Source organism: Pseudoalteromonas sp. SG41-5 (assembly GCF_014164495.1).
GTDB classification, from domain to species: domain Bacteria; phylum Pseudomonadota; class Gammaproteobacteria; order Enterobacterales; family Alteromonadaceae; genus Pseudoalteromonas; species Pseudoalteromonas rhizosphaerae.
This window is the reverse complement of sequence record NZ_JACJFH010000043.1, coordinates 1-40,558: the sequence shown is the minus strand read 5'-3', so window position 1 is coordinate 40,558 and position 40,558 is coordinate 1. Positions and strand designations below refer to the sequence as shown.

At 39.4% G+C, this 40,558-nt stretch carries 31 protein-coding genes, 1 pseudogene and 1 other annotated feature; of the genes and pseudogenes, 19 read left to right on the top strand and 13 right to left on the bottom strand.

All coding sequences use genetic code 11. The annotated features are described in order from the left end of the window. Window positions 1-99 precede the first annotated feature (99 nt). The 3 genes from H5232_RS12765 to H5232_RS12755 are packed head-to-tail and all read right to left on the bottom strand — an operon-like array spanning window position 100 to window position 3,048. Complete coding sequence (locus tag H5232_RS12765; protein ID WP_182830988.1) at window positions 100-693, bottom strand: DUF6602 domain-containing protein; 594 nt, start codon at window positions 691-693, stop codon at window positions 100-102. A 52-nt stretch (window positions 694-745) separates the two neighbouring features. Beyond that, on the bottom strand, window positions 746-1,834 hold the full coding sequence (locus H5232_RS12760) for a ParB family protein (protein WP_182830987.1): 1,089 nt from the start codon (window positions 1,832-1,834) through the stop codon (window positions 746-748). 2 nt (window positions 1,835-1,836) lie between these two features. Further along, a complete protein-coding gene (locus H5232_RS12755) occupies window positions 1,837-3,048 on the bottom strand; it encodes a ParA family protein (RefSeq protein WP_182830986.1) in 1,212 nt (403 codons plus the stop codon). A gap of 222 nt (window positions 3,049-3,270) precedes the next feature. On the opposite strand from H5232_RS12755, the gene H5232_RS12750 reads away from it, so the two are divergent. Then, window positions 3,271-3,729, top strand: a complete 459-nt coding sequence (locus tag H5232_RS12750; RefSeq protein WP_182830985.1) for a hypothetical protein — start codon at window positions 3,271-3,273, stop codon at window positions 3,727-3,729. Window positions 3,730-3,945: 216 nt separating this feature from the next. Here the strand turns inward: H5232_RS12750 and H5232_RS12745 are convergent, their stop codons facing one another. The 3 genes from H5232_RS12745 to H5232_RS12735 all read right to left on the bottom strand — a co-directional run bounded on the left by H5232_RS12745 (window position 3,946) and on the right by H5232_RS12735 (window position 6,853). Beyond that, window positions 3,946-4,932 carry a hypothetical protein gene (locus H5232_RS12745; RefSeq protein ID WP_182830984.1) on the bottom strand — a complete coding sequence of 329 codons (987 nt, stop codon included), beginning with the start codon at window positions 4,930-4,932 and terminating at the stop codon, window positions 3,946-3,948. Between the two features lie 215 nt (window positions 4,933-5,147). Next, the gene (locus H5232_RS12740) at window positions 5,148-6,428 is read right to left on the bottom strand and encodes a Y-family DNA polymerase (protein WP_182830983.1); all 1,281 of its coding nucleotides are present in this window, start codon (window positions 6,426-6,428) and stop codon (window positions 5,148-5,150) included. Between the two features lie 2 nt (window positions 6,429-6,430). Beyond that, a complete protein-coding gene (locus H5232_RS12735) occupies window positions 6,431-6,853 on the bottom strand; it encodes a LexA family transcriptional regulator (RefSeq protein ID WP_182830982.1) in 423 nt (140 codons plus the stop codon). A 193-nt stretch (window positions 6,854-7,046) separates the two neighbouring features. On the opposite strand from H5232_RS12735, the gene H5232_RS12730 reads away from it, so the two are divergent. Continuing rightward, on the top strand, window positions 7,047-7,349 hold the full coding sequence (locus H5232_RS12730; RefSeq protein WP_182830981.1) for a hypothetical protein: 303 nt from the start codon (window positions 7,047-7,049) through the stop codon (window positions 7,347-7,349). 592 nt (window positions 7,350-7,941) lie between these two features. Here H5232_RS12730 and H5232_RS12725 read toward each other — a convergent pair. Together H5232_RS12725 and H5232_RS12720 are read right to left on the bottom strand one after the other, a co-directional pair. Further along, window positions 7,942-9,288 (bottom strand): pentapeptide repeat-containing protein, encoded by a 1,347-nt coding sequence (locus tag H5232_RS12725; protein WP_182830980.1) that lies wholly within the window; start codon window positions 9,286-9,288, stop codon window positions 7,942-7,944. 262 nt (window positions 9,289-9,550) lie between these two features. After that, a complete protein-coding gene (locus H5232_RS12720) occupies window positions 9,551-10,450 on the bottom strand; it encodes an IS982 family transposase (RefSeq protein WP_182830979.1) in 900 nt (299 codons plus the stop codon). Window positions 10,451-10,496: 46 nt separating this feature from the next. Between H5232_RS12720 and H5232_RS12715 the strand changes: the two genes are divergently transcribed. Next, entirely contained in the window at window positions 10,497-12,131 is a 1,635-nt protein-coding gene (locus tag H5232_RS12715) for a DUF4942 domain-containing protein (RefSeq protein WP_182830978.1), read from the top strand. A 440-nt stretch (window positions 12,132-12,571) separates the two neighbouring features. Here the strand turns inward: H5232_RS12715 and H5232_RS12710 are convergent, their stop codons facing one another. Together H5232_RS12710 and H5232_RS12705 are read right to left on the bottom strand one after the other, a co-directional pair. Then, complete coding sequence (locus tag H5232_RS12710; protein ID WP_182758736.1) at window positions 12,572-13,603, bottom strand: nucleotidyl transferase AbiEii/AbiGii toxin family protein; 1,032 nt, start codon at window positions 13,601-13,603, stop codon at window positions 12,572-12,574. 1 nt (window position 13,604) lies between these two features. Next, the gene (locus tag H5232_RS12705; RefSeq protein ID WP_182758737.1) at window positions 13,605-14,228 is read right to left on the bottom strand and encodes a DUF6088 family protein; all 624 of its coding nucleotides are present in this window, start codon (window positions 14,226-14,228) and stop codon (window positions 13,605-13,607) included. A gap of 1,026 nt (window positions 14,229-15,254) precedes the next feature. Here H5232_RS12705 and H5232_RS12700 point away from each other — a divergent pair. The 6 genes and pseudogenes from H5232_RS12700 (at window position 15,255) to H5232_RS12675 (ending at window position 26,064) form a co-directional block, all read left to right on the top strand. After that, a complete protein-coding gene (locus H5232_RS12700; protein WP_182830977.1) occupies window positions 15,255-19,061 on the top strand; it encodes a CHASE domain-containing protein in 3,807 nt (1,268 codons plus the stop codon). Window positions 19,062-19,066: 5 nt separating this feature from the next. Further along, on the top strand, window positions 19,067-19,996 hold the full coding sequence (locus tag H5232_RS12695) for a diguanylate cyclase (protein ID WP_182830976.1): 930 nt from the start codon (window positions 19,067-19,069) through the stop codon (window positions 19,994-19,996). A gap of 361 nt (window positions 19,997-20,357) precedes the next feature. After that, window positions 20,358-20,705 (top strand): annotated as a pseudogene (locus H5232_RS12690) (transposase); the annotation flags it as partial. Window positions 20,706-21,057: 352 nt separating this feature from the next. Further along, a protein-coding gene (locus tag H5232_RS12685; protein WP_404936401.1) for an IS3 family transposase occupies window positions 21,058-22,277 on the top strand; the annotation gives its coding sequence in 2 pieces (ribosomal slippage) (window positions 21,058-21,352 and window positions 21,352-22,277; 1,221 coding nt in all). Next, window positions 21,336-21,452: a sequence feature (AL1L pseudoknot), on the top strand. Its footprint overlaps the gene before it by 117 nt. Window positions 22,278-22,479: 202 nt before the next feature. Beyond that, entirely contained in the window at window positions 22,480-23,592 is a 1,113-nt protein-coding gene (locus tag H5232_RS12680; RefSeq protein WP_182830974.1) for a two-component system response regulator, read from the top strand. A gap of 36 nt (window positions 23,593-23,628) precedes the next feature. Further along, a complete protein-coding gene (locus H5232_RS12675) occupies window positions 23,629-26,064 on the top strand; it encodes an ATP-binding protein (protein ID WP_182830973.1) in 2,436 nt (811 codons plus the stop codon). A 191-nt stretch (window positions 26,065-26,255) separates the two neighbouring features. Here H5232_RS12675 and H5232_RS12670 read toward each other — a convergent pair whose 3' ends face one another. Both H5232_RS12670 and H5232_RS12665 read right to left on the bottom strand, forming a co-directional pair. Further along, window positions 26,256-27,023 carry a DUF1883 domain-containing protein gene (locus tag H5232_RS12670; RefSeq protein WP_182830972.1) on the bottom strand — a complete coding sequence of 256 codons (768 nt, stop codon included), beginning with the start codon at window positions 27,021-27,023 and terminating at the stop codon, window positions 26,256-26,258. Window positions 27,024-27,361: 338 nt separating this feature from the next. Further along, on the bottom strand, window positions 27,362-27,547 hold the full coding sequence (locus tag H5232_RS12665; RefSeq protein WP_182830971.1) for a hypothetical protein: 186 nt from the start codon (window positions 27,545-27,547) through the stop codon (window positions 27,362-27,364). A gap of 625 nt (window positions 27,548-28,172) precedes the next feature. On the opposite strand from H5232_RS12665, the gene lepB reads away from it, so the two are divergent. The 8 genes from lepB to H5232_RS12625 all read left to right on the top strand — a co-directional run bounded on the left by lepB (window position 28,173) and on the right by H5232_RS12625 (window position 36,659). Further along, complete coding sequence (lepB, locus tag H5232_RS12660) at window positions 28,173-28,673, top strand: signal peptidase I (protein ID WP_182830970.1); 501 nt, start codon at window positions 28,173-28,175, stop codon at window positions 28,671-28,673. Next, a complete protein-coding gene (locus H5232_RS12655) occupies window positions 28,660-29,838 on the top strand; it encodes a TrbC family F-type conjugative pilus assembly protein (RefSeq protein ID WP_182830969.1) in 1,179 nt (392 codons plus the stop codon). Before lepB ends, H5232_RS12655 begins: the two co-directional genes overlap by 14 nt. Continuing rightward, entirely contained in the window at window positions 29,835-29,984 is a 150-nt protein-coding gene (locus H5232_RS12650; protein WP_155950869.1) for a hypothetical protein, read from the top strand. The genes H5232_RS12655 and H5232_RS12650 overlap by 4 nt, the downstream gene beginning before the upstream one ends. Continuing rightward, on the top strand, window positions 29,984-31,027 hold the full coding sequence (locus H5232_RS12645) for a TraU family protein (protein WP_182830968.1): 1,044 nt from the start codon (window positions 29,984-29,986) through the stop codon (window positions 31,025-31,027). The genes H5232_RS12650 and H5232_RS12645 overlap by 1 nt, the downstream gene beginning before the upstream one ends. A gap of 11 nt (window positions 31,028-31,038) precedes the next feature. Next, window positions 31,039-31,290: a hypothetical protein gene (locus H5232_RS12640; protein WP_182830967.1), complete on the top strand. Its 252-nt coding sequence runs from the start codon at window positions 31,039-31,041 to the stop codon at window positions 31,288-31,290. A gap of 91 nt (window positions 31,291-31,381) precedes the next feature. Further along, a complete protein-coding gene (gene traN / locus H5232_RS12635) occupies window positions 31,382-34,540 on the top strand; it encodes a conjugal transfer protein TraN (protein WP_182830966.1) in 3,159 nt (1,052 codons plus the stop codon). 70 nt (window positions 34,541-34,610) lie between these two features. Beyond that, window positions 34,611-35,510, top strand: coding sequence for a hypothetical protein (locus H5232_RS12630; RefSeq protein WP_182830965.1), 900 nt, complete (start codon window positions 34,611-34,613; stop codon window positions 35,508-35,510). A 189-nt stretch (window positions 35,511-35,699) separates the two neighbouring features. Next, on the top strand, window positions 35,700-36,659 hold the full coding sequence (locus tag H5232_RS12625; protein WP_182830964.1) for an NYN domain-containing protein: 960 nt from the start codon (window positions 35,700-35,702) through the stop codon (window positions 36,657-36,659). On the opposite strand, the gene H5232_RS12620 is transcribed toward H5232_RS12625, so the two are convergent. Then, entirely contained in the window at window positions 36,645-37,220 is a 576-nt protein-coding gene (locus tag H5232_RS12620; protein WP_182830963.1) for a hypothetical protein, read from the bottom strand. The two genes, H5232_RS12625 and H5232_RS12620, sit on opposite strands and share 15 nt — an antisense overlap. Window positions 37,221-37,403: 183 nt before the next feature. Between H5232_RS12620 and H5232_RS12615 the strand changes: the two genes are divergently transcribed. Further along, window positions 37,404-39,101, top strand: coding sequence for a hypothetical protein (locus H5232_RS12615; protein ID WP_182830962.1), 1,698 nt, complete (start codon window positions 37,404-37,406; stop codon window positions 39,099-39,101). A gap of 91 nt (window positions 39,102-39,192) precedes the next feature. Further along, window positions 39,193-40,558 (top strand): conjugal transfer protein TraG N-terminal domain-containing protein (locus H5232_RS12610; protein ID WP_182830961.1); only part of this gene is annotated, 1,366 nt, incomplete at its 3' end.

Below are 40,558 nucleotides of genomic sequence, written 5' to 3'. Positions count from 1 at the left end.
TGACCTTGTAGTGCATGATTACATCTCAACGTGCTTGCAACACATTGCAGAGCAGCCAAGTAACCTTGAGCCGTTGTTACCTTGGAACATAAAGCAAAGCTAGGTGTCGTTAGCTAGACGCTTACTCTCTTTTTCTGATTTAGCATTAAATGATAATTTCTCGGTTGTAAACTCACTTGTATGAGCAACCACTCCAAAAATGATTTTCCTACACAGTTCATTTCTGATTGAACCCCTACGTTTTGATCTGTTGAGTTTCACACTTGTTTCAAATGTTTTTTTTAAGTGACTAGTTCTTAGTTTTAATTTGACTTCAATGGCAGCAACAATAAAGTGTTCATCTAAATAATTTGATTCACTGATACGAGGCATGCCTTTTGTTATTACAATATCTAACTCTGGTGAGATAGTCCCATCATCAAATCTAATGCACTTTTTTGTGAATACTTTAAAGTATGGCTCTGGGAGAATACCCAATATGAACTTCATCCAGCTTTTTTCTGCCTGATCGCCAGCGATTGATGGATTGTAAGTTGTAACCCCATTTAAGTAATTCACTTCGGAACGAAATGAATATGCAAAACGTGATAGTTCCATATGGATTCGACTTTGTGGTGCTTTATATGAATCAGGCCTGAAGAGTACTTTTTCTAGGTCAGTTTCATCATTGTATGTGTAAATTCTGCTTTTCATTTATGGAATACCAACCGAATAACTAAATATTTTTCTAACATCTATGGAGTTGCTAATTCATATCGTTTAGAACTTCCGCCACCGCTTTGTCTAACTTTTCTTGAATATCCTTTGGAACTCGACCAAATTCATAAGAAAAGTTTCTTCCTTTCACTTTTTTGCGAGCAAACTGATCTTTATTTTCAAATTTGAATAATGTCGTCACAACTGGTTTATCTGTAGTTGGCTTGAAGGACTTAGATTCATCCGCTATTAGTTTGCTGAGTTTGTCTTTAAGGTCTTCTTTGATTAAGCCACCGCTAACTTTTAGCTCATTAACTTTACTTTTTAGCTCTTCAGTGAAATCACTTAGTTGATCACCTAATAAAGCCTGTGTTGCCAATAGCGCTTTATAGTCATTGTGGTTGAGCAATGAAATATCTGGAAAAACAGAAATTAAATCACTATCGATTGTTGCGGCCTGCAGTGCTTTGCTTACCTTTGATTGACTTAAGCCATGACGTTCCGCTAACTCAGCCTGGTTCAACTTTTTGCCATGCTCAACTAAGTACGCCTCTTTGTCTCGCTCTAGGAGTAATCCAATTTCACGTAAGCTATGCTCTTTAACTGACTGTAGTGATGTAGCGAGAGCCTTTGCATCGCTTAGACTGATTTCGTCATCAGTAACTAGCATTGAGAAAGTTTCTATAGCACCGCTTTTCTCAAGTACATAGGCGCGACGGCGTGAACCATCAAGAACGTCAATCTTATTATCAGGTAGACGTCGACCAATTGCTGGGTAGAACTGTTGATTATCTAATGTTGATAAGTCTTGAAGCGACTCTTCTGTTAATAGTGATTGCTCTCGCCCATTAATTTCAAAAGTGACGACTGTATTTGATTTAAGTTGCTCATATGACAACGTAACCGGCGTGAATGTGGCTTCTTGACCTGACTTTAATGTCCATACTTTACTCTGACCTACGCTGACCACTCCCAGGTGCTTAGATAGCACTTCATCAAGTGGTGTTTCACTCTTTTCAGCTTCAATTCTCAAGCGCTTGGCCAAACTCTCAAGTTGGTTCTTATTGCTATCTGCAATAGCTTCTTCTGAGCCTGCTGTGTTGCCGAGTGGAGAGACCGCACCTCTTTTTTTAGCCATTTTTATTGCTCCTTCTCTTGTTCGCGCCACACTTTTTGAATATCACGGTGTAGTTGGCTGGTAACTTCATATCCATTTTGTTGTGCATTCTGGAAAGTCATTTTGGTTTTAGGGTATTCACTTTTAGACATATCAAATACGGTTGATAGTAATGATGAAGCTTGTCTCACAGCTTCACTATTGTTGAACTCTGTTGAGTAAAGGTAAGTTGAAAAACTATCATAGAGGTTGTTCTGTAAATCAGTAGTGGTTGAACTCTCTTTATGATTTGTAAGTAGTATTTTCATAAAGTCATAACCCGGGTGTTTCGCATTTTTTAGCAGCGTCCATACTTGCGGGATATAACTAAAATATGAGCACGTAGCATCAATATCATTTTCAGTAACAGATAATGGGAAAATAACACTCGTACCAGCGTAATACGCGTTGTATGTCGCGTAGCCTAGTGATGGAGGCGTATCTATGATAATGATATCGAATTCATCTTTAACTTGTTCAATGATGTCGTGCAGTATTGAATAAGGTGAACTTAGTTGCTGGTTGAATACTGCTTCATGGAACCAGCCCTCAATTGCTCGGTCTGATTGTGAGGCTGGTAAAATACGCAAGTTAGGAATAGTTGTCGGCAAAAACGCTTCACTGATAGCTGCTTTAAGCGTTTCGTTTTCATCAAGCTCATAGTTGCCCATAATTAAGTCACCAACAGATAAGCAGCCTTCTTGCGCTGACTCAGGAGCGTAATACATTGATAAAGTGCCTTGGCCATCCATATCAATTAAGCCAACACGATAGTTTTGATGAAACTCAGTTGCCAAACCAGATGCAGCTGTCGCTGCAGTAACAGTCTTACCAACACCGCCTTTTTGATTTTGAACAACTATAACTTGTAGGTCTTGGCTTTCGCTGCGAACAAATGGTAATTGTTTTTTAAGTTCTTCAGGAAGTGAATCTCGTACTTTGTAGACTTCTTCGATATCTAATAACCACTGACTCTCTTCATGTCTTCTAGGGTTGATCTTTAGAGCTTTACAGTACTTATCTAACGTTCTTGCATCAATATCTAAATACGCCACTGCTTCAGCTTTAGTAAACACTCTAAGCTCTTTACGGTGGTTATTTAGAAGGCGTCTATTACGGCGTTGAATGTACAGTTCTGAACCTTCTTTTAGCTCGTCAAACGAGATATCGGTAGCATCTACTTTAGAGATAGTCATTGTGAACCTTACTGAATGTGTTTCTTTGTAGTGTATGCTTTAATTTTTAGATGGTAAAGCAAAAATTAAAGTATGAGCTAATTTTTAATGCTTAAAATAATATCTCAAATTCTTCTTAAAAAAGCCTGTTTTTCTTATAAATTTTGATTTTTTCACGCTGTTAAGCGCGATTTACTGGATAGCATAGGATGGTCGTCAGTTATTAATTATCTGGTGTTTCCTATGGATAGTCAGCAATACTCAATGGCCGAGCGATGGCTTAATTTATTTGAGCTGTGTTTGGGTTTGATGTTTTTTAGTGCAGGAGCTTTCTATGCTTATCTGTTTTGTATGACAGGTAAAGCTGATTTCATACTGCTATTTGTGACGTTCATAGGCTTTGTCGCTGGTATAGCCATGATAGGGAGAGCCATCGTTTGTATGTCTGCTTGGCACTCACATCATAATCAAAGGAGTTGTAATCGAATGTTTACTTTAAAACGAATTGGGCATGATGACGTCAAATTAAGTGATGTTAAGACGCTTGAAGATACAGTTAAAAAACTTGTTTCGTCATATGCTTCTATCCGTATTACTAAGAAGAGTGGGTTGTATAATGTTATCTACGTTACCGTTGAAAATGGGGTTGTAAAAGATACATATACGGGAGAATTGATAGACTTTGAAGCATTGAGCAGATAACTCCATGAAAGTGTTTATATACTGGCTAATTCAAAACCCTAACATCTTAGCTATGATTTTATTAGCTTTCCTCTTACTCACCGCGATTATATTCATAATTTTATGCTTTAACTTTAGCCTGGCCTTAGGGCTGCTTTATTTAGTGTGTGAATACGCGGCTATACGCTTCCTACTAATGCCTTTCATTAGTGAAGTGCTGCGCCCATAGCTAGCGCATTAATAGAATAGCTTGGTACGCTCCATGAGCATGCTAACAGCATTAGACTCCCTGTTTTTAACTTTAGGTGATAGTAAATCTTTGAATTGCGCTGTTTCAAATACATGGAGATGGTTATCACCTTGTATTGATTTACAATTAGGGCAAGTGTTTGCCCAGTACTTACCTCCGTATTGCTTGGAAAATCTCAGCTCAATTGTATAAGGGCGTGGAAATGGTGGTTCATCTTCGCAAAATGGCGTCCCTAACCACCAAAATACGGGGATTATTTCTGAACATCTATAGCAAGTTTCAATGTCGGCTATGAACGGCTTAACTGGGGATTTGCGAGTGGTTGTATACAGTTCTCTAGGAATTGAGTACTTATCGGCAACAGCAATTATTTTAGAGCTCTTCTTGCTGGTATTGCTGCATGATTGGCAAAGCCTTGGTGATAACTTTGAATTTAGAGGTCGCCAATTGTATGGATCTTTAATAACGTCAGAGGCTTTTAGTTTGATCCAGCTTCTTAATGCCGAACCATTTGAAATGCTATATGGTCTCCAATCTTGCTCTTGTTCAGATACAATTTCAATGCCCAAATAGATTGACTGTCCTTTATGGCTAAATTGCCCAATCACATCACATACTGAGTCATGGTAGTAATAATCAGTTTGAACCCCTTCAAACGTACAATATTTTATATCTCTTTGTATTTCTTTGAGGCATTGATAGCAATTTTGATGGATCTGTATTGTTGTCTCAGCCTTTTTGTTTTCTAAGATGACACTTTTAATTAGTTCTTTGGCTTTCCTGTAGCTATCACTTAGGCTGATGCAGTTATTAGTTTCTGGGTGGATGAGCATCTTATTTTGCATAGAAGACAAATCACATTTAAGTGCTTCACCACAATATGGACAAGTATAGGTTCCGCCCACTTGAATCGATTGAGCTGCAATTAAATGACCTGAGTTATTGATACCAAATAGGACCGGTATTTCGTGCATGTTTGTACCTTAATTTAAGGAATTATTTAAGATAGTCTGCTATACATGATTTAATAACATTAAAATACACTGTAGGTGCATCATGGAAGTGCCCGATTTATCGCATAATTTTAAGCTATTCATGTTGGCTTTTAACATTACCATTCTTTCAATTGGGTTGGGTTATTTTATTTACTCTGGGGTTTACACCTTGATAGGGTTCTTCTAAATAGCCTTTATGCTTTCGCAATAGGTAAATCTGAAAGTTTTGTTGTATAACTCAAAGGTGCTAAATCATCTTTAGGGCGCCAAGACTGAGAGAACCCTTCACTTGCGAGATTTATTGCACTTCGTCCAAATTTTCTATTTATCTCATCAATGACTAACGTTTTTGAGCTAATATTCAGTGGTAAAGTCTCCGATAATAGCTCAAGTTGTTGCATATCATCGTGTAATGAAAGTTCTTCAAAAATAACGCCTGCTTTTTTATATTTAAACCCCTTTTTAAAAATAGCTTTTAAAGCGAAGCTAGCATAAGACACCAGTGTTGATGTATCCGCGGTGGGGTAGGGTAGTTTTATTGATTGTGACTTATGATACTGCGGCTCTGCCTGTCTAAATGAATCCGTGTGGATGAATATTGTTATTGCTGATGTATAAGATTTAAATCGACGAAGCTTAAACGCTGCCTTTGTTGCATGTGCTGTAACAGCTTCAGAAAGCTCCGTAAGCTCTATCACCGGTTTTCCCATACTCTGAGATACGCAAATTCTATCGCGAGAGTCGTTTATATCTTTCAATTCTACCGCAGGCTTTCCCCGCAACTCTTCCACAGTACGGGCAAGAACAACGGTGAACGTCTTTTTTATCCAACTAATGTCGGCATTTTTAAGGTCATATCCCGTATAGATACCAAATTTATTTAGTTTTTTAGTTGTTCTACTTCCAACCCCCCAAATATCCTCTACAGAAGTATGTTTAAGAGCCCAATCAATTTTGTATTGAGAATCTAATACAACCACGCCTTTAGTGTGTTCTTTCCACTCTTTCTTTTTGGCACAGTGACTTCCAAGCTTGGCTAGTGTCATTGTCTGAGATATACCCAAGCCACAGCCAATACCTAAGTTCCTCTTAAGTGTCCTCTGTATGGTGTGCGCGTACTCTTTTATATCCTTTGTATAGTTTATATCGATGCGCCCAAAGCATTCATCAACAGAGTATCGCATTGTATCGAATAAGAAATGCTCTAACTCTGTATGAAAACGGTTACTCAAATCACCAAACAGCGTGAAATTGCTTCCCCACAAGTGGCCACCATGCGCAGCCACCAGCTGTTTAACTTTAAATGCAGGCTCTCCCATTTTGATACCTAAATCTTTGATAGCTTGATTTCGAGCTACTACGTTACCCTGGTTTGAACTGAGTACTCCAAGAGGGGTTTTATCAAAGTCGTACTGGGGGTTAAAGAGTTGGCAAAACGAAACGTAAGCAGCGTTGATATCACAAAGAACCCACATAGTTAGAATACCTTGATTAAACCAGTGACAACGCCCCAGACTACATGGGTATCCCAGTCATTGTTTTCATCGATATCAATTTCAATTGGCTCGAAGTCGGGGTTTTTACTAATAAAAACGGCTTTTTTGTTTTTTAGTTGTAGTTCTTTCACAACAAATTCGTTGTCTAATGTAGCTAATACGATTCGTCCAGTTTTGATTGTTACTGACCTATCTACAACTATTATCGAGCCGTCAGTAATGTCTGGGGACATGCTGTTGCCTGACACCCTGAATAGGAATGTACTGCTAGGGCGCTTAATTAGGAGCTCATCTAAACTGATTGAGTCGGATAGGTGATCTTCGCATGGATTGGGGAAACCTGCAGCAACTGAAAAGTCTGCAATAGCTAGCTTTGTTGTTGAGGGGGTAAGTTTGCTAAGCATAATTATAAAATACTGTACAAATAAACAGTAATTTTAGATGTGAATCTTCCACATTACAACTAAGAAGTTTCTTTTAGGCTCGCGGTCTATGTGATTTCATCAATTATTAGCTAAATTTAAACCTTTTTCCCAGAATCAGGCGCGATTTAACGCATATGATAGCTTTGGCAAAAATATATGAGCTGGAGTAACTATGGATTTATGTTCAATTTCTTCGGAAGACGGTGATAAAGCTGTTTTCTTCAATGGGGTTTTGATTGCATACTATAATGCAGCAACTGATGAGCCAAACGTGTTGTCTTTTGTTGAAAGTGTTGCTGATAATTTGAGTAGCGCTTCTGGTGCAAATATTAAAAAGGCGAAAATAGACAAAGCTCCTGACTTTGTTCATTGGGAGCAGAGCAAACAAGTAGAGAATATACTTTGGCCTAATAAAACAGCTAAACCTCCTATTTCTGATTTTTTCTCTCCAATCGAGCTATATTCTCAATCATAAACATTCATAACAGTTTATCGCTTGACCGCTAAATTTTGCCTTCGCAGGTGCGGTCAAGCACCCTTTTTATCTAAAGCAGAGGAGTGCTTTATTTCGCGTAAAGCAGGTATGATTTACTTTTGAATAATATATGTTATAATATAACAATAAATAAAATAAAATATGGAGGATATACAAAGTAACTGCTGAACTACAGTGCAATCTAGTTCGTTCTCAACTGCCCACATTAAAAAGCGTCAAAGTTTACATCTAAATACTTTACCTTTAAGCATTTCAAGGGCGTAAATAATAAACCTTCTAGCATTCATTCTTACTAGGTCATCAGGGCTCGGTGGGTTTTTGTGTGTCCAAAAAATAATAAAGAGGTAATCATCAATGTTAAAAGACCAAACAACTCAATTCTGGATCAATCTGTTCGTGGCTATATTCTGGCCCTTATTGACGCCATATTTGCTACCGTATCTATCAAACTTACCTGAAATGCTAGTCGTATTATTGGTGGTTAGTTTTGATTTTTGTATTGAATACTTGGCCTTCTTGATTGAAATGCTAGAAGTTATTCGCCAATTAATCATCTAACACTTTAATCAACTTAAATTCTGAAGCGATTTCTTAAGCCAAGCCCAATTAAGAATATAAAAACAAATGAAGCGCTGGCATGAGCATAGCTCCAGAGGTAATAATTCGTAGGTATATCAGTTTTAAATAACTGTCCCATCCCAAATTGTCTAGCATCTTTGGAAACGGAAATAAAAGGTGTCATTGTGGCTATTGAAGTCGTAGCCGCGGGTGAAAGTGCTTCTCTCATCTCTAGTTCAGATTTACCAACCAGGTATGAACTAAACAGCATGAATGATAAGAACAACCACAGCAAAGGTCGCATAATGCTTTGGCCATAATTACTTGTCGCTGAGTAGAGTAAATCCAATATTGATTGCGCTGTATTTAGCTTTGTCCATCTTTTCGCTCTCATTTCATCAGCGTGGAACATTAAAGCTTTATCGTGGTTCTTGTTTTGCTCAGCAAGCTCTTTAAGTCTGCAGAGCTTTTCAGCGTCAAGTTTATCAACAACTTTAAGAAAAGGGGTGAATGGAATTGCCTTTTCTCTTTTTAGGTTGCACTTTAGATCACTCAGTTCAGTGTGGTGGTTTAGTTTTGTGCCTCTTAAATCAGGTATACAGTTAAAGTTACCATCAATGATAAAGTCTTTGTCGAACGTACTTCCTTTGAACGAAAGCTTTTGTATTTGGTCGGTTATTGCATCATCGAAATTAAAAGTGTCAGTAGACTTAATATCGTTGAAGTTAACCAGTTCGCAGTAGAATCTAGCCCCTTTAAAATGTGTACCTCCATCAAATTCAGCATGAGAAAAGTCTGTAGCTAGATTGAATGTAGCGCAAGGAAAGTAAGCCATACATTCAAATGTGGCTGATGTAAATAGAGTGGTTGAAGCGAAGTGAGTATCATCAAAAACTACAGTGCCTTGAAATTCAACATTAGAAAAATTGGCATTCGAGTTAAAAATAGTATTGCTAAAACCTGCATCACTTCCAAATACAACTCCAGAAAACTCAGTACTACCTTCGAATCTTGCGTCATCAAAGTGGGTCGGTGAGGGGAAGGTTGCTCCAGTGAAATCTGCACCACCATTAAAAATATAGCCTTTAAAAGATATAGTTTTTAAATATCGATGATGTTTACCGTGAATAGCGAGATCTTCATCAGGTGCAACACTCGCCAGAGAGTCAGGGGTGAAATTTACATGATTGAAGTCAACGTAAGTATCTGGGTGGTTCTTCATCCATAAGTTCCACTCATCCTTACCTTTTAACCAGAGCTCTACACTTCTCTCCCGGCTAAGAGTATATTTAGGCTTCGAAAATGATTCTTTTGTTATTGGTTGGTGTAGTCCATCATTTTTAAAGTCATCTGACTTCATTTAAGGCCGTCCTTAGTTCACCTGTATCATTATTTAAATTCATTGTGTAAGCATTACATTAAGCAGTCAAGGTTGTTAAGTTTCTGATTCAAGCACGTTTTTATTTCCCTATTAACCTGTTTAGCAATTCAATTAATAAAGAGGTTTTAAGAATGGGTCATCATACTGGGCAGTTAATTCAAACTATCAAGCAATTCAACCAAGATTTTGAGTGGTACCCAACCACAGATGAGCAGCTGGATTTAATTAACCTGAGATCTGGTTAAGCCAACATTAGATTATTACTCTCTAAAATTTCAAGTTCTTGCGATGTTAAATCTAATGACGGCTTTTCCTCTTTTAGGCAATAGGCAATTAATCCACCAAGTAAATTTAGCATAAAGCCATGCATACTGCGGTGTCTAGAGTGTTTAATGTAAGAAATGTTTTTCAATTGATCATTCACCGTTTCGATTATAAATCGTTTTTTCAATAAAGCCCTGTCCCACAATGAAATAAATTTTTTCTTCATATTCTTTCGAACCGTCGTGATTAACTCGACACCTTTTTCTAGTAACTCACCAGAGAGCGCTTTGCTGATATAACCTTTGTCGCCATAGAGTTTTCCGAAGATAGAGTCCGCCATATCAGAAACGGGCTCTCGATCATCCACATTGCCCGTTGTGAGCTTTAGCGCCACAATCTCACCTAAATGATTAATTATTAAGTGTAGCTTGAATCCATATGACCAACCCATAGTGCCTTTTCCATGATGAGCAACGCCGTCAAACACTTTATTTCTTTTAGCTCTGATGATGTGACACACTTCTATTTTAGTGGAGTCAACAAATTGTATACCTGTGGGCTTGCCAAGTTTTGATGTGAGGTAACTGCACATCGGAACCACCACACTAGGCATAAGCGCGAGAAACCTTGTGTAACTCAGCAACTCTGGAAAATAGGCTTTAAGTTGACGGCAAACATAGTGAAGATAGTAGTTTTTGAAATCTCTGTAATGTGACTGGTGAAAATGGATGATAATAGTCATCACCTCTGATGGAGATAAGCGGCATGCTCTTCGACGTTTAATTTCACCATTTTCGAGCAATATACGCTGCCAGCTTGGGAAAAATAACGTTGAAAAATCATCGACATCACAGTACGTTTCAACTAACTTGTTCATGCTCGTTCCTTTTTGTTCTAATCACTCTTGGTCGAATGATCGGATCATGGAACGAGCATTTAGTTCCTTTAAATTAGTAATTTCTTATCCGGAGCTCAGGTTAATTAAGTCGGACTTTAAAGCAATGAAGGGAATAGGTGAGCGTCCAAGTTTATTAGATGTAGGTGCAGGAAACGGCAAGGCGCTAAAGTTTTTAACGGAAGGCAAACGTTATGCGATTGAAAAGTCTGTCCCGCTATTGAGTTCGCTTGATAAAGATATCTTTGTTGTGGGTACTGATTTTAAAGAACAAACATTAATAGACAAGCGTACTGATATTGTATTTTGTAACCCTCCGTATTCAGAGTTCTCATACTTTGCCCAACGCATTATTGAAGAAGCAAACGCTAAGTATATTTATCTCATTCTCCCTTCTCGATGGGTAAATGATGTTGCAATACAGCAGTGCATTAAAATGCGTGATGCTGAATGCGAAGTGCTAGGCGAATATGACTATCTAAATGCTGAACGTAAAGCACGTGCAGTTGTGAATGTTATACGTATTAGCCTGATTGATAAAAGATATTCTAGCTACGGAAGTAACGCACAAAAAATTGACCCTTTTAGCCTCTGGTTCAAAAAGAATTTTGCCATCTTTGAAGAGAGTGAAAATTCATCTCATACGGATACATTAAAAAATAGGCACAACAAAAACGCTGGTGGTTTTGATAGTCGTATACAAAATGCCATGGTGCCAGGTGTTGATTTGGTCGCTGCATTACAATCGATGTATGACACTGATTTAAGCTCATTGGTGCAAACGTATAAAAAACTAGAAGAAATAGACACGGTTGTTTTAAAGGAGCTCGATGTTAGTTTTGACGGTGTGAAAGAGGCGCTGAAATTAAAAATAGGAGGTTTAAAAGATAAATATTGGCGAGAGCTATTTTCTAATTTTGATAAAATTACAGATAGGCTTACAGCGAGTTCTCGCGAAAAACTGTTGAAGGTTCTGTTTGAACATACTCACGTTGATTTTAATAAATCGAATGCGTATGCGTTAGTGCAGTGGATGTGCAAGAACGCAAACTTGTACTTTGATGATCAGATTGTTGAAACGGTAGAAAAAATGGTGAGTCAATCGAGTATCGTTCTTTATAAATCAAATGAAAAAACGTTTGGTAAAGAGCAGTGGCGTTATGTGTATCGCTCGCCAGAGGGTCTTGATAGGTTTGCTCTAGATTATCGCATAGTTGTAACAAGAGAAGGGGGCCGCACTGATGATTACGGCTCAACAAATGGGCTCTCTCGACGCGCAGAGGTCTTTTTAAATGATTTATGCACCATTGCTGGTAATTTAGGTTTTGACTCAACAGGGTGCGAACGAGCGCGTGATTTTGATTGGAATGACTCTGCTAAAAAGGTTTTCACTTATTATGATCATTCAGCAGAAAAGTACGTGACTCTTTTTGAATGTCGCGCTTATTGCAATGGCAACTTGCATTTAAAGCTCAACCAAGCATTTTTGGCTAAGATGAATGTTCAATTTGGTAAATTAAAAGGCTGGGTGAAGTCACCAAAAGAAGCGGCTGAAGAAATGGGCGTTGATATTGAGATTGCAGAAATGGGCTTTGATGCTAACTTTAAGCTCACTTCTACTGGTGATGTACTGGCGCTCGGTGTTGACTATTCTATAAATTAAGGAAACTAAACCGGAATCATGTAATTGCAATAACACACTCTATAAGTTACTTAATAGAGTGTGTTATTAAAAAGGGTTAATTTGTAGTAGCTCATATCTCATCTTACAGTTTTGTTGATTAGGTTTAGACTTCACCTGACAGGCAGCTAAGAGCGATCAGCGGACGGTCGGGTAAACTCGTTTTTGGACAGAAACGAGTCAGTGACTTTGCTAAATTAGCATTTAACGGATTACCGAGATTTTACAATCCCTCTAATATAGCGACCAAATACATTATGCCATTACAAATTTGACTATAGAGTCTTTAGGGATGGTTTAAGGTTGCTATTCGAAATCACAGATTATCCCGAACATTATCAGAAAATATCTCAGATATAGAATGACTATATTTTAGACAAGAAAAGACTAAAAGTATTGCCGCTTATTGCATATACGGTAAATCAAGCGTAGAAACTACCATTTGCCTTAACTTCAATCGATTTGACGCTATCTATTAAATCATCGAATGAATAGGGAAGTTCAGCTTTAGGAAACATATCTGCCATGCTTTCCCAATCTTTTTTATACTTATCCGTCATATCTGAATTCTGAGGGGTAAGCATTAAAGGTCCCTTCAAGGCTGTTGAGCATGAATCAGCGTGCCATTTGTAGTAGATATTACAAAAATTAACTACAACTTCAAACAAATCTTTATTTGTACACCAGTCTGGGTAATTCGAGTCAATTTCGATAATATCATACAGATGTCGAGCATGTTTATCAGCCAAGGACTCTTTCACATGGTTCGTGTGTATTGCGAACATCTTTTCTAAAATTGTTCTTTCAGGAGACAAGGTTAAAACATCAAAACCATCATCTAAAAGCTCTGGTATAGCCTCGCCCAACATATGGCTTATTTCAACGAACTTGTCAGGATGATTGTCAGAACGGCCACCTGTTTCGAGCAAAACTCTTTGTTGAGCAGCACTTCCATATTCATCTTCGTTTAGAGCTTTAGGGTAGTATATGGCGATGTTAAGTGGTGCATCAGACTCAATCTCAATTTTGACTTCTGGATCCAGTGCTTGTAAATGTTCAGTAAGTTGGTTAATGAGATGTTGTTTTATTAATTCTTCAGCTTTTTTATCGATGACAATAGCTTCAGCTTGTCTGGCTTTCCTACTGGTAAATTTAACTAAATCAATAGGCTGACAACCAAGGAGGTTTAAAGAAAAAGATAGGTCGATATCCTCAGACATTCTATTAATTAGGCTGTAGCCTTTCGAAAGACTCGTTCCACCTTTAAAGAGAAATGGCTTATCACATTTCTCCGAAAACGTAGGAGCAATCTTTGTGTATAGGATGTTTAAAGTCTGTGTAACCCAATAATCCTTTTCTATTATGTATGCTGGAAGTTTACTTTCATGCTGCTCCTCTGCAGCCAATAATGCTTCACGTTTTTCAGAAGCAGATAGTTCTAAATATTTGCTCAATTTAATGTCCTATTTCTTTTTTTGCCCAGTTCATTGATGGCGGAAGAGCCTGCAAAAACTTTTGTTTAACATTACTGCTAAATGTCTTCTCAAAACGTGAAGTGTACGGACTTCTATAATCCGAGAACCTATCCTTGCCTATGTAATGTAGCGCACTCCAAAATATAAAAGCCTGTTTCTTCTGTGCTTTATCGCTGATTTTTAAGTGCTTCGAAAAATGTTCAAGTGCTTTACTATATTCGATTTTTATATTGACGGATTTAAGATCTGCTCTGACACGCTCCGTCATCATATAACTCCTAACCATAGGGAGTTGTGTTGATAAACCTAAAGCGTTGATTGCAGTTGCACCCGATATAACGAATTCAGCATGTTTTTTTCGGCTGAGAGCTTTGATCAATTCTTGTGTATCTACAGGCAGAGTGCCGAAGCGGCTTTTTTGGGGTTTGTAATAGACTCCACGTGATAGACGTTTGACTAACTTCATGTCAACACAGCGGCTGAGTGCAGTGACTGCCGCTCGGTTTGATTCAAGGTTTGAACTTTTCATGAAATCATCAAGCGTAAAGACACGACCATATCGCTGGTGCATTATATAGCTGGTTACTTGCTGTGATACTGACATTAAAACCTCCTCAATTACTTATATTAGTATACTAGCTTTGTGACTTATTGACACCAGTTTAGCACGAAAAATGTAACCTAATGACACTATAAATGCTTAAATCAAGCGAGTTTTTAATAGTCGAACCTTAGTAAGGTGCTGAAAAAATTGATCTTATGAGTCAATAATATTGAGAGTTTTGATTAAAATAGTTCTCTAATCCTCATTACCCATGTAGTCAATTTTCGATTTATTGACATAAACAAAAGCCCATCCTCCATAATGAAAGTTGGATTAGATTTAGTAGGGTAAAAGTACGCCCGTTGAGTTGTGTGAGCATTTGCTCTGAATGATTTCGGGGCAAAGAAGAGTTAGAGCCAAAGGACGGCTTTGTGCCATTTGCAGTCATTCATGATCAACTCGTTTCTGCCCCAAAACGATTTACAAACTGGAATGTTGACGGGCCGCTTCGAGCGAAAAGCAGAAATTTCTCTCCGCATCATAGTACTCATGCGAAAGTATGCTTTGCTTGATAGAGCGGACATTAACGCCTGAAGTTGGACGGACTTTTAACCGCAAAATGGCATGTGTCTCAACCACAGTGTCCAGCATCCATTCGTCGAGTTGATTGTCACTCGGATCGTGCTTCTCAGTAAGGCAAGCTAACTTTTTACTACAACAATCATCTTCAAAGCGATCTGCTTCTATTGATTTCCGTAGATCACGCAATTAAGTTGGATTGACAATGTTAGGGGGCGCTAATTTGTCCTTGCTCTGTAGATTAAATATGACTATTCATATCGACATAAGCTCAATGCAACTTGAAAGTTTTGCTTTTTGAGCTTAGGATGATATTTTTAATAAGTTTATAATTTACTGGTTGGCTCAACTTGTTTTAAAAACACGGCGCGCTGGTGCGACTGTTTCATAATGAGCGAGTCCTACAGGCAAATCAGTTGCTGGATTGTTTCTGAATTTGATTTTGGTTTTCCATCTAAATTATCGGCCCTACCCTTTTTATATCAATCGGAACCTCCTGAGCATTAAATGAAGTCACTTATCTCTGTTCCCAAATTTTCATTACGCAGTTGGTTAATGTCATTATGGCTACCGTTAGGGTTATTAGTTATTGGCTACTTTGTGGCAACATCCATGGTAGATCAGCAACAACAAACCCAAGCAAAGCGAATTAGTGATGCGGTTACTGTCAGGTTAAATCTAATTGCAGAAGGGGTTCAGGAAAAGGTCACGCTGTATCAATATGGTTTGCGCGCCACCCGTGGTGCAGTAATGTCGCTATCCCCTGAGCATTTTGATTACAACGATATGCAGACCTATACGCAAGTGCGAGACTATAAAAGGGAGTTTCCAGGGGCTCGTGGTTTTGGTTTAATCATCAAAGTTGAACTAAACCAAACTGCGGCATTTCTAGACCGGATGGCTGCCGAGCGACCAAGCTACAACTTCCAAATCAGGCAGCTTACGCCACACCAAGATAGCCTTTTTGTGATCACCTATATTGAACCTGAGCAAAACAACCGAGAGGCCGTGGGGCTTGATATTGGTTCCGAAGCAATGCGCCGCAAGGCAGCATTAGATGCGGCGTTCAATAACGATGTGAGGTTAACAGCGCCCATTACCTTAGTACAAGCAAATGAGCGAGCTCAACAGGGTTTTTTAATATTAATGCCGGTATATAAAACAACAACCGTGCCACAAGATAGTCGGCAACGGCTTGAACATTTATTTGGCTGGAGTTACGCCCCAATCCTGATTAACGAAGTCCTTAATTCAGTTGCAGGTCTGGAAAACGATGTCTTTCTGCAAATCAGTGACATTACCGAACAAACGCCAATCGAGTTCTTCAGCCAAGAAGTGAAAGACACTTACGACGCTGCTCTACAACATAAATTAAATCTCTCTGTATTTGGCCGCCAATGGCAGCTGTCGCTTACGCCAACCAATCGCTTTATTAATGCACTGCAACTGCGCTCTGGCACCAGCTTATTTTTTGAAGTAATGGCAGTCAGTACCATCCTGGCCTTTGGCGTGTATCTACTGCAACTTATGTTAATGCGCAGAAGTCAGTTAATCCGTCATAAGCAGGAGCTGGCAAGTATTGCAGAGCAAACTTTACTAAAAGCGAATGCTGAGCTTGAACAGCAGGTCGCACTGCGAACGGCGGAGATTTCACGTGTTAATATCTTGCAGCGCAGTATTCTTAGCAGCGCGGGCTACGCCATTATCGCTACCGATGAAGAAGGCATTATTACGGCCTTTAATCCAGCAGCAGAAAAACTCTTAGGCTATCGCGCAGAGGAGGTCCTTTTCCAACAAACCCCGTCTATTTTTCATCTGCCCGCAGAAGTGGAGCACCATGACGCTAAGCTGACCACTGAGCTCGGTAGCAACATCGCGGTCGGTTTTGAAACCCTTGTAGCGAAAGCGCGTCTGGGGCAAACGGATAATGCGCGCTGGACCTACCTGACAAAAACCGGTGAACAGGTGCAAGTAAAACTAAATGTCAGTGCACTAAAAGATGAGCAAGGTCAGCTAGCAGGCTTTCTTGGTATCGCGTTTGATTTAACTACACAACTTAAATACGAAGCGGAACTGGCACAAGCAAAAGAACAAGCTGAGTCTGCTAATAAAGCAAAATCTGAGTTTTTGGCAAATATGAGCCACGAGATCCGCACGCCGATGAATGGAGTTCTGGGATTATTACAATTGGTAGCCAACAGCACGCTGGATCAACGCCAGGCCGACTATATAGAAAAAGCCTATAGTGCAGCTAAGTCTTTGCTTACCTTGTTAAATGATATTCTGGATTTCTCAAAAATTGAAGCCGGTAAGTTGGAGCTAGACCCGCATCCATTTAGTTTGACGGATTTGCTGCAGGATATCGGCCTTGTTTTTTCATCTAGTGCAGAGCAAAAAGGATTGGAAGTGCTATACGATGTCACAGCGGATGTGCCTGAGCATTTGTTAGGTGATAGTTTCCGTATTAAACAAGTCCTGATGAATCTGGTCGGCAATGCCATAAAATTTACTAATAAGGGTGAAATACTCATCTCAATTAGGTCTCAATCACTGCCAGAGGGCGAGATTAACTTGTCTTTCAGTATTAAAGATACTGGGATCGGTATCACGCTGGAGCAACAGAACGCTCTTTTTTCCGGTTTTCAACAAGCAGATTCTTCAATAAGTCGTCGCTATGGCGGGACAGGTTTAGGTTTAGCCATCAGTAAGCGCTTGGTGAATTTAATGGGTGGTGAAATCGGCGTAGAGAGTGAATTTGGTTGTGGAAGTACCTTTAGCTTTAACGTCGTCGTACGCAATGCGGAGAAGAGGGCGATCCAAAACTCTCAAACGTTTACTCGTAGTAATGAAAAGTTGAGCGTGTTGATTGTCGATGACAACGACAGTGCGCGAATAATTTTACAAGGTATTGCGGTCTCGTTGGGATGGCAGGCAAAGATTGCGTCCGATGCGCAAGAGGCGTCACTATTAGTCAAGCAAGCCCACCGCGATAGTACTCGCTATGATGTCGTTTTCGTAGACTGGCGTATGCCGGGTAAAGATGGCCTAACCTTCGCTCGCGAGCTACGGGAATTGCATAGTAGCGTGGTTTCACTGATTGTAATGATTACCGCTCATGGAAAAGAACTGCTCGATGAGCAAAATAACGATTATGAGCGCTATCTGGATGGAATTTTAATTAAACCTGTTACAAAAAATATGATGTTACAGGCAGTAAAGAGTGTTGTTTTTGGCGATCTCGACCTGTCGCTCCCGACCTCCCCCCTCCCGCACGAGCTGCCATTGCAGGGAATATCCTTACTGCTGGTAGAAGATAATTTGACGAACCAGCTGGTTGCCAGTGAGTTACTGCAGCAACTAGGGGCGACCATCAAAATTGCTAGCAGCGGTGAGGAAGCGTTAGAGATGCTGGAAAGTACGGCAGAGCACTTTGATATGGTACTGATGGACATACAAATGCCGGGAATGGATGGCTATCAAACCACTCGTGAGATTAGAAAGCTACCTAGACATCAGTTGCTGCCGATTATTGCTATTACAGCGCACGCCATGTCTGATGATATAGCCGCTTGCCTGGCAGCAGGTATGCAAGACCACATCGCAAAACCTTTTGATCTTAACGAGTTGACGACCAAAATTCTCAGCCATCATAAAGCAGAAAAAGCACCTCACGTCAAACAAGTTAATAAATCAAACCTGAATTTTGATCAGGCAGCGTTAGCGTTCTGCCAGCAGCATCATATTGAACTCGAAGCTGCTGTTCAGCGCCTTGGTTATTCCCTGACGATTTATGTCAATGTATTAAAGCAATTTGAGCAGGACCTTAGGCAAGCATTACAACAACTAGAGGATAAAACACTTACCCGTCGTAATGCACGATTGTTGTTTCATAGTTTAAAAGGTGCTGCAGGCACACTTGGCTTTAGCAATCTGGCAAAGCTTACTGCCCGCTTGGAAGATGAGCTGCGTGAGCACAGTGATGACGGTTATCAGGTAGATAACAACGTTCTGGATATACTGAAGTTAACTCTTAACACCGCTACAGACTTGGTGAAATTATTACAAGTGGAACAGCAAATAGCTACCGCACAAGCCCCTGTTAGCCGGACGGAACAGGCAGCTCAGTTAATGACGCTAAAGCAACATCTCAATCTTGCCAACATGGCAGCGTTGCCACTTTATCAGCAATTGGCACCGTCACTGCAGGCTCAAACACCTGAACTAAATAAAGAGCTTGAAGAGGCTCTAGTCAACTTGGCTTTTGAGCAAGCAGTCGTGATAGTTGATAAAATTTTAAGTCAATTCAAAGAGTAGTTTATATGTCAGCAGACACTATACTAAATGTGGCTATCAGCCAATTCCCTGCAACCATTTTAGTTGTCGATGATCAACCTATTAATATTCAGATTGTCTTTCAGGTTTTAGGCAACGAGTACAATATTCTGATGGCCACAAGCGGCAAACAGGCAATAAAAGTTTGCCACGACAGTCGGCCTGATCTCATTTTGTTAGATGTAGTAATGCCTGAGCAGGATGGATTAGAAACATGCAGGCAATTAAAAGCCGATAAACAACTGGCAGATATCCCGGTCATATTCGTCACAGGCTTGCAGCATCAAACGGATGAAGATGCCTGCTGGGATGCAGGTGGCGTCGATTTTATTCAAAAGCCATTTAATACAAATACATTACGTAACCGGGTAAAGGCTCACTTAGCCCTGAAAAGACAAGCTGACTTACTGCGTTCTCTCGCTTATCTGGATGGGTTAACCGGTATTTATAACCGCCGCTATTTTGATAACGTTTTATCAATCCAACTTGCCCAACATAGACGTAAACTGAGTCCTCTTGCAGTATTGATGATTGATATTGACTACTTTAAGAAATATAACGATACGTTTGGCCACTTAGCAGGAGATGATGCTTTACGTAAAGTGGCCAGTGCCCTAAAGCACAGCGGGCGACCGGCTGACATGGTCGCCCGCTATGGAGGTGAAGAATTTGTAGTGTTGCTAGCCGATACCGATATAAATGGCGCAGTAACCGTGGCAAAAAAGATGCTGCATCATGTATTGGAATTAGATATCGCACACCCCCAAACTCCCGCCACCAAACTGAGCATCAGTGTTGGCATTGCCGTCGCCGATGAAGCGAAAGGCTACGATAGTAATATTATAGAACTGGCAGACCAGCAGCTGTATTTAAGTAAACAACGTGGTCGTAATACCTATTCGGTTGTACTAGCGTGAGGTCTGGCAAACCTATTACCAAAAAATTACTATCTATGAGTGATTAATTTTAAACTCTGTTGTTACCATGATTTTTACAGCATAATATTGAAACCGGCCAAGATAATTTACACAGAATACTGGGACCATAACCCGCTGCGCTGCTCATCGCCCTTACACTAACGTTCTGCTAACGACTAATAGCGGACTTTAATACCTGCACATTGTAATATCCGCTTCTGGCACAGACTGTGTGAAAACTCTGATCACCTTTTGGTCTAAGTATCTGCTGCTTATGATCGATTAATCTATACATTTAGTTCACTTAATATACTGATATTTATATAATAAGACTATTGATTCAGTCGAGGGTTGAGGCAATATGTCAAAGTTTATAAGCGGTGAAGATCGTAACCAATCAACGTTATTTCCAGAATCGTTGGAAGACTACGTCAGTGAAGATAATACGGTCAGAGTAATTGATGTTTTCATTGAGGAACTAAATCTAGCTGAATTGGGGTTTAAAGGATTAACCTTAAAGTCCACAGGCCGCCCTAAGTATCATCCAGCCACACTATTAAAGCTTTATCTTTATGGTTACCTCAACCGTATTCAATCATCCCGCCGATTAGAAACCGAATGCCAACGCAATATTGAACTGATGTGGCTACTTGGTAAGTTGGCACCCGACTTTAAAACGATTGCTGATTTTAGAAAAGACAACGCAAAGCCGTCCTTCAGCTCTAACTCACTACTGTCCATCGACGATTTATCAATATAACTCACCTTTGCCCCTTTTCGAGTTAGCAAATTGCATTTTTTGCAAATTGGTTTTGCCCCTTTGCAATTTAGGGCAGTTACACTTGATCAAACAAGCGCGATCATATTGACCTACATTATCTAATGTTAGATACTCAATATAGCCAGTTTCACTTGAAGTTGCATAAGACGGGACTAGTTCGATGATAGAATCAATCAAAAGGTTGTGGAATGGTTGTTTGCTGGAAGATCGGTTTAAGTTATTTGTATTTGTGAATCGCCCCGTGTTTGCCAGAGACTCAATAACTTGAGAAACTGGAACTATGAAAAAATCAAATCGCTATACATCAGAATTTCGTGAACGTGCAATTAGGCTTGTTACCACACAACAGCATGAATACCCTTCTCTTTGGGCTGCGCTAGTATCGATTTCAGATAAACTGGGATGTACCCCAGAAACACTTAGAGCATGGGTCAAGAAATCTCAAGCTCAACCGTCTAAACCCTCTTCTAATACGCAATCAACTGAAGAACGCCTTGCCGTCTTAGAGCGCGAGAATAAAGAGCTCAAGCGAACGAATGATATCCTGAGGCAAGCTGCCGCTTTTTTCGCCCAAGCGGAGCTCGACCGCAAACAGAAGTAATAGTGGATTTTATTGATGCTTGCAGAGAGCATTACGGTGTCGAGTCAATTTGCAAGGAATTGCCGATTGCACCATCAACGTATTATTCTCATAAACAGATACAAAGAGAGCCTGAGCGACTGTCTAACCGTAAAAAGCGTGATGCTGAGCTGATGATACTCATTCGCGAAGTGTGGGAGGATAATATGTCAGTTTATGGTGCAAGAAAAGTATGGAAGCAGCTACAGCTTGACGACCATCAAGTCGCCCGCTGTACAGTCGAACGATTGATGCGAGTTATGGGAATTCAAGGTGTTCGTCGGGGTAAAGCACATAAGACAACGATACCTGACGAGCAACAAGATAAGCCACTTGATTTAGTTAATCTTCAATTTACTGCTGAGCAGCCAAATCAACTTTGGGTAGCTGACATCACCTATGGTGCCACATGGAGTGGGTTTGTTTATGTCGCTTTCGTGATAGATGTTTTTTCACGATACATTGTAGGTTGGCGTGTATCAACGACAATGCACACAGAGCTTATTCTTGATGCGTTAGAGCAAGCTATTTGGCATCGTGGCAACCCCGAAGGGTTAATTCACCACAGCGACAGAGGCAGCCAATATTTGTCTATACGATACACTGAGCGACTTGCTGAAGCTGGAATTCAAGCGTCTGTAGGCAGTGAGGGTGACTCTTATGACAATGCATTGGCTGAAACAATAAATGGATTATTTAAAACAGAGATTATTCGCAGAAATGGCCCGTGGAAGAATGTTGATGCTGTTGAATACGCAACGTTAGAGTGGGTCAATTGGTTTAATAATCAACGCTTATTATCTTCAATTGGGTATATTTCACCAGCTCAATATGAAACAGACTACTATGATAATTTAAACGAGTCAGGTAAAGTGGCCTGACTTAAACAAACTGGTCTCCGATGAACTCGGGGCGATTCATTGTGGCTATTTCGATACTTTATTGCGCGACGTTCGTGATGATACCGATTCTAGCCTATTTCATCTTTATTTTAGTAAAGAGTTCAAGATCATTAAGTGATTATTGACATAAATATTATGCACTAAATCGCAATTTGCCGTATTGCTGCCAAAAGGAGGAAGTATGTTCGATTTTTCTTCATCGAAGCCAACTGTATTGGTTATCGACGATATTCCAGAAAACCTCACGCTGATGTATCAGCTACTTAAAGATGATTATAAGGTAAAAGGGGCAAACGGCGGTGAGCGCGGGCTTACACTTGCCGAAACTGCTAATCCAGATTTGATCTTGCTCGATATCATGATGCCGGAAATAGATGGTTATCAAGTATGCCAGCAGCTTAAATCAAACCCAGCAACCAGTGATATCCCGATAATATTCCTCACAGCTAAAGCTGAAAGAGTCGATGAACATAAAGGGCTAAAATTGGGTGCCGTTGACTACATAACCAAACCAATTAACCCAGAGGTCGTGAAGGCACGTGTTAAAACACATGTATCTCTCAAAGTGGCTTCCGATATCTTAAAAGACAAGAATCAAGTGCTAGAGCAAGAGGTCGAAAGACGAACCAACGAAGCTTTGCGGCAAAAAGAAGAGCTTCACGCAATTCAAGATGTTTCCTTTTATGCCATGATTTCGTTAGCCGAAACCCGCGATAACGAAACGGGTAACCACATTAAACGTACCCAAGCTTACATAAAACGTTTAGCAGAGCAATTACGCCAAAACTCGCGTTATGTTTCAGAACTGACCGATGACTTTATTGCCCTGTTATATAAATCAGCGCCTCTGCACGATATCGGGAAAATAGGCATTCCAGACAACATCTTGCAGAAAGAAGGCTCCCTGACCGACGATGAATTTCGAGTGATGAAAACTCATACCACCATCGGTTATGAAGCGATTAAAAATGCTGAGAAAGTATGCGGCCAGCCTATGAAGTTCTTGACTGTCGCAAAAGAGATCGCCTACTCACATCACGAACGCTGGGATGGTGAAGGATACCCATTAGGTCTTGCTGGAGAGCAAATTCCGTTGTCCGCCCGACTCATGACTATAGCAGACGTCTATGATGCGCTCATCAGCAAGCGAGTTTATAAACCTGCGTTTTCACATTCAGACGCAGTAAATATCATTGTGTCAGGCAAAGGCACTCAATTTGACCCTACTATCATCGATGCCTTCGCTGAAATTACAGATGAATTCGATGCCATTGCTCAAGAATACACTAACTAGATAAGACAAGTACTTATAGCCGTTTCTGGAACAAACATGAAAGACAAGAAAATCACCACGCAATCGTGGGTGTGGCGTTCAATGGTCAAAACCGGAATCATTCCCCTCATTCTGGTGGAAGCGGTTCTTATTGCCGTTTACCTAATAAGTAACCATTTTATCAGTGCCGACAACATGGAATACATTTACACACAAGTAAATAAAGAGTTGAAGATCTCATCGGAGAGAGAAGCAGCAATCATTAGAGAGAAGCTGCTCTCAATAGAAAGCTTAACGGCCGTATACCAAAACGAAACAGAACGTGTTTTATCAGAAGAACACACCATTGACCGATCTGAAAAAGATAACCTTGCCGTGAGCGAAGATGGCGTCTTGTATTCTAAACAAGATTTAGGGGGCTCGGCTTCTTTCTACTCTGGTCTTACCGCCGAAAAAGATTGGGAGAAGGTGTATAAACTCGCTCACCTTGACCCACTGATGAAACAAATCGAAAATAATAGCGATTTGGTTGCGTCGATTTACTTTAATACCTGGGATTCATACAACCGAATCTACCCGTGGTTCTACACCGTCGCTCAGTACCCTCCCAAAATGGACATTCCGGAGTACAACTTTTACTACCTGGCAAACGCTGAAAACAATCCTGACCAGAAGACAATTTGGACAGATGTTTACATTGATCCTGCGGGCCACGGCTGGATGGCATCGGCTATCGCGCCGGTCTACAACCAAGGTTTTCTCGAGGGTGTTGTCGGGCTTGATATCAAAGTCAGTGACATTATAGAAAGCATTCAAAATCTAGCCATTCCTTGGGGCGGCGGCTACGCTGTTTTAGCGAGTAGTAACGGCACAATTATGGCTTTGCCACCACAAGGAGAACACGATTTTGGCTTGAAAGAACTCACTGAGCACAGCTACCAGCAAGCAATCACCAAAGAGATTTTTAAGCCTGAGGCATTTAACCTGTATAAACGTGATGACACCGCTGACTTGAGCATGCGTTTACTCAAGAACACCAATGGGGTTATACAGCTCAAACTGAATGGTGAAAATAAACTGCTATCATGGTCGACCATACCAGAAACTCAGTGGCGCTTACTGATGATTGTTGGTGAGAAGGAAATGTATGCGACTTCTCATGCGCTAGAACAAAAATACCAAAAAATTGGTTACATTCTGATCTTCGGTTTAGTGGCATTCTACACCTTGTTCTTTATCCTCATCTGGCGTTCGTCCAAGAAGATGAGTGAATTTATTGCTAAGCCATTAACTCAGATCCAGAGCATGGTCAATCGAGTCGGGCTGGGTGATTTTAACTTAGCTCATGAAGGCTTCCGTTTAAAAGAGCTCAACGAAACAGCAAACGCGATCATCAACATGGGTGGCAAGTTGGATAGGCTTACCTCCGAACTGACTGAGGCAAAATTATCGGCTGAACATGCTAACCTAACCAAGAGCAAGTTTATTTCAAATGTCAGCCATGAAATACGTACGCCGATGAATTCGATTCTCGGGTTATCTTACATACTGTTAAATTCAGACCTCACGTCTGAGCAGAAAAATAACCTGTTGAAAATCGATAAATCAGGCAAGCATTTGCTGACACTGATTAACGACATTCTGGACCTTTCTAAACTTGAAGCAAATAAGGTTGATATTGAGAAGGCACCATTCGATATTCGAGCGACAATTCAGGATGTGCACGACATTTTTGAGCACAAATCCAGAAAAAACGATGTTCATCTTATGACTGAAGTTGATCAGTCCATTCCTCAGGTCGTTGGCGATCAACTTCGTATTAAGCAAATCCTCCTGAACTATGTGAGTAACGCCATCAAGTTTTCTAGAGGAGGAGATGTAACCATCGCAGTCAGTGTCGTGCAAAGAAGCGAAAACCATATTCACCTGCTATTTAGAGTCATGGATACGGGGATTGGTTTGTCTGAACACGACCAGACCGTCGTATTTGACAGCTATCAGCAGGCAGACGCCTCAACGACCCGAAAATACGGAGGTACTGGCCTTGGCCTTGCGATTTCTAAGCACATTACAGAGTTAATGGGCGGTCATGTTGGTGTCGACAGTGAGCTAGATAAAGGGAGCAATTTCTGGTTTACCATCAAACTCGATATTGACCACTCCGGAGTATCAGTAATTCCTAAGTACAAAGAGCTTCCAGAATCTGCGCTCGTTGATACCACTCATCTTCAACACGAGTGTGATATCAAATCAGTCGAGGAGTTTGAGTCTAAAGTGAGCCACCTGACAGCATTGCTAGAAGAGTACGACTTAGAGTCTGAATTTTATTATTCCAAGCATAAGTCCTGTTTTGAAAAGCTTAATCCGGAACTGAGCTACGCTCTGTCTGAAGCAGTATCAAGTTATCATTTTGACGATGCTCTGGAGCTAATGGTTCAAATCAAAGTCGAGTTAAGTCAATTCAAAGAGACCGTTGTGGATGAGTTACTTTAGGTCATCGATGAGAAGGTTTGCGATACCTCACATTATCCGTTAAATGCTAATTTAGCGTAAGCTGTAGCTCATTTATGTCCAAAAACGAGTTACCCAACCGTCAGCTTCCGCTCTTTGCCGAAGTTCGGCTCAGTGCCAAAAGCGGAATTCACAAAAGCGCGTAGCAAAAAACTGTCCGGTTGACATGTTTGTTATGCCTTTGATTTTATTAGCTCAGCAATTTCTAAAGCAATCTCTTCAATTGTATGAGTGGCTGTACTTCGGGCGACCTTATCTGCGATTGAGGGACTAAAATCTACTACTTGCTGTTTTGTAATGTTGTGCCAAATGGGGAGAAGAACTTGTTCACCCGAAACAGTTCTCGTAACGATTCCATCAAGCTCATAGTTTGTCCAGCCTTTCTTTATAAACGAAGGTGATAGAACAACCAGCCCTACTTTACTATTGGCAAGTCCTTTGTCTATTTTTTGTCTCAGGCTATCTCCAATTCTAAGCGTCATTTCGTCGTACCAAACATTCAGCCCTTGAGCTATAAGCGCATCTGCTAGAGGACGAACAAAATCATCTTTATCTTCAGACGCGTGTGAAATGAAAACGTCATGAGTCTCTCCGCCAGATTCTGTCGGAGGTGGGATATTGTCACGAACTAAGCTTGGAACTTCCGATAGTGGACGATCTTGAATTGCGGGAAGTGCACCCGGCAGTATTCGTACAGATGCTTTAGCACTCCCCCTCAACCCTTGCATATCAACTGCAACATGCCAGTGACCAGAATTAGGAATCTGAAGTCTTAAAGGCGATTTCTTTGCCAAGCCACCGATATAGCGGTGTCGCCTTCCGCTTTTATAATTATTGAAGTCAGAACTATTCATTAGACGAACATTAGCGCCACTGGTTAAAGTAACCTCAACAATTTCGCCCGCCTTCCTTTGACCTAAATCATTATGAATGAATTGCAAATCTGCTTACTCCTGATAGGGCATAACAACTTTATCAGAGGACACTTTCCCTTATTTAGCGCGAAAACGTCCTTATTTTGTGAACTTATATTAATAGCAAACAGTTTAAGTCATTGCCAGCTATAAATACTATGCTTTGTGTTATTTATATAAACATGTAAAAAAGAGGAAAGTGTCATCTTAAAAACGACTCATCTGAGCGACCGCTGATCGCTCTTAACTGCCTGTCAGATGAAGTACGAACCAATTTACCGAAAGTGTAAGATCAGATTTGAGCTACTACATTTTAGCGGTTGACGATTGGCGCTGCGAAGATGCGGATTTGAATTTCTTTTCTGTCACGGATAAAGCTGTGCCGTTAGTTGCCAGCATATAGAAGTATATTGATTAACGTTAACGATATTGGAAAAACGGCCATCTAATGCAATTTTATTAAAGTGCGCTTTTTGTTCTTGGATTATCTTAACCGTATTTTTGCTGCGTTTAATTACAATACCGATATATAGTGCTTTGAAAATTGCCATGACTTCTATTTCTCTTCTGGGTGTGATGCTGATCTAAATATCTTAAAGCCAGAATTCTCTAAGGTAATCTTTGTACCTACTACTAGAGCGAGAATGAGAAGAGTGAGTGCTGTCGCCTTGTATGCGATTATAGAAACCGTACTCCCTTCAGAAACTTTGCTTAATAGATATGCACACCAGACTAAGAATAAACTATGGATGCTAGCGTCTAGTATCACGTCTGTTGCAAACTTATGCTTCATATCTATTCATCTATAATTTCAGGTTCTATAAATGGCAACCACACAGGTTCAACACCATCCCAGTAATCTGCATCAGATGTAGCCGTTTCACAACCAACAACAACCCCGTTTCTTATTTTTAAGACCAGTTGGCTTCCAAAGTGGTAACAGAATTAAGCAAGCACATTTAAGACAGGACATGTTTAAATTACAAAAAAAGGTAGCCTCAACCAAAGGCTACCTTTTTTTATACTAGAGTTCTTTGGAGGAGACTTTAGTATGTCGTTAATGTACCACAAATATTCTCTTAATCGCCAAAAAAAGTTCAATACGAAAGAAAATTTCAGAATTACTCAAAAATCCCACTGTAGAATTTATTTACGTTCTCACAAAAACTGTTAGCTATGAATAGCGTAAAATTAAAAAGCACAATCATAGTCTGCCTAACACTACTAGGCTTATATGGGTTAGCGGAATTATTTTTTGCTCGCTTCACATTTTCATTTCCTACCTTTCAAGATCAATGTTTGTATGCTCGCATGTTCATAGTCGACAAGCGCGATAAGGATATTAAAAGGGGAGATTTAGTTGCATTCAAATTTAACAAGGAAGATAAAAATTTTGATAAAGGGTTGAGCTTTATAAAAATTGCAGCCGGTGTTCCAGGAGATGAAATCAAATACTCGCCAAATGAAATGTTTGTAAATCGAGTCGAATCCAAAATTGCTGGAATGACGCATGCCATTAATTTCTTACAGTTAAGCCCAAAAGAGTATGAGCGACAAATCACCTTGAATGAAAATGAATTCTTTATGGTTGGTGAGACTATTTATAGCTATGACAGCAGGTTTTGGGGGCCAATAAATGAAGAGGATATTTTGGGGAAAGCATATGCAATTTTTTAAGTCGATACTTTTGTTTTGTGCGTTTTCAGTTTCGGTAAGTGCCAATCAAAAAAACGAATATGATGTTTCTAGTTTTCAAGACGCTGCGAATAAAGCTGTCGAGAAAGCCAAAGAAAATGGGTGGTTAAAAGATATAGATAAGCCAACAATTCAAGAAAAAGATATAGCTTTAGCCAAGTCAATTGCAGATCAGGCTGTTGTTATTTCCAGTGAAACAATGAAGAGAGCGCTTCCACAACAAGAAAATAAAATTGATTTATTAGAAGGTACAGATGGCGCTATTTTCGTAAGTTTCTCAATGCCCAGAAGAGCACTTATTGATGCCTTCAAAGTGGCCAAAGAGCATAACTTAACAATTTTATTTAGAGGGTTAGAAAAAGGGGCTACACACATATCATCGACGATGAAGCTTATTCAGAAATTAAGTGCCATATCAAACGTAGAACCAAATGTAGGAATAAACCCACTTAGATTTAAAGAGTTTAATGTAACCGGTGTACCAACTATCGTCATAAGAAATGGTAATAAGCACCTCATTGCTCCGGGCACATTGAATGCGCAATATGCAAAAGAGCAGTTTGACCAAAAACAAGGCGATTTCAAGTTAAAACCATTAGGTCAATTATTCAATATTGACGAACCTGACATCATAGAGCAAATGAAAGCTGCAGCAGGCAAGATTGATTGGTCTGAGAAGCAACGTTTAGCAAAAGAAAGGTTCTGGAAGAAATATAAAACTTACCCTCTCCCAACGTCAGAAGAATCTAAGCAATGGCTAATAGATACGACTGTTCGCGTAACTCAAGATATCAAAAATGGCCGTGGTGAGTTATTGGCCCGAGCAGGCGACATAACAAACCCTTTAAAACAATTCCCTATGCATTTAACAATTTTTGTAATTGACCCCTATGTGAAGTCACAGGTTGATTGGGTTAAGGAAGAATTAAAATCGATAACAGGGCAGTTTCAGATTCATCTAACCCATATGGATAAAGACAAAGGGTGGGATGACCTTAGTAAGTTTCGAAATGAGTTTGGGGCACCGGTATTCATTTTGCCTAAACAAGTTATTGAGAAATTCAAAGTGGAAGCTACACCAAGCAAAATCGAAACACAAAGCAATGGTTATTTACTTGTACGTCAATTCGATTGGAGTGAAAAATGAAATTAATTTTAGTTGGGTTAGGCGTTTTGGGTGGGATCTATTTAAGTTACGAGTACCCCACTGTAGCAAAGCAAATCTGGGATACAGCTTGGCATTACTTTCTAATCGCATTTAATTGGTTAGAGTCAAAAGTGGGTCAATTGTAATGCGCTTTACATCAATTTCCCTTATTTTCTTAGCCGCTTTATTTTCAACGCAAACAAAAGCCGAAGGTAACGCATGCAATAATGCGAATGTATTTAGCAACATAATAAATGAAGTTTGTTGGTCGTGCTTCTTACCAGTGCGATTGATGGGAGTGGGTCCAAAACCAAATGGGGCTGCACCTGACCAATCGATTTGTGCTTGTAATGATGCTCTTGGAATCCCTGAGTTTGGCTATCAACTGGGATTTTGGCAGCCCTCTAGATTAGTCGAACATGTGAGAGTTCCATGGTGTGCACCCGCGTTAGGGGGAGTTAGGCTTCAGGATGATCTATTTTCATTGTCGACTGGAGTGGATGTTAAAAGTTCAGGTGGTGCAGACTTGGCAACGTACCAATATCATTACTATTCATACCCATTATTTGCGATGTTAGAAATTTTGTATTTGCCTAAATGTGGTGGTGAATATACAGATTTTGATTTGATGTATCTTAGTGAAATTGATCCAACCTGGAACAATGATTTGCTCTCAATTTTACTATCCCCAGAAGCATTCATATTTGCAAATCCTATTGCAAAAGCGTGGTGTACTGCGGATTGTGCCGCAATTACAGCAGGAGATGTTCAAGAATCTACATATGGTTGTGCTGGCTGCGACGGAAGTCTCTATCCATTTACTGGAAATGTTTATGATGGTGAGTCTGGGCCGCGTGTAACTTCTCTTTTGACACAACGTGTACTTGCGAGTTTGCACCGAAAGGGGTTGGCTAGAAAAACAATCGGAGAGGATGCAATGTGTAAACCCGAGTTTTGGCCAATGATTCCCAAATCCCAGTATAAGCTTTCGATGCTTCACCCTGTAGCAGAAGCTGATAGAAACTCTCCAAATGGTAAGTGCTGTCACCCATTGGGAGAGTCTGAACATAAATGGTCTACAGCGGCTGGTGGTAGAACCATCCCAGGTCTTGAAGACTACTTATATTTACTGTGGCGGTTTAATGACTGTTGCGTAATTAGCTCTGGTATCAATGCGCCTTCAGAATAGTGAGTAATTTAATGAACAGCGAAGATTTCAAATCATTTTTAAGAAAATATAAACTTAGCAAACCACAGGCTATGCATTTATTTAAATTCCAAAAAACGACATATCATAAATATACAAGCCCAAAATTTAACGAAGAAATAAGTGATAGCATAGCTTTGGTCTGCGATTGCTTAGATCACATGGGAAAAGGTAAAGCACATAGGTTTATAGAGGAAAAACTTTCTACACATCCTGATAAAGCTGTGAGAAAACTAAAAAAGTAAGTTTTAGTCAAAAATCTAATTAAAATTCAGATTTAGATGGAAATATAGATTTTAAAATAACTTCAAATCAATTGTCATGGCTCTATGTTGAATGAAGTGTTTTAAGAAGAAATTAACCGGATATACAATCATTGCAAGCATGGTTGGTCAAACCATTACTGTATCAGCAATTGGGGTATGGGCAGGGTTACTCGCGATTGCCACTCCATTTGAAAAAGCTATTGCTGCACAGGAACGGTTTGACCAAATTCAACAAAAATACAAAACAGATGATCCAACAAATAACCGCTCCGATGATCAGCGTTTAAATCAAACGTTATTAAAATACCCAAATCAAACAGTCATAAATCCAAATCGAGAAAATGAAATAATTCAAAAATACTACCTAACCCCACAGGCATCTAGAACAGTTGATTTGTCTGCTTATGGTAATTATGGAGACAATGCAAAGCAGCGGATTGAAGATAGCGTAAATGTTGCTAGAGACATGTCAAAGTCAGCTGTTGTTCCATCGACTAATGCAAGTGGAGGTTTAATTACAAATTATAGTAATGGGGGAGTTTCGCTTACAAAAGATGATAGTGGTAATTATGTTGGGACTATTGATGAATCAAAAGTTGCTGAGCATGTTTCTAATCAAAACGAGTACACTAGCTCAGAGCTAAATCACTCTCAAACAACATTTGATGCAGACAGTCACTATGGTAATGAGACAGAGTTTTATGCTTCAGGAACAACTAAAATTAACAGTTTGAAAACTGGCACTGCTAGTGATGCAACTGTATACCAAACAATTCAATCAATTCAGAATGACAATAAACCTCCAGAAATAAACCCAAGAAGCAGTATTTTCAATTACGGATTTAATGAAGTGAATGATGCCCTTGACGGTACCGGATCATGGTTATCGTCATGCACAGATGAGTCAGTTGACATAACACGTGAATTTACATCAACACAATCAACAAATCATTTATGTATGCAACCACTTGCAAGCAATAGCTTATATTGCGAAGTTGAAAGAGCTACACCAGTTGCATATGACGTAATTGTGCAAATGGCGGGTAAGGGCAAGCAATTTTTAACAGTAGAATTTGATCTAAAGAAGCAAACTGCTAAGACAATAGCCCCAACTGATTCAATTGCAACAGAGCTGAAATTTGAAGGTCCAAGTTTTGAAGACTTCTGCACAGTTAATAATACTAATATTAATAGGGTAAGCCTTGGTGTTTGGTCTAACACCACTATAGATGGAAGTATTGATGAAAGTACTTGGATTCGAGAGTTGCAAGCGCCAACATGTGCAAATGGTTTAAAAGGTATTGTCCAAGTTGAAGATAAAACTGATGATGGTAGTGACACAAAATGGATATTGAACGCTCAAGTAAGATATAGGTTTACTGGTGAAGTAGGGGAAAACAAGCAGTATCCAGCCGGTTGCTATGATGCGATTGAAAGTGAGCTAAAGGAAAGCAATGGCTTAGCAGGGTTTAGTGACACCACCAGTGGTGGTACTGAAAGCCGGTTTGAAGGTTTTTGTAAATTTGATAGCTATACAAATATCGAAGTTGGTAGCGTTGGATTACCCCCAGAAATATTAGAAACAGTCCCTCCTTTTTATAATGGTGATACAGGAAATAAAACTTGGAGAGTTAACCTTGATGGATATAACTGTGATCCTACTAAAGGTGAAGATTATTGTATTGTAACTCGGAGAGCTACTGAGGAAGAAAAAGCTGCAGGGATAGAGGATGAATTCCAATGTTATTCCTGGGATGAGATAGAATCTCAACCAAACCACTGCGCTACTTACCAAACTGATACGCAATGCCAAGAAATTGAGAGAACATGTGCTGAAGGGTGGCTTTGGGAGCGAGATGACGCCGATGATATTTGCTTCGCTTACACTATTGAGTATCAATGTGATGAAGAAATTGTTTCGACTGTAACAAGCTCCGTAACACAGAATAGCTGTGCGGCTACATTGCCTTGTGTTGGAGGGAATTGTGAAACATCAAATAGTGAAGTTAATGATCAATTCGCAGATGCTCTAGCTATGGCCACAGTTATACAACATATGGAAGATGGAATGAACTGTGAAGATCCTACAGACCCATCAACTTGCACTATTTTTGAAGGTGAAGGAAAGTTTTGCTCTTGGGAACCAAGTGGTTTAGGCAATGACTGTTGTGAAGCACCGGATGGAATCGATATATATGAGTATGCGCAAGGGGCATATGGAATGCTACAAGCCGACGCATTTATTGCTGGCTTAGATGGAACAAGTAACGCTTTTGTTGGGGGGTACCAACAGTTAAGACAGCCAATTGCTGATGCAGCTACAACAGCAGGTGAAGCTGTTTCAAGCGCATGGTCTTCTGTGTCTACAGTATTTACTGATGCGGCAAGTACTGCGGCAGGTAATGCAGCAGGGGAGGTGGTTGATGCTTCAGGCGCTGCCATGGATATTTTCTCTGAACAGGCAATGGATGAATTAAAACAGCAAGCAATGAACTACATGCGCGATGCCTTACCAGATGCAGTAAGTGAAGCATTATTTAATACAGCTGCGGACGGCGCGGCTGGTGCAGCTGGTGATGCTGTTTTATCTGAGGGGGCGAGTCAGGCTGTAGCGATCATTGGTTATGTGTATGCTGCTTATATGGTTTATCAATATATAAAACTCGCTTTGAACTTGCTCACTGCTTGTCATGAATATGAAATGGATATGGGTGTAAGACTAGCTACAAAGCAATGCATTCCCGTAGGTAAGAAATACTGTGCTGAAGATGCTCTGGGTGTCTGTTATCTACGCCGTCAAGATTATTGCTGTTATGACTCAATTTTGTCTCGAATAATAATGGAACAAGCATCACCAATGCTTGGCCATGACTTAGAAGAATATACAACTGAAGAAATTGATGGTTCAAAAATAAGAAATTGCCCGGGGTTAACACCTGAGCAATTGTCTAACCTGGACTGGAATAAAATTGATTTAAGTGAATGGATTAACATAATGATCGAGTCTGGTATTGCTGACTTTGATCAAGACCTTGATAAGTTGACTGGCTCTGGTCGAATGCTTAATAATGAAGGTCGAGAAAATGTAGTTGATAGAACAACACAAAGAGCGGTGGACGCTGAACTGGCTGAGAGAGCTATTGAAACAAGAAGTATCATAAATGCAGATGATATTGATTGCTCATATGTGCCGAGACCATTGGCATGTTACTTCAATAATGATGATTAATGATTATAAAGTTGCGCAATATAAATAATAAAGTACGATAGAGGTACTTTCGGGACAAACGAGAAAACCTATGAAAAATATAACTAAAATAGCCCTTGCTTCATTCATGGCATTAACTTTATCTGCTTGCTCTTCAACAAAAGAGCCTCTTGTGTATGATAATTTTCAAGCAAATAATACAGATTCTTTTGCCAAAACTACTATGCGTTTAGCAGGTAGTAACAAATTTGTTGATAGTTCTGATGGTATTGAGGCAACTCGCCAAGTTGCTGGTGCTAGTGCTATGCAGCTTGGTCAATTATTAATGCTAGACTTTGCTGGTGCAGCGACTTCAGCAATTAATGAATCTGCATTAGAAAATGAGCCATTGGCTAAACAAGCTCAATTTATTGTAAAAGTTAAAAATGTATCTTTATCAGATTTAAAAAATGCTAATCAGATCGTGGAGAGGGCTTCAAAGAAAATTGACCAACTAGCTTCAGAAAATCAACTAATGATTGCAGATGAAAAAAGTACAAGCATCCAAAGGCAAATTACATATAAAAGTAACGCGTATTGTGAAAATGCAAACGTAGCTTCTATATCTTGTGCTCAGTATTTGGGCCATGGGTATATTGGTTCTTACGATAAATTGAAGAGTGAAGCTTATGTAGTCTTTGAGACACGTAACACCATCATATCTCTATTCATGATGAACGGTTACAGAGGCGATGATGTATACTTGTACCATCCTAGAAAGATTAGCGGCGGTACTTTCAGTTCATCATACGGTTACTATGCTGGCTCACCTATAGTAATTCACCAAGGTAAGGTTTATCACTTCATTTCAAACGAAAAGGCAGGTGATGGTTCGGATTTAGATGATTTGCGCTATATTTTTTACCGTAAAAATGATGATAAAAAACAGTTGTTTGACTTTAACTCAAAAGATATGAGTTTTTCAGAATTACCCTTGGATGCAAAGCTTTAAATATTGGATAAATACTCAATAAGTATTTTAGAAATATTTTAAACATACTTGTTTTTTTGTTGTGGGTATATATAATTAAATTACTACTTTCCCTCGTCCCACGTTTGGCATTGCGACCACTGGGCTTGGGCGAAACTGCCGGCCTATTTAGGCCGGTTTTTTCAATTATGGACATTAGAAAAGTACAAAGTGAAGACTCGCGTATACATAGACGGATATAACTTTTACTACGGCTGTTTAAAATGTACAAATTTTAAATGGTTAGATCTAACATTTCTATTCGAAAATTTTTTACTCCCCCGCTCAGGCATCCCCAAATCTGTATTAACTAAAGAATACGGTATTAAGTTTTACACTGCTGAAATTAGCGATAAAGTGGCTGATGATGAAAACTCAGTTAAAGACCAAAGAAGTTATCATGCAGGGCTTAAAAACCACCGCCAGAATTCAGTTAAAGTACAGATTGTCAAAGGGTCTTACACGATAGATGAAATTGATTGTCGACTTGTTGAGACTGATGATAATGGCTCTAAAAAGCTGCCACGTAATTGTGAAAAAAAGGCCAAAGTCTGGAAAATTGAAGAAAAGCAGAGTGATGTGAATGTTGCTTTGGATGCTGTTTTTGATGCTTTTATAGATAAGGACGTTGAACAAATTGTCTTTGCAACAAATGATACAGATATTGCTCCTGCACTTCGCAAGCTAAAAGAATTGAACGAACTTAAAATACGTTCAGAAATTAAAGTTGGGCTTGTCATTCCACGCAGAGACAGTTCGGATGGACACAGAAGTGGAAATAAATCATTGATAAACCTTGCAGACTGGACAATTCACGGCATTAAAGAAGAAGAGCTTGCAAAATCTCAGCTTCCGATCTTAATTAAAGGCCCGAGTACATCCGTTTACAGGCCAGTATCATGGTTTGAGTTTAGTGAAAAAGTTGGGGAGGTCTTGGAGATTTTAAGCTCCAGAAAAGTGTGTGGTTCTATACCCAAGGCTTGGAGATGGTTGCATGAAAAAAAACCAGATGTGGATGGATTACCATTATTAACTGAAAACCCATCAGAAATGCTATTTACGAGTGACGGAGTTGATGCTGTTTTGGCACACGCTAAAGCTTATGCTGAGTATAAGCTAATGAATGCCTGAGTACTTTTCTTGGTAATTTTTGCATTTGCCCATTGAAATATTCGATGTTAAGTCGATTTCAGTTTTTATGCTGGTTAACTCACCATCATTGTGAATTTCTTCAGGTAAAACATGTTGCAGTTCAAGCAAGATTTTTTTTATATCGATTGCGCTTGAGGTTTTCTTCTCACAATATTCGCTTAATTGAGCCTGCTGCAATTTATTGGCTTTTTTTTCATCATTCAACTTATCCTTGTATCTGTCTGAAGTAACTCTCAAAGCTGCATGATCATAGCGTATGGTCGCTATTACTTCACTATCTTCGATTGTATAGTCAACAATACTTACAGATATAGGACGTAAAATGTTGGCCTTCTCGCTATAGCTCGATACACCTACTTGTGAATTATTAACAATGAAATATGCGCCTTGCTTTTGAGCAGCTTCTTTATATATTAAATCTACAATGTTGTACTCATTAACTGTGAGACCGATAGTTTTAAACTTGATAACTCTCACAGTATCAGATGCATGAGCACTATGGCTCAATACTAAAATGATTAGTAAAAATACAAATTTCATAAATCCCCCTCCAAAGTGAAAAGTATAATTTATTGAATACAGGTTTGTGAAAATATAAGAAACACAATGGCATTTTTTTATAACATATTGTAAATATTCGATATTTAGTTTGGTTTTTAACCGCTGCACGAAATGAAATTCATGAAATGATTAATACAGTTTTAGTTCTTTGAGGCCGTTTTAATGAATTTATTGAAAGCGCTAGCAAATGGAGTTTTTATATTGACAGTATTCTATGCGTTCGGGAGTGCTTATGGTGCAGAAAAAGTTAGTGTCAATTTAACGCTCAGTAACACCACTGATTACGACGCACAAGTAATCGAGTATCTACTTCAAAAAAAAGCTGTGGAGCAAGTAAAAGTAAACCTCAACACGAATGTTATAAGCGGCAATAAATTATTGCCAAATGTAAGGGCAAAACTTAAAGAACTAAACTTAAAGCAAGAGCAAAGCACCCTTAATGCAACGGCTACTTTTGAGTTAACTGAAGGTCCAGAGTTAATTGGTAACGAGAATACTATTAGGATTTATGACGAAGTATTTCTGTTTAATGGCGTCGAAACAAAACAATCATCATTGAAAAAAAGACTCAAAGAAAAGGTGTTTGAATATAAATTCTTTGCTGATATCCAAAGCAAATTATCTAACCTAGTGACAATATCAGACTATAAAATCAAAGAACCTCAAATTAGTGAAGGTCAAATGATTTATGGTGGTCTTAAGCTCTCAGAAATAATGAACATCCGCGCTTTAGTTGCAGCCCGTAGTTACTCTCGCAAAGGTATCTCAAATGGAGTAAATATTCGAAATGAAGAGTGTGCACAGATTGATTCAAATCTGTTAGATGTAAACCCTCAATTTCCTTCGATTGGAAAAGCTCCACACAGGCCAGAATTTAAAGTAGGTGTATCGATGCTAACACTCCAGCTCTTGACTGGGTTATCTCCAAAAGTTTTAGAAATTGATTTTACTAAAAACTTACTACTATCCGAATTGCAAAAGTCTAGAGCGAGATTAAAAGACTATAATAGTGACGTCTTGCCTTATTCAAATATGTGGGATGCATACAGAGAAAGCATAGAGAACTTCAAAAATGTATTAAATGGGCAGATGTCCAATTTATCTGAAGAATATATGGGGAATATTGAGGCATCACCTTTCCGTCAATATCCGTTTGCAGATGTTAAGCAAGTTTCAATGCAACTTAGTTTTGATGAGTTAATTAGTGAAGGGGGCTATGATGGCTTTGAGTTCAATGATTGGTTTTGGGGTCCGAAAAACCACTATGGAGTACAAAGCAGCTATATTAATCGTGTAGATGATTTATCGAGAGGCAAGCCTTACTTTTTTCTTGTGATAGAAGTTTCAGGTGTAAAATTCTATCGAGCTGTCCTAGATATTAACTTTATTCATAACAAGAATAGTTCGGCAAAAGTAAATTTAATTCCAATAGATGTTTTGCCATTTTTACCAGGGTCAGAGTTTAATATCTTTAATCGAACAGACTACCGTAAGTTGTGGCTAAAATCTTTGGAACAAGTATCCGTGACGGATGGTTCAATAAGCAATCGAGCAGTCAATATACTACCAAAAGAAACAATTGATTGTTTGCCTGATACGTTTGCTTTTGATTTAACACTAAGCGAGTTGCTTGCTTTTAGAAAGGGGCAGACTGCATTACTCGACGGTGACTTTAACCCGGTAAAAAATTCACATGGAGACTACGTTGTTAATCAGCATGGTTTTCTAGGTTTAATGTCTACAGAAGAGCCCGCCTTTCCCGTATCAGTCAGCATGATGGGTAACTCAATAAATATTAGCTACTACAAAGACCATAAAATTGGGGATATAAGTGTTTATTTTGAGAAAAAGGTATTTTAATCAAAAAATACTGAAATTCAGTTGAAAATCACGCTTTTAAAATTTTTTTCAATTTTAAGATTAAGCCAGACTCAATATTCTGGCTTTTTTTATGGATTTTACAATTTACTCAATCGGTGAAACTGCGTTCATGTATGAGGTTCTAATGGGCCTTCGAAGAATGTTTGATTTTGGCTTTTCATCTTTGCATATTTTGATTGGTGCTACAGCTCTACTTTCACTGATGACTCTTGTAGTAAAAAGTTGGATCAACCCAAACTCTAACCCAGTACTATCTTGGTTTATTGGGCTTTGTATGTTTATGGTCTTGTGTGGTCCATTTTCTAAAGTAGATGTTGTTATTGAGTCGGTAAGAACTGGAGATGTGTATTATGTGAATGATGCACCTGGCATAGCAGCTGTTATTGCAATGATGACCTCAGGAATGTATGGGCTTTCACGAGATTATGAAGATTCATTCGCCTCACCGGATGGTTATCAGGCTGGTCAATTTCTCGATCCAATGAGAGCGCTAGTGGCGCTTGATAAATTTGGATATATGGGCTCTGAAGAACTAGATTCAGGCGTTAATGCCCAAAGGTACAGAATCAAAACATCTACAATGAACTACCTTCAAGACTGTGTAATTTGGGATCTTCAAGTTGGTGGCAATGACGCTGAGCTAAATGCTGACAAAATAAAAAATGCCCCAATGGAAAACTTTCTTGAGTCTATAAGAATTAATACACCATCAAGAAGCACTTATATTCAAATCGACACTCCTGCCATGGAGCTATTAACTTGCCCAAACGCATACTTGAAGCTCAAAAGTTACTTTGATAGCTCAAGTTTCAGAGAGATGACTGACAGGTTTTTGCAGAAAGAAAATGTAAAACCACAAGATGTTGAAGCCGGTGCGGAATCGATTTCTGCATTAAGCGCGACAATGAATGCATACCATTTAGCGACGGGAAGGTATTTATCAAATGTTTTTGCTGAAGCTGCTGCAAAAAGTGGGGATATGCAAGGGCTCCGCTCTGAACTTACTTTAATAGAAACAAAGTCTCAGCGACATTACCAAATGGCCGCGGATAGAAACCTAGCTTTGGAGCTATCAATTGGTTTTGCAACCTTCATTGAGGCCTTTGTGTTTTTCTTGATCCCAGTTATTGCAATCATGCTTGTAATGGGTGCTGAAGCTATGAAATCAGCTGCTATGTTCTTTGGGGTAACTGTGTGGGTTAACTTGTGGCCGGTAACCATGAGTGCGGTTAACCTTTTTACTTTACTTGCTATTCAAGGTCGATTCACATCAGTGTCAGCTGGTGGCGGTGGTGTAAGTGCAATCACATTTGGTATGTGGGGGCATAGCATGTCAACAATCGAATCATTTATTGCAGTGGCAAGTAGTTTGGCTGCTGCAGTACCTATGCTCACTTTATATATACTGCATAGGGGTGTTCACACCATGATGGGTG

What these genes read in the sequence shown, in the direction of transcription:
- traN (WP_182830966.1), top strand. Translation starts at nt 31,382, where the DNA reads ATGAAGTGTTTTAAGAAGAAATTAACCGGATATACAATCATTGCAAGC.
- H5232_RS12645 (WP_182830968.1), top strand. Translation starts at nt 29,984, where the DNA reads ATGCGCTTTACATCAATTTCCCTTATTTTCTTAGCCGCTTTATTTTCA.
- H5232_RS12620 (WP_182830963.1), bottom strand. Translation starts at nt 37,220, where the DNA reads ATGAAATTTGTATTTTTACTAATCATTTTAGTATTGAGCCATAGTGCT.
- H5232_RS12705 (WP_182758737.1), bottom strand. Translation starts at nt 14,228, where the DNA reads ATGTCAGTATCACAGCAAGTAACCAGCTATATAATGCACCAGCGATAT.
- H5232_RS12720 (WP_182830979.1), bottom strand. Translation starts at nt 10,450, where the DNA reads ATGAACAAGTTAGTTGAAACGTACTGTGATGTCGATGATTTTTCAACG.
- H5232_RS12675 (WP_182830973.1), top strand. Translation starts at nt 23,629, where the DNA reads ATGAAAGACAAGAAAATCACCACGCAATCGTGGGTGTGGCGTTCAATG.
- H5232_RS12745 (WP_182830984.1), bottom strand. Translation starts at nt 4,932, where the DNA reads ATGCACGAAATACCGGTCCTATTTGGTATCAATAACTCAGGTCATTTA.
- H5232_RS12755 (WP_182830986.1), bottom strand. Translation starts at nt 3,048, where the DNA reads ATGACTATCTCTAAAGTAGATGCTACCGATATCTCGTTTGACGAGCTA.
- H5232_RS12650 (WP_155950869.1), top strand. Translation starts at nt 29,835, where the DNA reads ATGAAATTAATTTTAGTTGGGTTAGGCGTTTTGGGTGGGATCTATTTA.
- H5232_RS12640 (WP_182830967.1), top strand. Translation starts at nt 31,039, where the DNA reads ATGAACAGCGAAGATTTCAAATCATTTTTAAGAAAATATAAACTTAGC.
- H5232_RS12695 (WP_182830976.1), top strand. Translation starts at nt 19,067, where the DNA reads ATGTCAGCAGACACTATACTAAATGTGGCTATCAGCCAATTCCCTGCA.
- H5232_RS12630 (WP_182830965.1), top strand. Translation starts at nt 34,611, where the DNA reads ATGAAAAATATAACTAAAATAGCCCTTGCTTCATTCATGGCATTAACT.
- H5232_RS12655 (WP_182830969.1), top strand. Translation starts at nt 28,660, where the DNA reads ATGCAATTTTTTAAGTCGATACTTTTGTTTTGTGCGTTTTCAGTTTCG.
- H5232_RS12715 (WP_182830978.1), top strand. Translation starts at nt 10,497, where the DNA reads ATGGAACGAGCATTTAGTTCCTTTAAATTAGTAATTTCTTATCCGGAG.
- H5232_RS12665 (WP_182830971.1), bottom strand. Translation starts at nt 27,547, where the DNA reads ATGGCAATTTTCAAAGCACTATATATCGGTATTGTAATTAAACGCAGC.
- H5232_RS12760 (WP_182830987.1), bottom strand. Translation starts at nt 1,834, where the DNA reads ATGGCTAAAAAAAGAGGTGCGGTCTCTCCACTCGGCAACACAGCAGGC.
- H5232_RS12740 (WP_182830983.1), bottom strand. Translation starts at nt 6,428, where the DNA reads ATGTGGGTTCTTTGTGATATCAACGCTGCTTACGTTTCGTTTTGCCAA.
- H5232_RS12700 (WP_182830977.1), top strand. Translation starts at nt 15,255, where the DNA reads ATGAAGTCACTTATCTCTGTTCCCAAATTTTCATTACGCAGTTGGTTA.
- H5232_RS12750 (WP_182830985.1), top strand. Translation starts at nt 3,271, where the DNA reads ATGGATAGTCAGCAATACTCAATGGCCGAGCGATGGCTTAATTTATTT.
- H5232_RS12765 (WP_182830988.1), bottom strand. Translation starts at nt 693, where the DNA reads ATGAAAAGCAGAATTTACACATACAATGATGAAACTGACCTAGAAAAA.
- H5232_RS12725 (WP_182830980.1), bottom strand. Translation starts at nt 9,288, where the DNA reads ATGAAGTCAGATGACTTTAAAAATGATGGACTACACCAACCAATAACA.
- H5232_RS12615 (WP_182830962.1), top strand. Translation starts at nt 37,404, where the DNA reads ATGAATTTATTGAAAGCGCTAGCAAATGGAGTTTTTATATTGACAGTA.
- H5232_RS12730 (WP_182830981.1), top strand. Translation starts at nt 7,047, where the DNA reads ATGGATTTATGTTCAATTTCTTCGGAAGACGGTGATAAAGCTGTTTTC.
- H5232_RS12735 (WP_182830982.1), bottom strand. Translation starts at nt 6,853, where the DNA reads ATGCTTAGCAAACTTACCCCCTCAACAACAAAGCTAGCTATTGCAGAC.
- H5232_RS12680 (WP_182830974.1), top strand. Translation starts at nt 22,480, where the DNA reads ATGTTCGATTTTTCTTCATCGAAGCCAACTGTATTGGTTATCGACGAT.
- lepB (WP_182830970.1), top strand. Translation starts at nt 28,173, where the DNA reads ATGAATAGCGTAAAATTAAAAAGCACAATCATAGTCTGCCTAACACTA.